We start from the raw sequence: 57671 nt of genomic DNA, 5'->3' as shown, positions 1-57671 counted from the left end.
CCGGTTTGCGATCTACCTGGGCGTGATGCTGTTCTTTAACCTCTACCTCTTTTTCCGGGGAAAAAGAAAATCGCGCGAAAACCGCATGCGTGCTGAGATGGTCCGCCAGCAAGTGCAGGTACACCCCGTTCCACCCGTTACCGGAAAAAGATGAGACAGATCGTGATAGCAGGCGGCTCCGGTTTCATCGGAAATGCCCTGGTTTCGCACTTCCTTCAACAGGGCGACCATGTGATTGTGCTGTCACGTGGTCGCGGTCCGGAACGGAAAAACCTCACCTGGTGCCGGTGGGACGGTCGCACCGTGGGCGATTGGAGTTTCTACCTGGAGCAGGCGGATGCCCTTATCAACCTATGTGGCCGTTCGGTGGATTGCCGTTATTCTGCCAAGAACAGAAAGGAGATCCTTGAGTCGAGGTTGTTCTCCACCCGGGTGCTGGGAAAAGCAGTAGCTGCTTGTAAACGCCCGCCGGGGGTATGGCTGCAAATGGCATCGGCCACCATCTACCGGCATGCGGAAGACCGCCCGATGGATGAGGTTACGGGAGAGATCGGAAGCGGCTTTTCAGTAGATGTTTGCCAGGCATGGGAAAGGGAATTCAACCAATTGAACCTGCCGGAAACACGCAAAGTATTGATGCGTACTTCCCTCGTATTGGGTCAGAAGGGAGGAGCATTAACCCCGCTGCATCATCTGGTGAGGTTTGGTTTGGGAGGAAAACAAGGAAGTGGTCGGCAAATGTTCAGCTGGATTCACATACACGACCTGGTACGTGCAGTTGAGTTTCTATTGCAACGGGAGCAACTCGCCGGTCCGTTCAACGTAACGGCTCCGGAGCCGTTACCAAACAGGGAAATTATGCGGGCATTGCGCACTGTCAATCGACGTCCTTTTGGCATTTCTCTCCCTGTCTGGGCGCTGGAGGTGGGTGCTTTCTTCATCCGTACCGAAACCGAGCTGATCCTGAAAAGCCGTTGGGTGGTTCCGAAAAGGTTGACGGATGCAGGGTTTCGCTTTGCCTTTCCTGATCTGAAGACAGCCTTGTCGGACATCACCGGACGTTGACGGTCAACCATCCATTGGCATATTCCGCCGGGTATTGTCGAAATGCTACCGCCGGTTGATTGGGGATTTGAACCGACCATCCGCCCGTCTTCCTTTGCGGGTAAAATTCAACCAACCCAAAAACAACCGTTATGAAACTTTCACTTCATGCCGTTGCACTTGCAACCGGAGCACTGTTCTGCTTTTCATTTTCCGCCTACGCCCAGGTAACCACTGCGAGTCCGACCAATGACTACAGCAGTTCGGCTTATGTGGGATCCTCCTCAACCAGTCCGCTGAAAGATATCCTTTTCAAAACCAATGGCACCGAAAGAATACGGGTCGGCGGAACATCGGGATACCTGGGTATCGGAACAACGCTTCCCAACCGAAAGCTGGTAATCAGCAATAGCGGTGCGGAAGGTATGGAAATGCATCCCTGGTCGGGTTATACCCAGATCATCTCTTACAATCGCAGCACCAGTACCTACATTCCGCTGGTATTGCAGGACGCCAACGGCGGTTATGTAGGGATCGGCATCAATACCCCGAAAGACAAACTGGATGTAGGAGGCAACATCCGTCTGAACAACAACACCCTTTACCTGAGAGCCGGTACCGATAACAACCATGGATTGGCATATACAAACACTTTTGCCGGAAAAGCCGTTGATGGTCCTGTTTGTTTTGGATGGAACGGCGGAGTACTCGCTACAAAAAACGGCGGTGATAAGATAGCGCTCAGGTGGGATTCCAACGGCAAGGTTATTATCGGTAATGTGAGTACACCCGGCAACTACATGCTGTATGTGGAAAAAGGCATCCTGACGGAGAAATTGAAAATCGCTTCCTCCACCACCTCGTACTGGGCCGACTATGTATTTGCACTTGACTACCAACTGAGATCCATTGAAGAATTGGAAACTTTCGTCAAAGAGAATAAGCACCTTCCGAATGTGCCATCAGCAAAAGAAGTTGCCGCAGATGGGATTGATATTGCAAAGATGGACGCAACGCTGTTGGAGAAAATCGAGGAACTCTCGCTGTATGTCATCCAACTCAAAAAGGAAAACGCGGAACTGGTGAAGCGACTCGATAAGATTGAAAACAGGTCCTTCTGATTTACGGGAATTCCAAAACACCCTTTTCTCATGAAAAAGATAAGATACATGCTATGGGTAATGGCGGTGCTCATTACCCGGCAAGGCATGGCGCAAACCGATTGGGAGTTTGTAGGTCCTCGTTCAACCAACAAAACCGCAGACAACGGGTTTGAGACAGCTCAGTTCAATAACATCACCATCGATCCATACAACCCTTATCACCTGTTTGCCGGAAGCTGGTGGGGCGGCCTGTGGGAAAGCACAGACAGGGGCGCCAACTGGAGCCCGGTGGACATACGCCCGATGAACTGCAACGGCGTATCGGCAGTGACCTTTATCAGCAATACCCAGGTCATCATCGGGGATTCGTACCAGGAAAGCCGCTATGGTTCGAACAACGATATATGCAGAACCTATTCGAAAGCCGTATGGCTTTATAACTTTCAAACCTCAACCTGGACCAGCCTGGGAAGCTTACCGGCTCCTCCGGTAATACCGTTCTGCATCAAAAGCATTGCGGTATATCCCGGTAATGCAAACTATTTGTTTGTATGTACATCCGGTGGTTTGTTCCGGTCTTCCAACGCAGGTGTATCTTGGTCGGCCATTGCTGCGGCAAATGACTGGGTTGAAAACATCCTTTTTGTGCAGCAAGGCGGTTCCGGGAACTACAGTGCCTACATCGCTGGATCTTCGGGTGGAGCTATGCACTTGGGCAATGACTTGTTTCCCGGTGGAACCGTCATGGTCAAGGAATCCACAAACATAACCGGTGGTAGTCCCACGTTCACCGATTTATCTTCGAATTTCAGTATACCGGATTCTTTATCGGTTGCCAAAATGTGCAAGGCACCTGCGGATGCTTCCAACAATGTTCAGATCTTCCTGTATACCCTGACCACTGATACTGCGAGTTTCTCTAGAGGACAGGCATATATTCTCTCATTTAAAAAGAATATAAGCAGTGGGGTCTTATCCGGCTATAACAACTTAACGCCAAATGGGGCCGGTAGCCATGGTTCTGCCACCCGGATAGCGGTTGCCTATGATTCAACCAATAATGCGGTCTGGTTTGGAGGGGTAACCCTTTCCTATTTCAAGGTGAACACATCCCAGTTTGAAGAGGCAGTATACCCTTATTATTGGTACGCGCCAGGTTATTTGCATACGGATCTGCACGATTTCCAAATACAATCTTTTGATTCCCAACTGGAAATATATGTAGCATGTGATGGTGGAATTTCAAGATCGATCATCGGAACTTTTCTTAATGGGGTGCCTCCTCCAAGCCCTGATACTTTGAAATTGTATTTCAAAAACATCAACAATGGTCTTCATATGAGCATGGTGCGTGGTTTTTCAGGATCGGAAGCCAATCCCAACGTATACGCTTTAGGTGGGCAGGACATCATCAATGCAGACATATACGACGCTGCAACAGGCAAGAACCGGTACACCCATCAAACATGGGAAAATGATGGTGCGTTGATCGATAAATATGATGATAACAACATGTTTTTTGATGCGCGCTCTTACGATGCCTTGTATTATACATCAGAAAATGGTGGTGCCACTATTGAAGGCACAAAAAGTTTTTACCACCCGGCGCCTGGAAACACCTTTACCCAAGGTAACGCGGAGGGGCACATCGGTGGTCCTAATTTTGCCTTTCGCCAGTTCTTCCAAGATCCGTACAGACCGGGAAGGATCTATCATTCCAAATCACACCGGGGGATCAGTCAGTATGACCCAGTAAGCAAGACGTTTGTATACAAGATCGAACCCTGGTTGATTCAGCCGAACCTGGATTGGAATTGCTATATGGGTGAATGGAAGATCAAATCGTGGGATGCCGTGAAGGGCATGTCGTTCTCCCCGGAAACACCCAATAGCTTTTATTTCATCACCAATGGAGATGCAGCCTCCGCCACTTGTCCGTCACGCCCTTCGGTGCTGAAGTACATCGGAAACAACTTTGATGATTGCTGGAACGGACACAACCTGGCTACTTACACGGACGGAGCCGGTACCCATTCCCAATGGCAGAACATCACCCCCTCCTGGCGCGACCTGGGGATCACGGCAGACAAGGACAGCCTGGGCATCAACTTCATTGAAATCGCCACGAGCCCCTGGAACAAGGATGTTATTTATGTTATGCTGACGGTTCCCCACCACCCGGAATATGCCGTGCTGAAATATGATGGTGCCTCCTGGAGCAATTATAGTCAGGGCCTGCCGGCAGATGAAGTCGGCTTTTCTATGATCATGGACTACCAGAGCAACGACGGCTTGTATTTGTCTACCAACAAGCGGATATACTACAGGGAAGCCAACCCGGTGAGCCAATGGACGCCATTTAAAACAGGCATGCCCTATGTGCCGGCTCCACAGGTTGAGGTCAATTACTCCGAAAATACGGTTCGCGCCGGAACATTCGGGAGGGGGATCTGGAAAACCGGCCTGAAATGTCCGGACCTGGAAATCCTCAGTTTTAATAACACCACGGTGGCGCCCGGATATTCCCAGGCAATGACGATTACTGCCACCAATACCACCATTGTTCCGGGAAAAACCATCTTCAGGGCTGCGAATTCCATCACCCTGAACCCGAATTTCATTGCGGACGCCTCCGCAGGGGACCTGATGTTCTTCGGTTACATTCACGGCTGCTCAGGTCCGGGAAATTCACTTGAAGTGGTGCACAATGACCTGATGGATGTGATCCAGGGAATGGAGGAAGAAGAACTAGAAGCAGAAGGAGGTGTGGTAGCCATTCCCAACCCCAGCAACGGTACATTAACCCTTTCCTTCGACGGGGAAGGGGAGAAGGATGTATTTATCTACGACCTGAAAGGCGGGCTCGTTTTCAAGAAGGAAAACATATGCGGAAGTTCATTAAAAGTGGATATTTCTGATCAGCCCCGGGGCGTGTATGTCACAAAAGTGGTTGCCGGCAATCACATCTTCACCGGGAAAATATTGGTGCAATAAGGATGAAGTTGTTTTAACAACGGTGTGATTGAGGATTGCCCTCCGACAAGAAACCCTCCGTATGGTACCAACAGCGGAGGGTTTCTGCTTTATATACATGATTGTTTTTGATATGAAATGCCGGCAGGACTGTGTTCGGGTAGGTAGGGTAACAAAGTTTTCGAAACGGCATATGAAGGATGTTGTATCTTGAGTGCAGCAAACGACTTATATGTTTAAAGCACCGAAGGGTTTTGAATACAACAAAAAATCACATCATGAAAAACTGCATGGCCATATTATGTCTGTCGCTGCTATTGCCTGGTCCAGCCATCGCACAAGACATGCCATACGCAAGGGAAGTTGTTCAAACGTTGGCATCGGAATCGTTCCAGGGCAGGGGATATGTGGGATACGGAAACAAACGGGCGGCGGAGTATATGTGTTCGCAATTTGAACAGATCGGGTTGAAGCCATTGAAGAAATCATACATCCAACCCTTCACCACGCCGGTCAACACGTTCCCGGGCAAAATGGAATTGACGCTGGATGGCTCCGAAAAAACACCCGGGATTGATTTTCTGATTGATGCCGGGTCGCCGGGTATCCAGGGAACCTATCATACGGTTACCCTCACCATCGAGCAGATGTTGGACCTCAACCGGCTAACGGCACAACTGAAGACGGCATCGGGAAAATTTCTTGTGATCCCGGCCTATAATAAGGATGATTATTCCAAGGAACAACAGAGCCAGATCGCGGATGTAATCAACTTTGTTAAATATGGAAAGGATTGCCCGGCCGCCGGTTCGATTGTATGCACCAACGACAAACTCACCTGGGATGCATCAACCACACGCTCCTTGAAGCCATCCTTCACCATTGTCAATGACAGCACCCACCTGAACATACAGGAAGTGAAGGTGGATGTGGAGAACACATTCATCCCGAAGTTTGAGTCACAAAACATCATTGGATACACGGAAGGCGAGAACCCGGATTCTCTGATCGTGTTTGTGGCCCATTACGACCACATCGGAATGATGGGGGAGAGTACGATATTTCCCGGCGCCAACGACAATGCCAGCGGTGTTGCGATGTTGCTCAACATGGCGAAGTACTATCAAACGAAAAAACCGAAATACAATATGGTGTTCATTGCTTTCGGCGGTGAAGAGCTCGGTTTGGTGGGATCAAAGTATTTCGTGGAGCATCCGCTGTTCAAACTTTCTAAGATCAAATTCCTGATCAACTTTGACCTTGCCGGCACAGGGGAAGAAGGGATCCAGGTGGTGAACGGCAAGCAATACAAAGACAGGTTCGATCGCCTGGTTGAGATCAACAAGGATCACAACCTGCTGGCCCAGGTGAAAATCAGGGGCGAGGCCTGCAACAGCGACCACTGCTTGTTTTACATGAAGAAGGTACCCTGCTTTTTCATTTACACCCTCGGCGGCATCAAAGCCTATCACGACGTTTTTGATAAGTCCGAAACGCTTCCGCTGACCGAATTTGAAGATTATTTTAAACTGGTTACGTTGTTTGTTAATGGGTTGTGAGGGAGATGAATGATGGCGAATGAGGCATTGAATACATCTATGAAAAGAATTCTATCTGTCAACCTGTGTATACTGCTGCTTTTTGTGGGCTCGGGTTGCGTTAAAAACAACAAGCCCCTTGTTACAAGAGGATTTTACTATTGGAAGAGCAATGAATATTCGCTGGATGAACAGGAACTGGATCACATAAAATATCTGGATGTCCGAAAGCTTTACGTGAAATTTTTTGAAGTGGAACCGGATCCGGTCTTCGGCGCCATACCCGTTGCAAAGACGGATCTGAATGTGTGGGATGATGAAAATACCGCCGAAAAATATCTTCCTTATCATGCCAACATGCGGACGCTGGAGATAGTTCCCACGGTGTTTGTTCGCAACGATGTACTCACTAAATTAAACCCAAACGAACTGGATACGTTGGCAGATAACATGAATTTCCTGATCAGTAAATATTTCAATAAAAATATTCATACCGGTCAATTTTTTCGTGAGATTCAGGTGGATTGCGACTGGACAAAAAGCACGCGGGATAACTATTTCTACCTGTTGCGGTCATTAAAAAAAATATCCCACAAAACCATCACGTGCACCCTCCGCCTCTATCCATACAAATACAGCGATGTGATGGGAGTTCCGCCAGTGGACCGGGCAACTCTGATGTGTTACAACCTCATCAATCCATTGCAAAATGAAAACAAGAATTCCATCCTGAACACGGAAGAACTGGAGCCATATTTGCGGCCGTCAAAAAAGTATGACGTTCCTTTGGATATAGCACTACCGGTATTTTCGTGGATGCTGGTATATCAGAATGGCGAGTTCTCCGGTCTGGTGAAAAAGAACGCATCGGAGCTTCATGGAGCGCTGGACTCCATCCGACCCATGTGGTACACCGTTAACAGGGATATTGAACTGGATGATATCTACCTGCGCCAGGGAGACCGGATCAAAAAGGAAGAAGTGACCCCCGCCACCCTGATAGAAACCATCCGGTTGTTGAAAGAGTATGTTCCGCTGGGCGATTCCGTCACGGTTACTTTCTTTCACCTGGATGCGGACAACCTCAAATACTTTGCCGATGAAACGTTGGATTCCTGTTATAGCCATTTTTCTCGCTAGCCTTGCCGGGCCCGCGAAAGCGTGCGTGTTCTATCCCGACGATGAATCCATACGTTTTACGTTGTTAACGCCTTCTGATTTCGGATTCAAGGATTACACTCCTCTTTTCTATTCCTCCAAGTGGTATTATGATCCGTACTGGTTCTCTGACAATGTTTCCGGTAAAGAGACAAACACTGGCGACAGTATGAATATGGCGATGTGGAGGCGTAGATGCGGCGATGTGCCCGCTTTTGGTGATGTACATGAAGCGGTATACGGCACATCTCCATTGAATGATCCCAAAACACAGAATGCCTTTGTTCACTACCTGCATCAACACCACGATACCGCTGCCCTGGGATATCTGTCCTTCGCCAGAAAATGCAGCCCGTTCAATCAGATCATGGATGATCCCTGGGAAAGAGGCAGTGCCGTTCGCATTCCGAAACGAGATGAACTCATTGCTATGGCGGTTAAAAAGAGTAGAACCGTAAACGACGCTGATCTGGCCCGACGCTATACATTCCTTGCGATCCGCCTGGCATGGTACAACTGCAACACAGATGTGGTTCGAACACTTTGGAAACAACGTTTTGAGGGGCAAAACAACAAAGACATCATCTATTCCTGGGGCCTGCACTTTTATCTGTCAACGGTGAAAAATCGGGAAGAACGGAACTACCTGGCCGCTCAGGTCTTCACTTATGCGCCTGATAAACGCATGGCTGTTCATCGGGTATATGAGAATTCCATTCCTATTGCATCCACCCTTGCATATGCAAATTCCGGAGAAGAAAGAGCCGCAGTGTGGTTGCTTGATGCCATCAGGAATCCGGCAAAGGCGTTGGACAACATTCGCCACATGTATGCCGAAGACCCGGGCGCAGAAGGGCTGGATTTTCTTTTGCTGAGGGAAGTGAATAAAATCGAGGATTGGCTGGGTACGCCCTATTACAACAACTACCGCCCATCATTGGCCGATAATGATGGAGTAAATTGGGATGTGCCATGGCCTGAAGAACGGATACAAAAAGACAAAACCTACGCCAGGGAAATCATAGAATTTATCGCCTCTGTAGATAAGAACAAAATCAGGAACCCGGTGCTCTGGAAGGTGTCCTCAGCATATCTGCAGCTACTTGCGGACCAGCCGCTGCCTGCCTTGGCCGCATTGGATGAAATAAAGAAGGACCGACGGGTGACAAAAAAAGAAGCCCTCTATATAGATGAGATCCGGGTGCTATGTATGATCCGGGGACGTGTTGGGGAACAGCAAAAGATCAACCAGGTGGCGGTTGATGTTTTCAAACACCGGCGCCACAAAAAGTTTTTCTTTGCCGTCGCCCGTGAATTGGAATATCAAGGCAACACCACCTATGCGGCCCTTTACCTTTCGATGCTTAAACATTGCCAGGTAACTGCAATGGATGGAGATGGGGAATATTGGAGATCAAAGAAGCATCAGTATACACTATGGGATGACTATTTTAACGAGTACTTCTTATACATGGATGCGGCTTATACGGTGACACAGATTGAACACCTGGTTGCGAAGATCAGGCAGCCGAACCTTTCGGAGCCGGACCGTGTGCTTTGCTGCCAGGTGAAATTGGACCTGCCCAGATTATATGACTTGTTGGGCACAAAATACATGCGACTCAACCAGCTCGAGAAGGCATTGAAGTGTTTCAGTATGGTGAATGATACACTGTGGACATCCAGTCATTACCAGTACAGGAAATACCTTGATGCGAACCCGTTTTATACCGATATGTATGCCGAACACCGAAAGACGCCAGCAGATACCATTACCTATGATAAGGAAAGCATGGTTGGAAAACTGCTGGAGCATTTGCGCGCTGCCGAAGATGTGAATCGCAAAGACAGGGCTTATCAATATTTTCTGGTGGCCAATGCCTATTTCAATATGACGCAATATGGCAATTCATGGATAATGAAACGGTACTACTGGACAAAGCAGCAGACCAAATCCAACCTGGAAGATGACGATGATTACTTCGGATGCAAGCGGGCCAAAGCTTATTATCTGAAAGCACAGTCGGTAAGCCGCAACAAAAAGTTCGCAGCTTTGTGCCTGCGAATGGCTGTTAGATGCGAGAACTACAGGTTGTGGTATTTTGATCCGGGCAAAAAGAACAACATATATGAACGGAAGTTGGAGCAGCAATATCCAGACGACTATTTGGAACTGACCAGTAACTGTGAGTCATTCTCGCGGTATTTAAGCTATGGCCGAACCGGTGGGTAAAGCCCGGGAATCCGGTTTGTTTAACAACCGCGCGCCATTCGGCCTCATCCCTGACCAATGATTCCACGTGTCCACTGTATGCTCTTGCTGTATGCAGTTGCTGGATCAGGATTACTTCCAGTGATCCCGGGGTGGGGGAGCCTGCAGTGAAGTAAAGGCCCGACCTCCGCGTCGCTACGGTCGTGCTTTTTGTTTTCAGGGTTCTGCCATCTCAAGCAAGCTTGGATGCTGGGAATGCGCGCCATTCGGCCTCATCCACGACCAATGATCCTACGTGTCCACTGTATGCTCTTGCTGTATGCAGTTGCTGGATCAGGATTACTTTCAGTGATCCCGGGATGGTAGCCAGCAGTGAAGTAAAGGCCCGACCTCCGCGTCGCTACGGTCGTGCTTTTTGTTTTCAGGGTTCTGCCATCTCAAGCAAGCTTGGATGCTGGGAATGCGCGCCTTCCCGCCTCATCCCTGGTCAATGATTCTACGTGCCCACTGTATGCTCTTGCTGTATGTAGTTGCTGGATCAGGATTACTTCCAGTGATCCCGGGATGGTAGCCAGCAGTGAAGTAAAGGCCCGACCTCCGCGTCGCTACGGTCGTGCTTTTTGTTTTCAGGGTTCTGCCATCTCAAGCAAGCTTGGATGCTGGGAATGCGCGCCATTCGGCCTCATCCACGACCAATGATCCTACGTGTCCACTGTATGCTCTTGCTGTATGCAGTTGCTGGATCAGGATTAACTCCGCTTCGCTTCGTTGATCCCGAAGTGGGGGGCCTGCACCCTGAAGTAAAGGCCCGACCTCCGCTACGCTGCGGTCTCGCTTTTTGTTTTTTGGACTTCTCCATCTCAAGCAAGCTTGGATGTCTACGTCCAAAAAACAAAAAGCCCTGTAAAAACAGGGCCTTTTACTTCACTGCGGAGAGAGGGGGATTCGAACCCCCGGTACCGGTTTCCCAGTACGACAGTTTAGCAAACTGTTGGTTTCAGCCACTCACCCACCTCTCCGTGGCTGGACTGACCCTGCATCGGCAGGGGACGCAAAAATAACAAAAATTGGATATGAGTGGAACCCAACAGTGAATGATTCGTAACCATATTCCAAACTTGTTGCCGAATGAAGTGGTTGCTGGCCTTGATATGTACGCTTTCTACACTGTTACCTGCCCATGCCCAGGAGGTGGATTCCGTCCTTTGGTCGGCTGCCAGACCGCTTACCTGGGACGACTTCAAAGGCCCCGTACCCGAAAACACAGCATTCAAGGCGCTGACCGATTACAAGATCAGCTTCAAAGGACACGTAGACCCGAACCGGTATACCAAAAAGGGTTCCAAGCAACCGCTGGTTGTGTATGATGTGATCTGCCAGTTCAATACGAACAACTCATGGGTTGTGAAAGGATCAGAAACAGATGTTTTGCTGAAACATGAACAAACACATTTCGATATCGCCGAATGGCATGCAAGGGACTTAAGAAAAAAATTAGCAGAACTGGACCCCGATGAAGCGTCAGGAGGAAGGGCCGTTACCAAACTGTTCCAGCTGGTGTCCCGGGAATGCCGGGCCATACAGGACCGGTACGACAGGGAAACGGACCATGGAGTGAACGCCGAGAAACAGAAGGAGTGGGAGAGCAAAGTGAGCAAGGAGTTGAAGAAACTCGACAAGTATGCGTTGTGACGCGCTTTGGGGAAGTGCAACAAAAGCCCGGTACGATACAAGTGCCGGGCTTTTTTGTTTTTATCCGTTCGGTGTTGTTACAATTTTGAATATATCCGGTGGTGCATTCATGACAATTTGTATTTTGGTCGCGAAATTGTAAGTCACTGATATATAGTGAATTTACCTATGTTTTTTTGCGAGTCAAGAAAAGGTGATTACCCAGGTTCCAGATAGAAATGCGAACCACCGGGTGTCAGCAAAATCACCCTTTCATGCATTGCGCCAATGCCCTTTTGAATGAGAACACTTCGCGGTAAAATCATTTTTCTCACCTGCTGCATTGTGGCGGGTGTGTCTCTTCTGATGGGTGTATACAACTACCTGCTGACAGTTGACAACACCATGAAAATGGCCATTGAAGGACTCGCAGGTGAAACACGCCTTATGGCCGCTCACTTTCGCAACGGGTACGATGAAATGAAAAATGACCTGTTCGTGGTGTCCAGAACGCCCCCTGTCCAAGGGATGATCAGAAGCATGAACAACGGCGACCTGGATCCATTGGATCAGTCCACCACCAGCCTGTGGCGTCACCGCATGGAAACCATTTTCAAGTCGGTTATGGACAAACGACCGCATTACACACAAATGCGCTACATCGGAATGGCGGATGGCGGATTGGAACTGGTGCGGGTAAACCGAAACGACAGCCTTTTGGAGTCTGTTTCTCCAGACATGTTGCAAATGAAAGGTGAAGAACCATACATGAAAGCCACAAGTGGACTGGATGACGGACAGGTTTATTTCTCAGAGGTAACATACAACCGTGAACATGGGAAAGAGGATGGAACACATTTACTTACAGTAAGGGCAATCGTGCCCGTATATGACGAAAGGAATGTTCAGTTTGGCGTGATTGTGATCAATGCCGATTACCAGTCGCTCCTTCGGTACGTGTTCGCTGAAATAGCAACCGATAAGCAAACCTTCGTTGTGAACCAGGCCGGTGATTACATGCAGTACATGCCGGGTAAAGGCGTTACCGCCTTTGAATACCACAATGGTTATTCCACAGCTCCGCCTGATTTCATACAAAAGATCTTAGGGCATCCTGTGAAGGAAAACTATTTCCTGGATGATGTTCATGTGGATTATGTATACCGGATGGGCATTCCAAATGCCAGCCGGAACGCATACTTGGATGTGGTGGTAAGGGTGCCGAAAAAAGAACTGCTGGCGGATGCCTATCAGGCACAGCGGGAAACGATGGTGCTTGCCTTGGTTCTGTTGGGGCTTTCCCTGTTAGCAGCTACGTTGTTTGCGCGTAGGCTGACTGTTCCGCTTCGGCGCATGACGGAAAACATCAAACACGCTGCAACCAGTGGTGAGAGTCCTGTGTTGCCGTTGGAGTTACGCGACGAAATCGGTGAGCTGGCACGTGCATTTCATAGCCTCGCCAATGAATTAAAGGAAAGTGAAGCCAAATCAAGGGCGTTTCTTCAGTACGCCAATGACGGATCATTACCATCAACGAAAGGGCAATCATTGAAAGCTACAACCCCGCCAGCGTCCGAATTTTCGGGTACACGGAGGATGAGGTGGTGGGTAAGAACATCAACATGCTGATGCCCGAACCTTATCACGCTGAACATGATGGATACCTTCAGAATTACTACAACACCGGTGAAAGAAAGATCATCGGCATCGAACGGCAGGTGAAAGGTAGACGCAAAGACGGATCCGAGTTTCCGTTGGAACTTTCCATCAGCGAAGTAAAACTGGACCACAACCGCCGTGTGTTTACTGGTATTACCCGTGATATCACAGCGAGGAAAGCTGCGGAAGCGGAACGCGAACGGCTGATCGCAGCATTGGAACGAAGCAACAAAGAGCTGGATGAATTCGCCTATGTGGCTTCGCATGACCTGAAAGCCCCTCTCCGCGTGATCGACAATGCGTCCCGCTGGCTAGAGGAAGACCTGGGCGATAGCCTTGATGAGGATAGCAAAGAAAACATCCAGCTCATGCGCAACCGGGTAACACGCATGGAAAAGTTGCTGGATGACCTGCTGGCTTATTCACGCGTGGGAAGGAAAATGAACCGCGACTATCAGGAAGAGGTGGCAGGTGATGTGTTGTTGAATGATGTTCTCGCTCTGGTTATGATGCCCGAAGGATTTTCTATCCGTGTAGATCCCGGTTTTAATGAATGTAAGTTGATGCGAATGCCCCTCCAGCAAATATTCTTGAACCTCATCAATAACGCCATCAAGCATCACGATAAGAAAACCGGCACCATCGATGTGTCTGTGGAAGACCTTGGCAATCAATACCGGTTCTCGGTCAAAGACGACGGCCCCGGTATTCCTCCCGAGTTCCATGAGCAGGTCTTTAAGATGTTTCAAACCCTCCAGTCAAGGGACCGGGTGGAAGGGAGCGGAATGGGACTGGCGATCGTGCGGAAACAAATCGAACATTTCGGCGGAACCATGACCCTGGAATCAGAGGAAGGCAAAGGTGCAACCTTCCACTTCACCTGGCCCAAGAAAACCATTGAGAACCCGATAAACCTGAACTAACATGTCTATACTTCTTGAAAACAACAGTCGACCCATCAATATTTTTTTGGTGGAAGATGACGACGGCGATGCAAAAGCCGTCAATCGCGCATTTAGCAAAGCGAAAATCGCCAATCCCATCATTCGTGCAGAAGATGGAATAGATGCCCTCGAAATACTCCGGGGTGAAAACGGTAAAGAAAAGCCACCCGTGCCTTTTATCCTTTTCGTTGATCTGAACATGCCCAGGATGAACGGCATTCAGCTCATTCAGGAAATGCGCAAGGATCCTGAACTCAAAAAGTGCATCGTATTCGTGCTTACCACTTCAAAAAGCGATGACGATAAAATCAAGGCATACGACCTGAACGTTGCAGGGTATATCGTGAAGGAAACGGCAGGTCAGGATTTCCTGAAGCTGGTGGATCTGGTGGATATCTATTGGCGGATCATCGAACTTCCCACTCCCCGGTCATAACTCTTTCCCCAATCATGCTGAACATACTTATTATTGACGATGACGACGGTGATCGCAAACAGATCAGCCGTGCATTGAAACAATCCGGAATTCCCTGCCTTGTAACCGAAGCGGAAAATGTTGAAGATGCACTGGAAAAAAGTGAGCACCACCTTTTCGATTGTGCCTTCATTGACTACAACATGCCGAAGTTCAATGGCCTGGCAGGCATTGAAGCATTGCGTGAGAAATTCCCTTATACCGCACTGGTGATGTCCAGCGGTGAGGGAGATGAGATGGTTGCATCCGAGGCGATCAAAAGAGGTGCCGTGGATTATGTCCCGAAAAGATTCATTACCAAAGATTCCATCCACCGCATTGTTAAACATTCCCTGGAAAAAGTTGATCTCCAGCAAAGGGTGGATGAGCAAAGACAGGCATTGGAAAACTTTGCCAAGATACTGGCCCATGACCTCAAAGCTCCCATCCGTAATATTTCCGCCATGGGCGCGATGATGCGCAAACTGGTGGAGCAGGGCGATTTTGAGAAGGCCTTTCAGTTGTACGAACAGGTGGAGAGACTGGGCAACCGTGCGGTGGAACTCATCGATACCCTGCATGAATACAACCAGGTGTCCGGAGGAGAAGTATCCTTCGGGCATGTTGCCATGCAAACGGCACTTAACAATGCAAAGGAAAACCTGGCAATGATCATCGGGGAGCGCAATGCAAACGTCACCAATGAACTTTTACCGCACGTTCACGGAAATGAACCGCAACTTTCGCAGCTCCTTCAAAACCTGATCGCCAACAGCATCAAATTCTGTGATGCGGAGGTTCCTGAAATTCACGTGAGCGCTGAAGACCTGGATCTCGAGTGGTTGATATGCGTGCAGGACAATGGAATCGGCATACCGCAAGACCTGCAAAAAGTGGTGTTTGAGCCTTTCAAACGGGCGCACACGGGCCGCAAATATGCCGGAACCGGACTTGGGCTTTCAACATGCCGGAAGATCATTGATCGACACGAAGGTTCCATCTGGTGCGAGTCCAAGGAAGGGGAGGGAACATCCTTCTATTTTACACTGCCCAAGAAATAGGCAGGTGTTTTCGAACCTGTGACCTTCCCGCCACAAGCGGGACGCGATACCGGGCACGGACTTAAAAGCGTCGGTGAGAAAAAGAAAAAAAGGATTTTCAGAGAAGGAGTGCCAGTGTGAGTATTGAGGTAAAACAGTGTGTGGAGCCTTCTCCAAACTCAAGCTCCACACTCACACTGTTTATGTCGGGGTGGCAGGATTCGAACCTGCGACCTTCCCGCCTGAGCGGGACGCGATACCGGGCGTGGAATAAAAGTGTCGGTGAGAAAAAAAGGATTTTCAGGGAAGGAGTTCCAGTGTGAGTATTGAGGTAAAACAGTGTGTGGAGCCTTCTCCAAACTCAAGCTCCACACTCACACTGTTTATGTCGGGGTGGCAGGATTCGAACCTGCGACCTCCTGCTCCCAAAGCAGGCGCGATACCGGGCTACGCTACACCCCGAGAAGAGTAAAGAACAATTCCATTCATTTCACCAGGGCGTCGAACCTGCGACCTTCCCGCCAAAAGCGGGATGCGATACCGGCCGTGTACACCCCATTCAATTCGGGCCGCAAGATAATACAATTGCCTTAAATAAATCACATGTTGTTCAATCTGGCATGTCTTTCGTTCGGATGTCTAAAATGCCGGATTGCAAATTTGAGTTGCGCAACAAGCAAAATAAAATTTTATCACGGTTGAAAAACACTGACCTGGTGTAATTTAAAATTTACCCATTGGATTTGCGCAAGTATTTTGACTCCAAGTTTTGGATGGCAATTCATCCATATTTTGGTTGCTCCGCGTGTACCGAATGCCTAAGTTGGGTTTAATTCCTCCAAGCCTGATTCTCTCCCGCCTTATTTTATCGCTTGGGCAAGTTTAATCCTTATTAAGCCTAATACTGAAAGTTATGAAAAACACACGCTCAAAACTTTTCACCGGGCTGTGCACAGTTGCCATGCTGTGCGTGGGATCTGTGGCTTCCGCACAATCCCACGACAAACGATGTAGCCTCAAACCCTACTTCGATGCAAAGGTTGACAGTTGTACAGTGAACTTCACGGATCAAAGCACCGCCGGATCCAAAACAACCATTACCTCATGGTCATGGGATTTCGGTGATGGTTCAACAGATGGAGTACAAAATCCATCACATGCCTATCCTACGGGAGGTACATACAAAGTTACGCTTACCATCACCGGCATGGACGCAGACAGCAATGTATGCGACCGCAGCTATGACCGGTACATTACCCTTAAAGGATGCGGAAACGATTGCCACGTAAAAGCAGGTTTTTACGAACGCGACAGCTGCCTGACCGCAAAATTCCACGATGTCAGCGATGCAGGTTGGGGATCAACCATCACCGCATGGTCATGGGATTTCGGTGACGGTACCACGTCATCTGATCAGAACCCCGAGCACCTGTATGGTGCCGGCGGAACTTACACCGTGTGCCTTACGGTGACCGGACTGAACAAAGACAGCTCCGAATGCACCCGCCTGTACTGCCGCCAGGTAACGGTTGAAGATTGCAGCAATGCACCCTGTCACATCAAACCCTACTTCAAATCATTCAATGATACCACCTGCCTGACCGTGAATTTCTTCGGTTCGGCCAACGCAGCACCCGGCACCACCATCACCGGTTGGTTGTGGGATTTCGGTGACGGCACCACATCCACCAGCCAGAACCCGGTGCATGTGTTCGCAAACCCGGGTGTATACAACAATGTATGCCTGACCGTGACCGCAGTGGGTGGCAACGGTTCTCAATGCGATCAAACCTACTGCGGTAGGGTGGAAGTGCGCGACTGCGGTACCAATATGTGTTACATCCGTCCGGGCTTTGGTGAGCGCGACAGCTGCCTCACGGTTCGCTTCCGCGATTACAGCAGCACTGCAAAAGGGACTGTGATCACCGATTGGTCATGGGACTTCGGCGATGGCACAACTTCCGCTGATCAGAACCCCGAGCATGTATATGCAACCGAAGGAACCTACGATGTATGTCTGACCCTGACCGCCATGGATCGCGACAGTGCCCAATGCACACGTACCTATTGCAAACAGGTGAAGGTTCGCGATTGCAGCAACGCGCCATGCCATGTGAAACCTCACTTCAAATATGAAAAGGATACCACATGTCTGACCGTGAATTTCATGGGCGATGCCGAAGTTGTTCCGGGTACCACCATCACCGGATGGTCATGGGATTTCGGCGATGGATCCACATCAAACAGTCAGAATCCTTCCCATACCTACGCCAATGCCGGCGTGTACAACAGTGTTTGCCTGACCGTGACCGCCATCGGTGGTGACAGCTCGGTTTGTGAGCAAACTTACTGCCGCAGGGTAGAGGTGAGGGACAACTGTTCGAATGATGATTGTTACATCCGCCCCTCATTCTGTATGCGCGACAGCTGCATGACGGTTTCCTTCCATGACAACAGCGGTACCAGGAATGGAACCACCATCACCGGATGGTCATGGGATTTCGGCGACGGAAGTACATCCACCGATCAGCACCCGGATTACACTTATGCCACCGAGGGTACCTACAACGTATGTCTGACCGTAACTGCTATGGATCACGACAGCGTTGCATGTACAAGGACCTATTGCAGGCACGTGACCGTGAACGATTGCAGCGATGCGCCCTGCTACATCCGTCCGGGCTTCCGCACACGCGACAGCTGCATGACAGTGAAATTCATGAATTTCACCTTTGTGATGCCGGGCACCACGATCAACAGCTGGACATGGGATTTCGGTGACAGCACCACATCCAATGTCAAGAGTCCGACCCATACCTATGCCGCCGTCGGTGACTACACGGTCACGTTGACAGTTTCAGGTACAGGCGGCGACAGCACTACCTGCGATCGTTCTTATACGAGAAAAATCAAGGTGGATCAACAATGCGCACCCCGCGCCGAAGGCATGGCAGCGGGCAACAGCAACTTGTCAGGCCTGACCATCATGCCGAACCCTGCCAACAGCCAGGCCAGTATTCGCTTTGAGATGAGTGAAAGCGGACAGGCCAGCGTGAAGGTCTACGACCTGCAGGGCAAAGTATTGTCAGTGATACAGGATGGCTACCTGCAAGCGGGTCAGCACCAGATGCAGTGGAATATAGATGTCCCCCCGGGCGTGTATATGATGGTGGTGAACACGGGAGCCGACATCCGTCACCAACAGGTGATTGTGAAGTAAGCACTCGCGTATACCCCCGCGAAAATCAAAGCGGCTGCTCCACATGGGGGCAGCCGCTTTTTGCTTTATGATGTTAGTTGAATGTAAAACAAAAAACCTCCACTGCTCAAGCAATGAAGGTTTTCTCATGAGTGATCGCGGAAGGATTCGAACCTTCGACCCACAGCTTAGAAGGCTGTTGCTCTATCCAGCTGAGCTACGCGACCATTTGTGTTTGATTCTTTCTTTACCGATCCCGCTTTTCCAATACTTTTCTCTAACCCCTGGCTTCTGAACGACTTGAATATTGTTCAACAAAAAACAACTCCCAAGGTACATATCCTTTGGTCGATTTTGTGCTACCGGTGTTGTGCTCCCTAATTCGTTGCGGGACGTCTTGTGTCATGCCCACGTAGAACCGTAGGCCTTTGGTTTTACTGACTAACACATATACAAAGAACGTTTTCATCCTGCTTAGAAGGCTGTTGCTCCCTGCCTGCCGTCGCTTTTGGCCTTAGGGCCGGCAGGCAGGTATCCAGCTGAGCTACGCGACCGGTTTGCAAGGGAGGCAAAAATAACTTTTTCTGGTAACTTTGAAGCGCGAAAGCCGGGAACATGCTGCAAAAATCTGAAAAAATAAGACTGGTGTCATTGGTTGTGGTTTTAGCCGTGGGCGTTGCCATCGGTTACCGTATCAATACCAGCAGGGAAACAAAACAACTTCCTATTCTCAGTCCGGCTGATATCAATCCTGAATTGGTGGATACTTCAATGCAGAAAGTAACTCATGATCACACCATTCAGGATTTTACCCTGGTTAATCAGGATGGAAAGCAAGTGCATCTGGAAAGCCTGGAGAATAAGGTATACGTTTCCGATTTTTTCTTTACCACCTGTCAGGGTATTTGTTTGAAAATGGCCGTGCAGATGCAGCGGGTTTATAAAGCCTTTGAGAATGATGACCGTGTGATGTTTGTGTCACACACGGTCATGCCGGAGCAGGATTCGGTTGAAGCCTTAAAAGCATATGCCGACAAATACCATGCACATACGGATAAGTGGATGTTTCTCACCGGTGACAAAAAGCAGATTTATGACCTGGCCCGCAAGTCTTATTTTGCCGTTACCACCAAAGGAGATGGCGGTAAAAGTGATTTTATACATACCGAGAACTTCATTCTGATTGATAGCCATCATCGCATCCGTGGGTTTTATGATGGTACGGATCCCAAACAAATCGATCAGTTGATAGACGATATACACTTGCTGCTTGAAGAAGAAGGTAAGCAGCGACGTTCCTGAAATGCCATCCCATCGGGTTACTAATCCTCGCCTGCAATACATTTACCTTCCTTTGAAATTCCCCGGGATTCCATCTTATCTTTGTCCGTTCAACTATGTAGTGTATGGAGCAGATTAGTGTATTTGATATGTTCAAGGTGGGGATCGGCCCGTCCAGTTCCCACACGATGGGGCCATGGAAAGCCTGCCTGAGAATGCTGGAGAGCCTGGGCGAACGGGTAGGTCAGGTGACCGAAGTGAAGGTGCACCTGTTCGGGTCGCTGGCCAAAACGGGCAAAGGACACGGAACCGGCCGGGCGATCATGTTGGGTCTCGCCGGTGAGAACCCTGCGGAGATCAGCGCAGATAAAGCCGAGAAAATCGTTCTCCAGGTGCGGGAAACCAAACAACTGGTGCTGGGTGGAAAACTTCAACTTGATTTTGATCCACAGCATCACATCCTCTATCACTTCGACCGCCAGCTGCCGTTTCACTCGAATGCCATGGAGTTTGAGGTGTTTCTGAAAGATGGCGGATTGCTGCGCGAAGTCTATTATTCCATCGGCGGAGGCTTTGTGGTTAAGGAAGATGAAACCCAGCAGGAACAATCCATTCAGCTGACCTATCCGGTTTCCAGTGCGGCTGACTTGCTCAGGTTCTGTAAAGAAACAGGCATGTCCATTAGCGACGTGGTAATGGCCAATGAGAAATGCTGGAAATCCGAAAGGGACGTGAAGGAAGGGTTGATAGGCATCTGGAACGTGATGCAGGAATGTATTTACCGCGGCTGCCACAAAACAGGAAAGCTTCCCGGCGGCCTGGATGTGCACCGCCGCGCTTATGACCTGGATGAACTGCTGATCAAAGGTGCGCATTACGACAACCTGCAGGAGTGGAAACAACAAATCGCCAAAGGAGAAAATACCTTCCGGCGTACCCTGAACTGGGTGGCGTGCTTCGCCCTGGCCGTGAATGAGGAGAATGCCTCCTTCGGCCGCGTGGTGACAGCACCCACCAACGGTGCGGCCGGTGTAATCCCCGCCGTACTGATGTACTATAATATTTTTTGCCGGAATGAAGGCGATGATGACATCGTCAGATTCCTCCTCACCGCAAGTGAAGTGGGCAGCATTTTCAAAAAGGGAGCTACCATTTCTGCAGCCATGGGTGGATGTCAGGCGGAGATCGGTGTGGCATCGGCCATGGCTGCTGCGGCACTGTGCGAACGCTTCGGCGGAACACCCAAGCAATCCCTGATGGCAGCTGAGATTGCAATGGAACATCACCTCGGCCTTACCTGCGACCCGATCGGCGGATTGGTACAGGTGCCCTGCATCGAACGCAATACGATGGGAGCCATGAAGGCCATCACCGCTTGCAACATTGCACTTTATTCAGATCCGGGCGTTGCCAAGATCTCCCTGGATGACGTGGTAACCACCATGTGGGAAACTGCGCAGGACATGAGTACAAAATACAAAGAAACTTCTGAGGCCGGACTCGCATCCCGCATTCCTGTAAACCTTCCCGAATGCTAAAGAAAGCGTACATTTAAAAAAGAGACTCCGGAAACCACTCAAGTGGAGGGCAGTCCATGACGCGGTTTCCGGAGTTAGTCTTTGTCCTTCAGGTAAGGAGGGCAATATTCTCTTTGTATACCCGTCGGACCTACGAAACAATCTGGAGCCAAAATTATTTGTGAAGTGAACGTGAATCCACGGTCATTTTTCAGCAAATTGTTAGTTTCCATTGTCTGGCAAGGGGTTTCCCGATGGCACATGTGCAATATTTGTTGAATTACCGAAACTCGTACCCGGGAATACCAAATGCCTCTGTTTCCTGAGTTTTTTGAATCGAAAGTCTTCCGCGCCACGAATACCGAGGTTTCGTTCACATTGATCGATTGGAAACGGTTGTATTGGAAGGGATTTTGCTTTTTGAATACCGGAGAAATGAGAGCTGAAATGCGCATCCTGATCCGCAACTTTGCGAAGGTGTTTTTATGCCTAAATCCCTTGATGCTGTTGGCGTGGAAAAAAAAGAACATTTGTTAGATTCAGTTTTGAAACGCTTGTTTGGTGCTAAATTTTATCAGGCCACACGGGCGAATTCATTACTTTTATCCGCATGAAAACACCAAAAAATATGAGTACGCACCTGACCTCTGCAGAAGCAATGGCACTGGAAAATACCTACGGTGCCCATAACTATCATCCGATACCGGTTGTGTTAGACAGGGGTGAGGGTGTGTTTGTTTGGGATGTGGAAGGCCGTCAGTATTACGATTTCCTTTCCGCCTATTCCGCCGTTAACCAGGGGCACTGTCATCCGCGCATCATATCAGCTATGCTCGAACAGGCGCAGAAACTGACCCTTACATCCAGGGCTTTTTACAACAGCAGCCTGGGTGAGTACGAGAAATATGTTTGTGATTATTTTGGGTACAACAAGGTGCTTCCGGTGAATTCAGGCGTGGAAGCAGTGGAAACCGCCATCAAGTTGTGCAGAAAGTGGGGCTATCTCAGGAAAGGAATTCCCGCTGACCAGGCCAAGATCATCGTATGTGAAAACAATTTCCACGGAAGAACCATCACCATCGTATCTGCTTCAACCGATCCGGATGCACGCAAAGACTTCGGCCCGTTTACGCCAGGCATCGAAGTCATCCCATACAATGATATGAATGCGCTGCAAAAAGCACTTGCCGATCCGCATGTAGCAGGTTTCCTGGTGGAACCCATCCAGGGTGAAGCCGGGGTATTCGTGCCTGATGAAGGGTATCTGTCCAAAGCCGCCGAATTATGCAAAGCGGCAAATGTGCTGCTGCTCGCCGACGAGGTGCAAACGGGATTGGGACGCACCGGTCGAATGCTTGCATGTGACTATGAAAATGTTCACCCCGATGTACTCATTCTGGGGAAAGCCCTTTCCGGTGGTGTATACCCGGTATCTGCCGTGCTGGCGGATGACGACATCATGATGTGCATCAAACCCGGTGAACATGGTTCAACGTTCGGTGGAAACCCGGTTGCTTGCAGGGTGGCCATGGCGGCGCTGCAGGTACTGAAAGATGAACAGTTAACGGAAAATGCCTATGCATTGGGAGAGATGCTGCGATCGGAACTCCGGTCCATCCCGTCAGACATGATTCTGGAAGTCCGTGGCAAAGGTCTGCTGAATGCCATCGTCATCGGTTCGAAGAACGGTAAGGATGCGTGGGATGTATGCCTGGCACTAAAGGAAAACGGCTTGCTGGCCAAACCAACACATGGCGACAAGATCCGGTTTGCACCGCCGCTTGTGATGACCGAAGACCAAATGGCCGAATGCATCGACATTATCAGGAAAACCATACTGGCCATGGCGTAAATATCCGGGTGCAATGCCTGGGGTTCAAATCAAACACATATGCGTTCAGGAAAAAATATCCTTGCCTTTGCAGGCAGCACCAGCAGTCAATCCATCAACAAGCAGCTGGTAACTTATGCCGCCGGTTTGATCCGCAATGCCCGTGTACACATCACGGATCTTAATGATTACCCGCTCCCTTTGTTTTCCGTGGACCTGGAAAAGGAAGGATACCCTGAGCATGCCATCCGGTTTGCCGAACTTATGAACTCAAACGATGCCTACCTGATCTCCCTTGCCGAACACAACGGCAGCTACACGGCAGCATTTAAAAACCTGTTCGACTGGGTGTCGCGAATCGAACCAAAGGTATTCGGAGAAAAACCTGTCTTGTTGCTAAGCACATCCCCGGGAGCAAGGGGAGGTGCGGGTGTGATGGAGGCGGCGCGCTCCAGGTTTCCCAGGCATGGCGGCCGGATCATCGGACACTTCAGTCTTCCTTCCTTCAACGAGAATTTCAATCCGGTGAATGGCCTTTCCGATCCATATCGCGCAGAATTGGAAAAGGTGGTTGGCGTTTTCGATGAGGAGATGGCGTTACCGCTTGCTTAAGGTGGCGTATGTTGCGACGGCGGACAAGCCGGCGGTTTCGGTTCGCAAACGCCTGCTACCCAATGAAACCATGCGGATGTTTTTGGACGTCGCCAATGCAAGTTCCTGCTGACTGAAATCTCCTTCAGGTCCGATCATCACCACGGCTTCTTCCGTTCCATTCAACACATCCGCCAGGTGTGGAGGCACATCTTCCTCACTTCCCCTGTGGGCCATGAAGGTTTGTTCGGGTAGTTTGCTGTTGAGAAAAGCCTGAAAAGTAGTTGCTTCATGCAGTTCCGGCAGGTAGTCACGCTGACATTGTTTCATTGCCGCAACCAATATCTTTTCCCACCGATCCGGTTTGAACCGGGCCCTTTCTCCATGCTGGCAAAGCAGTGGGGTAATGGCAGCCACTCCCATTTCTGTTGCCTTCTCAAGAAACCATTCGAAGCGGTCGTTTCCCTTCGTGGGAGCAATGGCAATGTGTATGCCCGGTTCGGGGCCGGCTGCATGTATCCATTCCCCTGTCCGGAATTGTACCTCCTTCTTGCCGGCATGAACAATGGTTGCAGCGGCCAGGTGCCCCAGGCCATCGGTTAGCACAATTTTATCTCCTGCTTTCATGCGCAGCACATGCAGGCAATGGTGCGCTTCCGTGCCATCAAGTATTCCTTCGCCCTGTTGCAGGTCGGGTTTGTAAAATCTTGGGAGTTGCGTCAGATCTGCCATAACCATTTGGCCAGTGTGAAGATCGCCAATACATTCAGAACAACGCCGATGATGTTCAGAATCAAACCGGTTCTTGTCATGTCCCTCATGGAGATCCGCTCACTGCCAAATACGATGGTGTTGGGCGGTGTGGCAACGGGAAGCATGAAAGCATAAGATGCGGAAAGCACAACGGGCACCATGAAAATCAGCGGACTGGCCTTGAATTGAGCTGAGATGCTCAGCAGAATGGGAAGCATCAGGTAGGTAGAAGCCGTATTGGAAGTGAGTTCCGTAAAGAAAGTCATGAAGACACAAAGGGTCACAACCACCTGGAAAGGTGTCCAATTCCCCGACAGGTTTTTCAGATGTTCCGTCAGCCATTCCGATAACCCGCTTTCGGTGATGCCGTTGGCCAAAGCGAATCCGCCACCGAACAGGAAGATAATGCCAAACGGTATACGCTGCACCTGGTCCCACGTGAGCAATCCCTCTCCTTTCCTTTGCCTGGAAGGAAAGAGATACAGTACACACGAAGCGATCATGGCGATGGTGCTGTCTTTGATGAACCCACCCACCGGCAGGAATCCCGACCATCCGGGTATGGTGAATGAACCCAAAACGATGTCCTGTCGGAAAAACCAAAGCAGTACGGTTGCGAAAAAGACAGCGGTTATACTTTTCTCCTCGTACGACATCCTGCCCAGCTGCTGATACTGCATGCGGCAGGTATCCATGGAGATGGTGGTGTGCTTCATGTGTCTCAGGAACCGGTAGCGCAGCACCTGGAAGCATAGAGCAAAAAATGTGAGTGATACGGGCAGGCTGAACAGGATCCAGTTGGTGAAGTTAACGGCGGGAAGGTTGGGAAAGTTGGAGTTGTAGAATCCCATGAATGCCATGTTGGGCGCGGTGCCGATCACCGTTGCCGTGCCGCCGATGGAGGATGCATAGGCGAGTCCGAGCAGAAACCCTGTCGCCATTTTGTTGTCACGTTTTCCTGTCTGGTCTTCGATCTGACCGATCACCGCCATGGTTGCAGGCAACAGCATCATGGTGGTAGCAGTGTTCACGATCCACATGGAAAGAAAGTAGCTGGCCGTCATGAAACCAAGCAACAAACGGGAAGGTGTGGCGCCGATCTTCAACAACAGGAACAGGGCCATGCGCTTGTGCAGGTTCCATTTTTCCAATGTAAAAGCGATCAGGAAGCCGCCGATGAAAAGAAATATGATCTCATTGGTGTAGCTGGGTGCGGTCTCTTTCATGTCCATGATGCCAAGCAGCGGGAATGCGACCAGCGGAAGGAGGGAAGTAAAAAAAATGTTGACGGCCTCAGTGATCCACCATCCCGCCATCCAAATCGCTACAAATGCCATTCTACCCATTGCGGGTGGATGCCCTTGCTTAAGCAGGTACCAACACGCGAGTAAACCCAGTAAAGGGCCAGATATGATGGCGACCGGCCTTGGTAGTTTCATGGCGCGGTAAAGCTAGAAAATTTAGCGGAGCTGTTGCAGGAAAGAAGGAAGCAACCTGGCTGTCAAGGCTTAGGACAGGATTGGGAAGAACAGGTACAGTGACAGGCAGGTTGCTTCAGTGGAAAAATTTATTTCTTGTCAAAGATCTCGTAAGTGCCTATATATACGGCGGCCATCGCACCAAAAATGGTGACCACCATCATGCCTGCGTTCAGCAGCATGTGATCCAGATTGATCTCGGAATACGCGATGTTGAATCCTACGATCAGAACAAAAAGGCCAATGAGCGATGCGATAAACTTACTTTTCATGATGAAAATCTTTATCACGAAGGAAGCGGTTTGCTTACGATCATACCATGACATTCGGCATGTCCGGATATGATAATTGTCAGGAATGAATCATAGATAGCCGGCAATCACTTGCGCCGAACGTTTCAGACCTTCGGTTTCTTCCCGTGTAAGATTGAAATCACCGTGAAGGGTCCATCCGTTCCGGTCAACGGTTACCGGCAGGCTGATGAACAGGTTCGGATTGCAGCGCAGCATGTGCATGTGTTGTTCGTCCACCGCAACGCTGAGCGGTACGCGTATGGGCTGGTCTTTCCGGATGGCGTGAAACACCTGGGATGCGCATTGGGCCACACCATAATAAGTGCTGCCCTGGGTTCGCCGGATGGTATTCGCGGCCTGCAGGGTTTCTTCCATACACTTGTCGAGCAGCTGCCGGGTCACCAATGGGAATTCATGAACCGGTATGCCGTTCACCTTGGTTTGAGAAAAAACGGGCACCATGGATGCGCCGTGTTCGCCCAGGATCCAGGCTTCCACATCTTTTGGCTTTACGTTCAGTGATTGTGCCAGGTAGTACGCCAGGCGTACGCTGTCGAGCAACGTGCCCGTGCCTGCGATCTGCCGGGAAGGGATGCCGGAAACCACGTGAAGGTGATGGCATACGATCTCAACCGGGTTGGTCAATACCACCACCATCGGGTTGCTTGCCCATTTCAGTCCGGTGAAAATTTCCCTGGTTAATCCGATGTTCTGTTTGGCCACGCTTAGCCTGGATGCACCGGGAGCATTCCGGTAGCCGGCGGCCATGAAAATAAAGTCGGCCTGCTGAAGGGCATTTTTATCGTTGAGGGTAATGATGTGACGGTGATCCAGTGCAAGGGCGTGTGCCATGTCCAGCAACCGGCCTTCAATCAGCGGCGAAGGATCCATGATGTTCAGGTGGATGTTGACATCATGGCTGTTGATAAGCAGGTAGGCGAGGGTAGCGCCCACATCTCCGAAGCCAACTACCGATACGCGCAGGGTTTGCGCTTCCATTATCTGTGGGTAATGAATACGGGCACCTGTTGCGACCGCAGGATGGAATCCGACGCGCTGTGGTGGAACAACATGCTGAACAGGCTGCGTCCGTATGATCCCATCACCAGTATGGGGGAAGTCTGGGATTCCACTTCCTTCCTGATCTCTTCACCAGCCTTTCCCTTTTTTACAATGGAGGTCATGTTAATCCCGTGTGCATTCATCAGGGATTGTAACTGTTGCATCTGATGGTCTTCAGGAAGTGTTCCGTCTTCATCCACGGAGACCGAACGGAAAGGAACCTGCAGCACGCCAGCCGGCATCAGGTACAGGAATTGACGGAGTGCATAGGTGGATTCGTATTTCCCGTCGAACCCGAAAACAACGGAGCCGGGAACTTTCCACGCTTCCGGAACAACCACCACAGGGCATTGCGCTTCGGATAGCACGTCTCTTAGCAGGTGATCGTCTTGCCGCCCACCTATGTTTGCAAAGAAAGATTGGTACCCGATGATGATCAGATCGCAAAAAGTACTTTCATGAATAATCTCGGCTGGGGCGGATCCCTTTTCGAAAAGAACTTCAAAGTGCACGTTCGCTTCTTTGCAGCGTTGCCGGAATTCATCAATATAACCTTTGACTTTGGATTCACCGGCTTTCAGACTTTCCTCAACAAACCTGAAATTGAAGGTGTTCATCAACTCATCGCTGCCCATCAATGTAAGCATGCTCAGGTAGGAGAGATCCTGTACGAAAATGCCGGCCAGCTGAACATCCGAGCCCTTGTAAACTGCAAGAGCAAACTCGAGGGCGCTCTCAGAAAATTGTGATCCGTCGGAAACGATCAGGACCCTTTTGGCTGCCATAACAAGTACTTATTTAATAGGAGCGATGGTGCCGAACTTCACTTTGGGTTCCTTGATCTTGATGGTGAGCACGGGGCGGTGTGCGTGGTTGATCACATCTTCGGCAAGGCTGCCATTGATCAGGTGCGATAAACCCGTGCGGCCGTGTGTCCCAATGGCGATCAGGTCTGCGTTGGTGTCGTCACTGAAATTCAGCAAGCCATTCTCGATGTGTTCGTCATTGTACATGTTGATGGAGTAATGCTTGATCTTGTGTTTCTTGGCCATGTCTTCCATCAACTTGTGTGCATAACGGTTGGTTTCAAAATGGTAAGGGGTGTTGACTTTCAGCAGGTGAACATTGGCGCCGAACAACTCGGCGAACTGACGCACCCTCGGAACCACATGGTCGGTTTCCTTATAGAAGTTGGATGCGAACACAATGTTCCTGATCTCGAATTTCTTGTGTTGCTGTTTGATGGTGAGTACCGGGCAGTGGGCAATGCGGGCCACGCGTTCGGTGTTGGTTCCGATGAACTCTTCCCGAAATCCGCTGGTGCCATGAGATCCCATCACGATCAGGTCGATCTTGTGTTTTTTTGCCAGCTTGGTGATGCGGTCGTAGATAGAGGCGAAGTCGATCGCGTTGATCACCTTTACGCCTTTCAGATAAGGCTTCTTTAACAGCGTAGCGAAATTCTTCTCTGCCAGTTTGATCATGAACAAAGCTTCCGGGATCGACTGGAACTGCTGGTACCTGTAGTTCTCTTCCTGCACCGGTATGTTGATGATGTGGTAAATGTAGAGGGTTGCGCCGGACTTCCGCGCTATCTCCGCAGCTACTTCGGTTGCATAATCGGCGTGTTCGGAAAAATCTGTAGGAACCAGGATGTTTTTCATGAGGATGTTTTTTGCAATGTTAAAGATATTGTGGCGAATGCAAACTGATGCGTGTCATCACATCTGCTGATATTGATCAATGGTGCTGTCAGCGGGTAACCGGCATTCCGGCTTCCTTCCAGCCTGTGATGCCTCCTGACAGATCAACGACTGATTTGAAGCCTTCCTCGTGCAGCATGTCAGTGGCTTTTCCGCTCCTGCCTCCGGAATGACAATACACGTACACCGTTTTCTCCTTGTCGAGCCTGCTGCAGTTCTCCTTGAAATGCTCATCATAGAAATCGATGTTCACGGCGCCTTCCAGGTGTCCTTCGGAATATTCGTCAGGCGTGCGTACATCTACCAGCTGTCCCGGTTCGGCTTTCATTGCCTGATCAAAAGCGGCCGCATCCACATGCTGTACGCTGCCAGGGGCAGATTGGGCGTCCTGCGCATTGCTGCACTGGTTAAAAAGAAGAAGGGCGGATGCGATCATGCCCGCATGCATGGATCGTTGGAGAAAGCTTTTCATAGGTTGAATGGTTCAGTACATGATTTTTATTTGCCGGAGACAACGAATTTAGAAATATGATGACAATATGAAAAACATGTGGAGCATCGGAAAGGTCTTTTTTGTGTGATGCCAACATGAAGTTTTGCGATTTTCGCACCGGCACTTGCAGTTGTCGATTTCGTTTTCTTCCTTTGCTCACGAATTGTTATTGCAACACATGAAACTCATCAACATCATTTCTCAAATCGTCATTCGCGTGGTCATTATTACCTCGCCCGGTATGAGAATGGTGTAAAAGATCAGATACAAAGCGCAAGCGGCCATTCTCAACAGGATGGCCGCTTTTTTTTGTTGAAAATCATAGAAGGAATAAGAAAATTTGCCATTAAAATTAAATGTAATGACCAAAAATCATGCTTGAACATCGTAAAGTTTAATCTTTTCGAATGTATCCATAAAACCCAGTGGAAATACCTTTGTAAAAGATAAACGGAACCGCTAATCCGTAACATCATGTACTATACAGAAGACACCATCCTTTTTTATGACGGAGAATTTGCCAAAGCCGGCGAAACAAAAGCCAGTCTTTTCAGCCAGTCTCTGCACTATGGCAACGGTGCTTTTGAAGGTATCCGGTCATACAAAACGGCGGCCGGCCCTAAGATTTTCAAAGCAGCTGCGCATTTTCACCGCCTTCTGTTCAGTGCAGGTAAAATGCACCTGGCTTGTCCGTACTCCGTTCAGGAGCTGACGGACATTGCTTATGAACTGATCGAGCGTAACAACCTGAAAGATGCTTATATCCGCCCCATCATCTTTGCCGGCGAAAACATGAGCCTGGCGCCGGCGGCAGATACACATGTAATGATGGCGACCTGGCAATGGGGCAGGTACCTGGGAGATACCTTGTCCCGAGTGATGACATCCTCCTATCAGCGTCCCAATCCCAAAGCCTTTCACGTGGAGGCCAAAGTATGTGGCCACTATGTGAATTCCATCCTGGCCACACAGGAAGCCAGACAAAACGGTTATGATGAGGCATTGTTGATGGACCAACGTGGCTTCGTGGCTGAAGGCTCCGGTGCCAATATTTTCTTTGAAAAGGACGGCAAGCTGTTCACCCCCGCCAGGGGCAATATCCTTCCGGGTATCACCCGAACCACCATGCTGGAAATATGCAGGGATCTTGCCATCCCGGTGGAAGAAGCCGACATCACACCTGAGTTCGCATACAGCGCAGACAGTGCGTTTTTCGTAGGTACAGCCGCTGAAGTGGCCGGCATCCTTTCCCTTGACGAATACATATTCCCACTGGAGTGGAAAGATTCACTCGGATACCTCCTGTCCAACAAATACCGACAGATCGTGACCCACTCCGAGCGCATCATCCACAGTTCCGTATAGTTTATCGCTTCAAACATTCAATTTCAATTGCTACAACATGTCGAGTAAAGATTTAAACAAGTACAGCAGAGTCCTCACCCAGGACCCGACCCAGCCAGCCGCGCAAGCCATGCTTCATGCCATCGGACTTACAGATGAAGATCTGAAAAAAGCTCAGGTAGGCATTGCCAGCACCGGTTACGAGGGCAATCCCTGTAACATGCACCTGAACCACCTGGCAACTTTTGTGAAAGAAGGTGCATCGCATGCGGGACTGGTTGGGTTGATATTTAACACCATCGGCGTCAGTGACGGTATCTCCATGGGTACACCCGGTATGCGCTACTCCCTGCCTTCCCGCGATATCATCGCTGATTCGATGGAAACCGTGGTGGGTGCCATGGGATACGATGCACTGGTGGCCGTGGTCGGTTGCGACAAGAACATGCCCGGATCCGTTATGGCCATGTGCCGGCTGGACCGCCCCTCCATCATGGTGTATGGCGGTACCATCGCCCCGGGATGTTACCACGATCGCAAACTGGATGTGGTTTCCGCCTTCGAAGCACTCGGCGAAAAACTGGCTGGCAAACTCAATGAAGAAGATTTTCAGGGTGTCATCCATAACGCATGCCCCGGACCCGGTGCATGCGGCGGAATGTACACCGCCAATACCATGGCAACCGCTATCGAGGCGTTGGGACTGAGCCTGCCTTACAGCTCATCCAACCCCGCCGAAAGCGAAGCCAAGAAAAAAGAATGCGTGGCGGCTGGTGAGGCCATCAAGGTGCTGCTCGAAAAGAACATCAAGCCTTCCGATATCGTGAACCGGAAGTCGTTCGAAAATGCCATCACGCTCGTGATGGCCCTCGGCGGTTCCACCAATGCCGTACTTCACTTCCTTGCCATTGCAAGGGCAGCCGGACTCAAATGGGGCCTGGAAGATTTTCAGGCCATCAGCGACAAGGTTCCGTTCATCGCCGACTTGAAACCCAGCGGTCGCTTCCTGATGGAAGACCTCCACATCGTGGGTGGCGTTCCGGCAGTCATGAAAGTTCTGCTGGATGCCGGTTACCTGCATGGCGATTGCCTGACCGTTACCGGAAAAACCCTGGCCGAAAACCTGGCGGATGTGAAACCGCTGGCAGCCGGACAGGAAGTCATCCACGCCCTGGACAAACCCATCAAAGCCACCGGTCACATCCAGATCCTTTACGGTAACCTGGCGCCGGAAGGCTCGGTGGCCAAAATCACCGGGAAAGAAGGCGACCATTTTGAAGGAACCGCGCGCGTATTCAACAGCGAGTTCGAAGCAAATGACGGGATCATGGCCGGCAAGGTGAAGAAAGGTGATGTGGTGGTGATCCGGTATGTAGGTCCCAAGGGCGGTCCGGGTATGCCGGAGATGCTTAAGCCGACCTCAGCCATCATGGGCGCCGGACTCGGAAAGGAAGTAGCCCTGATCACCGACGGCCGGTTCTCCGGAGGTACGCACGGCTTCGTGGTCGGGCACATCACACCGGAAGCCATGGAAGGAGGCGCCATCGCCCTTGTTCAGGATGGCGACACGATTTCCATTGACGCACGCAACCGCGTCATGGAAGTAAAGATCAGCGAAGCGGAACTTCAGCAACGAAAAAACAAATGGGTGAAACCAGAACCCCTGCACAACCAGGGAATCTTATATAAATATGCGAAATCCGTTTCCTCTGCTTCGCAGGGATGCGTGACCGATCTCTAAGAAAATTGAAAAGACAAAAACATGAGTACTGCTGTTAAAACCAAGGCCCCCCAGGCACCAACCGCCCTTAAGAAAGGTAAAATGACCGGATCCGAAGCCGTGATCCAGGCCCTTTTGCATGAAGGTGTGGACACCATTTTCGGTTACCCAGGTGGCGCCATCATGCCCATTTACGATGCATTGTATGACTACCAGGATCAGGTGAACCACGTGCTGGTGCGCCACGAACAAGGTGCCACACACGCAGCCCAGGGGTACGCCAGGGTAACCGGTAAGGTGGGCGTTTGTTTCGCCACATCCGGTCCCGGTGCCACCAACCTGATCACAGGTATCGCCGACGCCTGCATCGATTCAACGCCCATGGTGTGTATCACCGGACAGGTGGTGAGCGCTTTGCTGGGAACAGACGCCTTTCAGGAAACAGACGTGATCGGTATCTCCATGCCGGTAACCAAATGGAACTATCAGGTGACGTCCGCGGAAGAAATACCGGCAGCCATCGCCAAAGCTTTCTTCCTGGCAAAATCCGGAAGACCCGGTCCGGTTGTCGTGGATATCACCAAAGATGCACAGTTCGGAGAACTGGACTTCCAGTATAAACCATGCAAACAGGTGCGCAGCTATGTGCCGGCTCCGAAGTTAGACATGGAGGAAGTGAAGAAAGCTGCAGAACTGCTGAACAATGCACAGCGCCCTTATATACTTGCCGGACACGGTATCCTCATCTCCGGTGCAACGGACGCTTTGCAAAAGGTTGCTGAAAAAGCCGGTATCCCTGTGGCTTCTACGCTGCTCGGATTGTCGGCATTCCCCCCTGATCACCCGCTGTATGTGGGTATGCTGGGTATGCATGGCAATTACGGTCCCAACATCCTCACCAATTCATGTGATGTGCTTCTTGCCGTGGGGATGCGCTTTGACGACCGCGTAACCGGAAAGCTTTCCACCTATGCGAAACAGGCCAAGGTGATCCACATCGAGATTGACCCGGCGGAGATACACAAGAACGTGAAAGCGGACGTGCCGGTGAATGCAGACGCAAAACTTGCACTCGAAGCGTTGCTGCCGCTGCTTGAGAAACAATCCCATCCCGAATGGCTGGCAGAATTCGAAGCTTGCACGAAGAAAGAAGAAGAAAAAGTAACCCATGAAGCCCTTAACCCAACGGGCGACGAATTGCGCATGTCTGAAGTGGTGAACATGTTGTCGGAAATGACAAAAGGGGAAGCCATTGTGGTAACGGACGTAGGCCAGCACCAGATGATCGGCGCCAGGTTCTACAAATTCCGGAAGCCCGACAGCAACGTTACATCAGGCGGACTAGGCACCATGGGCTTCGCATTGCCCGCTGCCCTCGGCGCCAAGATCGGAAGACCCGACAGGGAAGTGGTGGCCATCATCGGCGACGGAGGTTTCCAGATGACACTGCAGGAAATGGCAACCATCTTCCAGACCAAAGCGGCCGTGAAGGTGGTGATCCTCAACAACAATTTCCTTGGAATGGTGAGGCAATGGCAGCAACTGTTCTTTGAAAAACGGTACTCGTTCACGGAAATGACCAACCCCAATTTCGTTGCCCTGTCGAAAGCATTCGGCGTGGAGAGTGAGCGGGTGTCTGAACGTGACGGATTGCAGCAAGCCATCAAAAACATGCTCGACCACGACGGACCCTACCTGCTGGAAGTAATGGTAGAAAAGGAAGACAACGTGTTTCCGATGGTGCCGGCAGGTGCTTGCTTAACAGAAATCAAACTTGAGAAATAATACAACAAGGTAAACGAGTCATGAAAGAATTGACCATCAGTGTATACACCGAGAATTTCGCCGGTCTGCTGAACAAAATCACCATCATTTTCAACCGCAGGAAAATCAACATCGAAAGCCTGACGGTATCGGAATCGGAAGTCAAAGGTATCCACCGCTTCACCATCGTGGTGAACTCCACACGGGACGCTGCGGAGCGCGTTGTGAAACAGATCGAGAAAGTGGTGGAAGTGTTCCGGGCATTCGTGCATGAAGAACATGAAGTCATCCACCAGGAGATCGCACTCTACAAAGTGCCTACAAAGGTCATGTCCAACGGTGGCGACGTAGAACGCCTCATCCGCGATAACCATGCGCGCATCCTGGCTGTTGAACCCGACTTCATGGTGATCGAAAAAACCGGCCACAAGGATGAAACCCAGGCATTATATAACGCATTGCAACCCTATGGCGTTCTGCAGTTTGTCAGATCCGGAAGGGTGGCAGTCACCAAGCCCATCATGGCCCTGAGCGCGTACCTTCGGGAACTCGACAGCAGGGTGGAAGCATAACCGAATCATATTCTAATTATTCATCAATCAAATTAAAAAAGGAAATCATGGCAAAAATCAATTTTGGCGGCGTTGAAGAAAACGTTGTTACACGGGAAGAGTTTCCCCTGGAAAAGGCCAGGGAAGTAATGAAAGACGAGGTAGTAGCCGTAATCGGTTACGGTGTGCAAGGTCCCGGTCAATCCCTGAACCTGAAAGACAATGGTTTCAATGTGATCGTAGGTCAGCGCAAAGGTTCCAAGTCATGGGACAAGGCCGTACAGGACGGCTGGGTAGAAGGCAAGGATCTGTTTGAGATCGAAGAAGCCTGCGAGCGGGCCACCATCATCCAGTACCTGTTGTCGGATGCCGGTCAGATTGCTCTTTGGCCCACCGTGAAAAAACACCTCACCGACGGAAAAGCCCTCTATTTCTCACACGGCTTCGGCGTTACCTATAAAGATCAGACAGGTATCATTCCTCCGCCCAACGTAGACGTGATCCTGGTAGCCCCCAAGGGTTCCGGTACTTCCCTGCGTCGTTTGTTCGTGGAAGGAAAAGGATTGAACTCCAGCTACGCCATCTTCCAGGATGCAACCGGTAAAGCCCGCGACAGGGTGGTTGCCCTGGGTATCGGTGTGGGCTCCGGCTATCTTTTTGAAACCGATTTCAAGAAGGAAGTGTTCAGCGACCTCACCGGAGAGCGCGGCATCCTGATGGGCGCCCTGGCCGGTGTGTTCGAAGCCCAGTACAACATCCTGCGCAAGCACGGTCACTCGCCCTCCGAAGCATTCAATGAAACGGTGGAAGAACTGACCCAAAGCCTGATGCCGCTGGTGGCTGAGAACGGTATGGACTGGATGTATGCCAACACATCCACCACTGCACAACGCGGTGCACTCGACTGGCGTCATAAGTTCCGTGAAGCGGTAACGCCGGTTTTTGAAGACCTGTACCAAAGCGTGTCTTCAGGCAACGAAGCCAAGGTTGTGATCGAAGCCAACCGCCAGAACGATTACCGTGAGCGTCTTTCCAAAGAGCTTGCCGAACTGAAGGAATCGGAAATGTGGCAGGCTGGTGCGCAGGTGCGCAAGCTTCGTCCGGAAAGACAGAAGTAAAACAAATGGTTATAATGGATGTAAAGGAAAATGCCATGACGGCGGAGCTGGTCAGCCTTGATAAAGTCAGGGAGGCCCAGCTTCGCCTGAATGAAGTCGTCAACCGCACCCCCCTGATGCTCAACCTCAACCTGTCTGAAAAGTACGGTTGCCGGGTGTTGCTGAAAAGGGAGGATCTGCAAACCGTGAGATCATACAAGATCCGCGGCGCCTACAACAAGATCGCTTCCCTGGATGAAGCGTCCAGGGCCAAGGGTGTTATTTGCGCCAGCGCAGGCAACCACGCCCAGGGTGTGGCGTATGCCTGTCACCGCCTGGGCATCAAAGGCGTGATTTACATGCCCGCACCCACACCCAGGCAAAAGGTGAACCAGGTACGCATGTTCGGCCAGAACGCCGTGGAAGTGGTATTGCAGGGCGACACTTTCGACGACTCGTTCCGTGAAGCATTGGCGCGCTGCGAGCAGGATGGCATGACCTTTATCCATCCCTTCGATGACAACAAGGTGATCGAAGGCCAGGCAACGGTGGGCATGGAGATCCTGGAAGATCAACGTGAAACCATCGATTTCCTGTTTGTGCCCGTAGGCGGCGGTGGCCTGGCAGCCGGCGTGGGCAGTGTGTTCCGGCAGCTCAGTCCGAAAACCAAAATCATAGGCGTGGAACCCGAAGGGGCGCCCGCCATGAAAATATCCCTGGAAAAAGGGGAGCTGGTAACGCTGGATACCATCGAACGTTTTGTAGATGGTGCTGCCGTGAAGCGGGTGGGAGAAAAAACCTTCGCCCTCTGTAAGGAAGTGCTGGATGGCATGGCGACGGTACATGAAGGCAAAGTGTGCAGTACCATCATGAAGCTTTACAACGAAGATGCCATCGTGGTGGAGCCGGCCGGTGCACTTTCAATCGCCGTGCTCGACCAGTATGCAAAAGAGATCAAGGGCAAGACCGTGGTTTGCGTCGTGAGCGGCAGCAACAACGACATCACCCGCACCGAGGAAATCAAAGAGCGGTCACTGCTGTACGAGAACCTCAAGCATTACTTCATCATCAGGTTCCCGCAGCGGGCCGGTGCCTTGCGAGAGTTCCTTAACGATGTGCTGGGACCGAAAGACGACATCACCCATTTCGAATACTCGAAGAAGAACAGCCGTGAACGCGGACCAGCCGTCATCGGCATTGAGCTGCAGGACCCGGCCGACTTCGACGGACTCATCCAACGCCTGAAAGACAAACAATTTGTTTTTGAATACCTGAACAACCGCCCGGATCTGTTTCAGTTTTTGGTGTGAGGGTGAGGTAAAGGGGTAAAGGGGTAAGGAAGTAAGGAAGTAAGGAAGTAAGGAGGTAAGGAGGTAAGGAGGTAAGGAGGTAAGGAAGTAAAGGGGTAAGGATAATGAAAGGGCCGGGACTATTACGCGACCGGAGGGAGCTTGTTACTCATTTTACAGCGCAGCATATTACACGACCGGAGGGAGTAATTTACAGCGCAGCACCTTTACACGACCGAAGGGAGTCAATTACGCGAACACCGTGAGCTCTCACGCCACCAATCCTTCCGTGCTCACCCATGCTTTTCTGTGAAAAAGACGGAACACGGCACTGAGTGTTTCTGTTGAATTCTCGAAAACCCAGCATTGTTCTTTATCGTCCCACCTGCAACCCTGGATGATATCTGTCAGGTTGGGCGGAGCCACGGTTGGGTCACATTCAAGTTTGATCATTTTGCGACCGTCCTGTACAAATGAGTCGAGTCTTACGAGTGAAATCGCCATAGTCATATTTCGCCTCCTCCGGTTACACTACACGGGAACCTTGGTTTGTAGGGTTCTGTTTGATCATCTATACGGGTAGGGGAAGGATAAGGTGACAATGAATCGACAAACCTCAGAGAATGTCCTCCAAACGTCCCAATCCTTGTCGCAAAACCTCATACGTTCCGGTGGTGCAATCCACTACCGTTGATGCCTGGTTGTGTCCGAAGCCGCCCTCAATGACGATGTCCACTTTGTCTTTGAATTTCTCGTGGATGTCATACGGGTCGGTGATGTAATCAAGGATCTCATCGTCGTCGTGCACCGAAGTGGTCAGGATGGGGCGTCCCAGTTCGTTGACGATGGCCCTTGGAATCAAATGATCGGGGATGCGGATCCCGATGGTTTTCTTTTTGTTCTTGAAATGCTTGGGCAAACTGCTGCCTGCATGCAGGATGAAGGTGAATGGTCCAGGCAGCGCCCGTTTCATCACCTTGTACGTGGTGTTGTCCATGTGCCGTGTGTACTCGGAGATATGACTGAGGTCATGGCATATGATGGAAAAGTTCGCCTTTTCGGGTTTGATGTTCTTCAGCTGCGAGATCTTCTGAAAGGCTTTGGCGTTGTGAATGTCACAGCCCATGCCGTAAACGGTATCTGTTGGGTAGATGATCACGCCACCGTCCAACAGGCACTCCACAACTTTCTTGATCTTACGCTCGTCCGGGTTGTCTGGATGAATATCTAAAAGCATGCGGGAGGTCAGGCTTTGGCTTGTTCTTGACTTTTCTTATGATCCGCCAGGAATTTCTCAAGACCGATGTCGGTGAGCGGATGCTTGAGAAGTCCGGTGATCACGTTCAGCGGACAGGTAGCCACGTCGGCGCCCGCCTCGGCACACTGGATCAGGTGCATGGTATGCCGGATGGATGCAGCCAGCACTTCCGTGCCATATCCGTAATTGTCGTAGATATGCACGATCTGCCGGATCAGTTCCATTCCGTCTGTTGCCACATCATCCAGGCGTCCGATGAACGGAGAAACATAGGTTGCGCCCGCCTTGGCCGCCAGCAATGCTTGTCCGGCAGAAAACACCAGGGTGCAATTGGTTTTGATGCCATTCGAGCTGAAGTGCTTGATCGCTTTGATGCCGTCACGGATCATCGGAACCTTGACAACTATTTGCGGATGCAGGGCTGCCAGCTTCTCACCTTCGGCTATGATGCCTTTGAAATCGGTGGCAATCACCTCGGCGCTCACGTCTCCGTCCACAATGTCGCAGATCTCCAGGTAATGTTGGATGACATTTTCCTGACCACTTACACCTTCCTTGGCCATCAGTGATGGATTGGTGGTTACACCGTCCAGTACACCCAGGTCCTGGGCTTCCCGGATCTCCTTTAGGTTGGCGGTATCAATGAAAAACTTCATGCGATCATTTTTTGGTTCGGACCCCAAAAATAGAAACGTCTGCCAGATATTAGAAAAAAAGAAATTAACATACAGAAAGCTTTCTGTTTGCGCCGGGCATTTGCATGGCTTTGCAGAAGTCGGGCGAAAAAAGTTTATGTGCGATATCTTCCGATTCGTCGCCGATCACTTCAAATGCATCCCGGAAAACCTCTCCGGATAGGGGATGGCGTTCAATTGAGATTTGACTTTGATCGTATTTCTGACGATATTGCTTTATTCCACTCCCCGCGTATTTGTTCGTTTACCGCATCCTAAAAAACAGAATTCTTATGAGAAACCTCTGGACCCTCCTATGTGTATGCGCATGCAGTCTGACCGCTTTCGCCCAGCAAAGCAAAAACATGAACCTGCTGGGAAGCTTAACCTATAGCCAGAGCTTGAGTGATATCTGGGGCTATGTGGATACGGCCGGCAACGAATATGCCCTCGTCGGATGCCGCAGCGGCGTTTCCATCGTGGACGTGACGGATCCCACCAAACCCACCGAAGTGTTCTACACCGCCGGATCGGCTTCCACCTGGCGTGACCTGAAGACATGGAACAAGCATGCCTACATCACCAATGAGACCGGCAACGGACTGATGATCATTGATCTTTCCGGACTTCCATCCGCCACACCCAGCCCCAAGGTGATCAACGATACCACCTATTTCAAAAAGGCACATAACCTTTATATAGATGAAAATGGTATTTGCTACGTGTTTGGCGCCAACACCCACAACGGTGGGGCCGTTATCCTTGACCTGAACAACGATCCCGAAAAACCGCAATACCTGGGAGCCTTTGAAGATTACTATCTGCACGACGGGATGGTGCGCGGAGATACCCTGTGGGGATCCGCTATCTACGACGGGAATTTTGCCGTGATCGATGTGTCCGACAAATCAAAACCAAAAGCACTCGCCACCCAGCAAACGCCCGGTGCCTTCGCTCACAATGCATGGATTTCCGACGACAACAAGTACCTCTTCACCACCGACGAGATCAGCAATGCATTCATCGGATCCTTTGATGTGTCGGATCTCGGGAACATCAAGCTGCTCGACAAGATCCAATCCAACCCCGGCTCCAATGCCGTGGTTCACAATACCCATTATATCAACGGCTACCTGGTAACGTCATACTACCGCGACGGAACCACCATCCACGACGTGAGCAGACCCAATAACATCGTGCAAGTGGGGTATTATGATTCAGAGCCGTTGAGCGGAAACGGATACGACGGTGCCTGGGGGGCATATCCCTGGCTGCCTTCCGGTAACATCATCGAAAGCAACATTGGCGAGGGGTTGTTTGTGTATGGTCCTACCTATAAGAGAGGGTGCTACCTCGAAGGCAATGTGAAGGATTCCCTTACCCTGGCACCCATCCCGAATGTGAGCGTGGATATCGTTTCCTCCGGCATTGTAAAAAACAGCAACATCAGCGGCGATTATGCCACCGGTACCATCGATGCCGGAACCTACGACGTGACCTTCTCCGAACCCAGCTACCTGCCCAGGACCGTGAAGGGTGTGGTGCTGACCAATGGCGTGGTGACCAATCTGAATGTAAAACTGATCAAGCAACATCAGTTTGAATTCACCGGCATGGTGGTTGAAGAGGGGAGCGGTAACCCGGTGCCCGGTGCCAATGTGAAAGTGGTGAACCAGGATTTCGACTTCAATCCGGTGACCGATTCAGCCGGTACCTTCACCATTTCCAACATGACCAATGGTGCCTATGATTTCATCGCAGGTAAGTGGGGGTATGTGAATGATTGCATGACCGTCTCAGTTGATTCCATCAACAACACCGTTACCCTGACGCTTCCTGTGGGTTATTACGATGACTTCACCTTTGATAACGGTTGGGCGGTCACAGGTGACGCCTCCACCGGTGCATGGGTAATCGGCGAACCTGTGGGTACGGTTAACGGCAGCACACCTGCGAGTCCGGATGAGGACGTATCCACCGATTGCTATAACCAGGCTTACGTAACCGGCAATGGTGGCGGCAGTGCCGGAACGGATGATGTGGACAACGGGTCCACCATCCTCACCTCACCCGTGTTCGATCCGGGGTCCGGCAATTCTCCATACATCAGCCTCTACTATTGGTTCTATAATGGTGGCGGCAGCGGTGCACCCAATGATACCCTGAAGATTCAGCTGACCAACGGTTCGGTCACCAAAAACATCGATGTGATCACCCCTGATTCCATCCAAAGCCAATGGGTGAAAAGATATTACCGCATGAAGGACTATATGACCATGACTTCTAACATGAAACTGATCGTGACCTGCAGCGACCTGGTCAGTGGCGGCGGGCATTATGTGGAAGGTGGCATTGACGAGTTCAGGGTGATTGATTCGGTGGATGTAAGCACAGGTACCGACCTGCAGGCACACGGCGGTGAACTGGTGTTGTACCCCAACCCTTCGCAGGGTGAGTTCAGCATCCGTTACAATTACGGCTCACTCAAAGGGAAGAAGGAAGTCCGCCTCAATGACATCACGGGTCGCACGTTGCTGGCCAGGGAATTGGAAGGTACGAGCGGAAATGTTCCCGTAGCATCCGGCCTGGCCAACGGAGTATACATGGTGACCCTGATGCTGGACGGCATTCCCCTTGAAACGGGTAAAATCATGGTGCTTACCCCGGGGATACGATAAAATTTGGTAAGGAGTAGGATTGTTGTCAAACTATCGCTATCTTTGCGCCTCAAAATTTTACGATCATGGCCAAGAAAGGAAACAGGGTTCAGGTGATCCTCGAGTGCACAGAACACAAAAACAGTGGTCTGGCAGGCACTTCCAGGTACATCACAACCAAGAACAAGAAAAACACCCCTGACAGGATTGAACTGGTGAAATTCAACCCTATCCTGAAGAAGCGGACCGTTCATAAAGAAATCAAGTAAGATATCCCATGGCTAAAAAGACCGTCGCAACGCTGAAAACCGGACAGGGTAAAGATTTTACCCGTGTAATTAAAATGGTGAAGTCCGACAAGACCGGTGCTTACACCTTCCGGGAAGAGGTCGTACACAATGACCACATCAACGATTTTCTGAAAGGAAAAGATCCAGCCGCCGAAACAAAGGAGGGTTAGTCTTTTCCTATCTACCACTTATAAAAAAGCTTTCTTCACAGGAGAAGGCTTTTTTCATTTTCCATAATCTCACAGATCCATGTTCGGTCTATTCTCCAGGGAAAAAAAGAAAAGTCTTGACGAAGGCCTTTCCAAAACCAAGGAAAACCTATTCACCAAACTCAGTCGCGCCGTTGTCGGTAAGTCACGCGTGGATGCCGAAGTACTCGATGAACTCGAAGGCATCCTGGTATCTTCCGATGTGGGTGTGGAAACCACACTCAAGATCATCAACCGCATTGAGCAACGCGTGGCCCGCGATAAATACATCAATACAACGGAGCTGAATGGCATTCTGCGTGAAGAAATACAAGCCCTGCTGGCAGAACACGGCGGCGAGGAATCCGATCCCTTTACCGGCACCCTTCCCAACAAACCACACGTGATCATGGTTGTAGGTGTGAACGGCGTGGGCAAAACCACCACCATCGGCAAGCTGGCCTGGCAGTTTTCCAGGAACGGCAAAAAGGTGCTGCTCGGCGCCGCCGATACCTTCCGCGCTGCTGCCGTTGATCAGCTTAAGATATGGTCGGAAAGGGTGGACGTGCCCCTCGTGAACCAGGGCATGGGCGCCGACCCGGCTTCGGTGGCGTATGATACGGTACAGTCCGGACTCGCACAGGGCGCCGACGTGATCATCATTGATACAGCAGGACGTTTGCATAATAAGGTCGGACTCATGAACGAACTCAGCAAGATCCGCAAGGTGATGGATAAGGTCATCCCGGGCGCGCCCCAGGAAGTGCTGCTAGTATTGGATGCCTCCACCGGCCAGAATGCCATCGAGCAAGCCCGCCAGTTTACCGCCGCCACCGATGTGAATGCCCTTGCACTCACCAAGCTCGACGGCACGGCCAAAGGTGGCGTGGTGATCGGTATCTCCGACCTGTTCAAGGTACCCGTTAAATACATCGGCATAGGAGAGAAGAAGGAAGATCTTCAGCCCTTCAACAGCCGCGAATTTGTAGAATCCCTTTTCAGTCATGCGAACCAAGGCGGGTGAGAAAAAAGTACACGTGATCACCCTCGGATGCTCCAAGAACATTTACGACTCGGAGATCCTGATGGGGCAATTGCGCGCCAATCAGATGGAGGTCGCCCACGAAGAAGCCTTCAAACAGGCAGGCACGGTGGTGATCAATACATGTGGCTTTATCGAAGATGCCAAACAGGAATCCATCGATACCATCCTGCGCATGGCCGAAGCCAAAAAGGCCGGCAAGGTACGCCGCGTGCTGGTGACCGGCTGCCTGTCGGAACGCTACAAAGACGACCTGCGCAAGGAAATCCCCGAGATAGACGAGTGGTTCGGGACCCAAGACCTGCCCCAGCTGCTGAAGTCACTCGGCGCAAACTACAAGCAGGAACTGATCGGTGAGCGGCGACTCACAACCCCAGCCCATTTTGCTTACCTCAAAATCTCCGAAGGCTGCGACCGCGTCTGCTCATTCTGTGCCATTCCTCAAATGCGCGGCGGACATGTGTCCAGGCCCATGGAAAGCCTGGTGAAGGAAGCTGCCTCGCTGGCAGAAAAAGGAGTGAAAGAGCTCGTGCTCATTGCACAGGACCTTACCTATTACGGCCTCGACCTCTATAAGAAAAGAGAACTGGCGGCACTCCTCGAAAAACTGGCCGATGTGAAAGGCATCCGCTGGATCCGCCTGCACTATGCATTTCCCCAGGGTTTCCCCATGGAAGTGCTGGATGTGATGGCCCGCCACGACAACATCTGCAAATACATAGACATCCCCCTGCAACATGCCAGCGACCGCATCCTGCATGCCATGCGCCGGGGTTCCACCAAAGAAAAAACCGCCCGCCTCATTGCCGCCATGCGCGAACGCGTTCCGGGCATCGCCATCCGCACCACACTCATCGCCGGGTATCCCGGGGAAACCGAAGAGGATTTCAATGAAATGCTGGAGTGGGTGCAAGACATGAAGTTCGACCGCCTCGGATGTTTTGCCTATTCCCATGAAGAAGACACGCATGCCTACAATGCTGAGGATGATGTGCCCGCCGAGGTGAAACAGGAACGGGTGGAACGCATCATGGATGCCCAACGGTCGGTTTCGCTGGAAAAGAACCGCGCCAAGGTGGGACAACGTCTGACCGTGATCATCGACCGCGCAGAAGGGGAGTACTTCATCGGACGCACCGAAGCCGATAGCCCGGAGGTAGACAACGAAGTGATCATCCACGCACCCGGTCAATACCTCCGCATCGGGGATTTTGCCGAAGTGGATATCACCGATGCCGGTGAATACGACCTCCACGCCACGCTGCCGAATTCATGATCCGATCCTGAACCGAACCACAGATAGTTGCTATCTTTGGCCGGCATGAAGATCACCCCATACCCCCTTACCTCATTACCCTCTACCAACCCCCTGGTAAAGGATTACCTGCAACAGGATGCAGGTTTATCCGACTATTTTACCTTTGCACCCAACCGGGAAGGATTGGCAGATGCGTTGAAGATCGCAGGTGAAAAGAACTGGAACCGGGAGGTGCTTGTCAACAGCCTGCTGCGTCAGTACCAGGAGGCTGGAATCACGGTTGAGGGCGCCGTGCATGACAACATTGAAAAGTTAAGGAACAACAACACGTTCACCATTACCACCGGCCACCAGCTGTGCATCTTCACCGGACCGCTCTACTACATCTATAAGATCGCAGGCATCATCCGCCTGAGCCAGACTTTACGTGAACAACATCCCGATGTGCATGTGGTACCGGTTTTCTGGATGGCCACCGAAGATCATGACTTCGAAGAGATTCGCTCATGTCACCTGTTCGGGAAAACATTCACCTGGGAGCGGGATGCCAAAGGGCCCGTCGGACGGTTAAGCACCGAAGGACTGGACCAGGTTTGGCATGCCATCGATGAAACGCTGGGCCAGGGCGAACATGCCGATGAACTGCGGGCCCTCTTCAACGATGCCTACCTCAACAGTCCATCCCTCGCCGAAGCAACACGCAAACTGGTGCACGGGTTGTTCGCTTCGTACGGCCTCGTAATTCTTGATGGCGACGACCCGGAACTGAAACAATTGTTTGTGGATGTGATGACGGAAGACGCGCTGAACCTATCTACCGAACCACTCGTCAAAGCAACATCCGGTCGGCTGGAAGCACAGTATCCCGCGCAGGTTTTTCCCCGCCCCGTGAACCTGTTCTACCTCGGCGCCGACCGATACCGCATCAAACCACCTGAAGAGACAGGCAACGATACCTACGACCTGGGAGATATGCAGGTCGGTCGTGACCAACTGGCCTCCATGATCCGCGAACAACCCGGAAGTTTCAGTCCGAACGTGATCCTGCGCCCCATCTACCAGCAAATCATTCTGCCCAACATCGCCTATGTGGGCGGTGGTGCGGAAGTGGCCTACTGGCTGCAACTCAAAGCGGCATTTAACCACCACAAGGCGTTCTATCCCGTGGTGCTGCACCGCGACAGCCTGCTGTGGATCGACAGGAACCAGCAAACGCGTTTGGATAAACTGGACCTGACGTGGCAAGACCTGATGCTGGACAAAGACGACCTGATCCGTCAATGGCTCAGCCGACATGAAGAAGCCGAACCTTCTCTGGATGAAGCGAAGAAAAAGGTGGAAGCATTGTTCGGGGAGGTGGCCACGCAGGCCGCGGTCGTAGATCCCAGCCTGGAGAAAGCGGTAGGTGCCGAAGGACAGAAGGCGGTGAAAATGCTGGAGGCGATCGAAAGCCGCATCCGGAAAGCAGCCAAGAAAAAACACGAAACCGAACTTTCCCAGGTGGAACAGGTGCAGGCCAAATTATTCCCCAATGGTGGCTTGCAGGAACGGTACGACAATTTCATTCCCCTTTACCTGAAACACGGCCGCGGTTTTCTGGATGCCGTGATTCAAAACGCCGACCCGGTAAGCGCGATGCTGAAAGTGGTGACGGATGATGAGTCGTAAGTCGTAAGTCTTTAGTCTTTAGTTGTCAGCCCGACGCAGGTATGGCTTACATCGTCAATGGAAGAAGCTGGCCAGGCTTTTGAACCACATAGACATATAGGTCACAACAGGCCTTCACATAGTCTGTGTGTGCTATGTGCCTATGTGTTTCAAATTTTATCCGTGTGTCGTAAGTCTTTAGTCTTTAGTTGTCAGCCCGACGCAGGTATGGCTTACATCGTCAATGGAAGAAGCTGGCCAGGCTTTTGAACCACATAGACATATAGGTCACAATAGGCCTTCACATAGTCTTGAAGACTTCCCTAAAAAACGTAGCGAATAAAAATAGAAATTAGTCGCTAACTTTAACAGGGAACAAAATGAAGAAGAGCAAATTCACCGAGAGCCAGATTGTAAGCATTCTCAAGGAGCAGCAATCGGGCAAAAGTGTCAACGACATCTGCCGGGAACACGGCATCAGTCAGCCCACGTTTTACCAGTGGAAGAGCAAGTACTCCGGGCTTGAAGTCAACCAACTCAAACGGTTGAAAGAACTGGAGAGCGAACTGGCCCAATACAAGAAGATCGTAGCGGAGCAGACCCTGCACATCACCGTACTGAAAGATGTGATTGAAAAAAAGCTCTAGGGCCTGCCGAGAAGCGCGAGCTGATCGGTTATGCAAATCATCAACATAAGATCAGCATCCGGCAGGCCTGTGTGTTGTTTACCATCCAACAGTCGGTGTATTACTACCACCCCAAACCCAAGGACGATCAGATGATCCGTGACCGGTTGGCGGAACTGGCCGAGCTGCATAGCCGCTGGGGCTTCTGGATGATGCACCACCGCTTACGCAACATGAACTACATATGGAATCATAAACGGGTATACCGCATCTATACAGAGATGGGATTGAACCTGCGCCGCAAAACAAAGAAGAGACTTCCACTGCGGGTGAAAGAACCGCTGCTTCAGCCACTGTATTCGAATGTAACCTGGAGCATGGACTTCATGCATGACGGATTGTACAATGGCATCAAGTTTCGCTCCTTTAACATCATTGATGATTACAACAGAGAGGTGCTCAATATCACCATTGACACCAGTCTGACCAGCAAGCGGGTGATCCGCCAATTGGATCAATTGATCGCCTGGCGGGGAAAACCTGAACGCATTAGGGTAGACAACGGTCCGGAGTTCATTGCCCAGGCCATGGAGGAATGGGCTGAGAGAAGAGGTATCCAGATGAAGTTTATAGAGAAGGGAAAGCCCCATCAGAACGGATATGTGGAGCGGTTCAATAAAACCTACCGGGAAGAAGTATTGGATGCTTTTTCGTTCACCCGACTGAAAGATGCACAGCTGTTGTCCCACGCATGGATGTGGATCTACAACAATGAGCGTCCGCACTCATCATTGGGATATAAGACGCCAGTGGCTTTTGCCCAGGAACGTCTTCGAGGCTACGCCTCTTCGACGTTCCTGCCCGATCAACAATCTGATTGGAAATCGTTAGTTTTAACTGCTACGAATTAAGGGGAGTCTTCAGTCTGTGTGTACTATGTGCCTATGTGTTTCAAATTTTATCCGTGTGTCGTAAGTCTTTAGTCGTAAGTCTTTAGTTGGCAGCCCGACGCAGGTATGGCTTACATCGTCAATGGAAGAAGCTGGCCAGGCTTTTGAACCACATAGGCACATAGGTCACAACAGGCCTTCACATGGTCTGTGTGCGCTATGTGCCTATGTGGTTCAAATTTTAGCCTATTACATGGTTCGTTAATGGACGTCGCTGGCGCCGATTTGCAATCGTGCCCGGGGATGCGCAGCCATCTAACATATCACATCTAAAATCTCAATCCCCCTGTTACTTTTTCTTCCTTCATGTGTTATAAGGCATAACAATCATTCAATCTGACGAACCGAATTCTTTTTCCCTGTGCATTTATAATATGAAGCACATATCTTCGTGAAGGAGCAAGTACATTCATTTTCTCATACATGAAAAAGAAATTACTCATCGGGGGCGGCATTCTGCTGCTCGTTTTTATTATATATGTTTTCATGAAGGGTGAAGACGGCGGACAGCACGACCTCTATGCCACCGTTGAAAAAGGCCCCTTCTCCGTCATCATCACCACCACCGGAGAACTGGAGGCCAAGAACTCCGTCAAGATCAGCGGCCCCTCTACACTCCGTTCCATCGGCGAATACAATGTGAAGATCGTGGACATGGTGCCGGAAGGAACCATGGTTGAAAAGGGCGCCTATGTGGCGTCGCTGGATAAGTCCGGACTGGCAGACAAGATCAAGAACCAGGCGATTGAGATGGACAAGATCATGACGGAACTTACCAAGACCAAGCTGGATACCGCCCTTGATTTGCGCCTGCTCCGCAATGACCTGATCAACTATCAATACGATGTAAAGGAAAAGGAAATCTCCGTGGAGCAATCCAAGTTCGAACCGCCCGCCATTCAGCGACAGGCGGAAATGGACCTGGAGAAAGCCCACCGCACCCTGGATCAGGCCAAGCGCAACTATGACCTTAAGATCAAACAGGCCCAGGCGAAAGTACAATCCGTCATGGCATCCATCCAGCAGATCCAGAGCCGCATTGACCTGTACAACGATGCCGACCAGCAGTTCAGGATCCTGGCCCCGGAAAAGGGCATGATCACCTATCAACGTGAATGGAACGGACAGAAGAAGGGCGTGGGTTCCATGGTGAGCGCCTGGGATCCTGTGGTGGCCACATTGCCCGATCTGAGCAAGATGCTTTCCCGGACGTATGTGAATGAAGTGGAGATCCGCAAGGTGGAGGAGGGTCAACAGGTCACCATCACCCTCGATGCCTTTCCGGAAAAGAAACTAACGGGCAAAGTGATCTCCGTGGCCAACATGGGTGAGCAGATGCCGAATTCAGATGCCAAGGTGTTTGAAGTGCAGGTGGAGATCAACGAACAGGATTCAACCCTGCGTCCGGGCATGACCACCGGCAACCAGATCCTCGCCAAACAACTCGACAAGGTCTGCTTCGCCCCGCTGGAATGCATCTTCAACAGCGAAGACACACTGACCTACGTGGTGCGCAAAAACGGCCGGTCGCTGGAAAAACAGGAAGTGAAGCTGGGTGCCACCAACGAAAACTATGTGGTGATCGAGAATGGGGTGAAGGAAGGTGATGTACTGATGCTCTCATCTCCGTCCGAACAAAACATGGATGTGATCCGGCTTAAAGACGAGGGAGGAAAGAAGTAGCATGCCGCTGAACCGAACAGCCGGCTTCCGTGCCGCCATCGAAGCGATCATGGCCAACAAGCTCAGGTCGCTGCTCACCACGCTGGGTATCAACTTCGGTGTGGCTGCCGTGATCACCATGCTGGCCATCGGGAAAGGCACGGAACGCCAGATCCTCGATCAGCTGAAACTGGTGGGCGTGAACAACATCACGGTAACACCCGTCATCAAGCAGGAAGAAGACAAAGTGGACCAGGAGCAGGGCACCGGCACCGAAAAGGAAAAGTTCTCACCCGGCCTCACACTGCTTGACGCAGAAGGCATCCGTGATGTGGTTCCGGGCGTGGACCGGATCAGTCCGGAGATCATCCTCAACATGAACCTGATCCACGGTGGCATTCGCAGAACGGCACGACTGGTAGGTGTTACACCTACTTTTTTTGACATGACCGGTTTTTCCCTGGAACGCGGCCGCATGTTTTCCCGCGATCAGTTGGTGGCCGGTCTGCCCGTGTGCATCATCGGCAAGAACATCAAAACACGTTTCTTTCCCTCCGAAGACCCCATCGGGAAATACCTCAAATGCGGAAAGGTATGGCTGCGCATCATCGGTGTATTGCAGGAACGCCTGATCTCGGACGATGCCGCCAGTCACCTCGGCATCCGCAACTACAACATGGATGTGTACACCCCGATGGAAACCGTACTGATCCGCTACCGGAACCGCGGCATGCTCACCAAAGCTGCGCTGGAACGGGCGGCCAACCCATGGGGGAACGATGATGAAACCACCAAGGATCCGCTCAACGCAAAAGACAATCACAACCAGATTGATCGCCTCGTGATCCAGGTGAACAGCACCGATGAACTGAAAGGCGCTGCCGATGTGATCTCCCGGCTGCTGGAACGCAGGCACAACGGCGTGGTCGATTTTGAGGTGGTGATACCCGAACTGATGCTGCGACAGGAGCAGGAAACAAAAAAGATGTTCCGGAATGTACTGGCTGCCATTGCCGGTATCTCGCTCCTGATCGGTGGCATCGGCATCATGAACATCATGCTGGCTTCGGTGCTGGAACGAACCAAAGAGATCGGCCTGCGCCTGTCCATCGGCGCTACCAAAGACGATGTGGTGATGCAGTTCCTGATGGAGTCGGTCACCATCAGCCTGGTAGGTGGCTTGTCGGGAATCATACTCGGCATCGGACTTTCCGTACTCATTGATGTCGGCTTTGGCATTGCCACCGTCATCTCCCCGGTATCCGTGTTTTTATCCTTTTTTATTTCCGCCATGGTGGGACTCATCTTCGGGATCGCTCCCGCACGCAGGGCCGCCATGCAAGATCCGATCAAATCCCTCAGGTATGAATAACAAGCTTGCCGGAATACACTTTCTGTTGTTCACATTTACCGTCTTCTTTGGACTTCCGGGTCGTGCGCAAACCGTTACCCTGCAGGAAGTGCTCAGCATGGCGAAAGAACAGTCACCGGCCGCATTGCAGGCGAAGAAGGCATTCGAATACAGCGAGTGGTCCTACAAAGCCTACCGGGCCGGCAACCTTCCGCAGGTCAACCTGGGGGGTACGCTGCCCGACCTGAACCGGTCCATCACCTCCATCACCCAGAACGACGGAACCGATGTGTTTCGCAGGAGAAGCCAGGCCACCTCATCCATGAACCTGTCGCTGGATCAGCAGATCGCACCCACAGGCACCCGCGTTTTTGTGGGTTCCCAACTCGACCGCATCGATGTGATCAACGACAGTACCGTTACGTCTTACCTGGCCAACCCGGTTACCATCGGTTTCACCCAACCGCTGATGGGATTCAACAGCCGCCGGTGGGATAACCGCATCGAACCTTTGAGATATGCCATCGCCAAGCAGTCGTACCTCTCCGCCATGGAAGACATATCGGCCACGGCATGCCGCCTTTTCTTCAACCTGCTGATGGCGGAGGTGAGCCTCCAAACCGCCCAGGCCAACAAGGGCAGCAACGATACCCTGTTCCGCATATCCCAGGGCAGATACCAACTGGGCAAGATTGCGGAGAATGATTTGTTGCAGATGCAACTCAATGTGATGAAGTCACAAAACGAGGTGGCGCAAACCGAGCTGGATGTAGTGAGCACCAATGCGCAACTGAGGGCGTATCTCGGACTGGCAGGTGATGAGGTCATGCAACTGGCCATACCCACGGATGTACCCCTGATGGAAGTGGATGAAAACAAAGCACGTGACCTTGCCCGCCAGAACAACAGCGAGCGCAGCAGCCTGGAACTGGAGGCGCTGCAGGCGGAGCGATCCCTTGCGCAGGTCAAAGGCAACAACGGTTTCAGCGGCAACCTTACAGCATCTTACGGCTTGGTGCAAAGCGCCGGCGACCTGGAAGGTGTGTATGCAAACCCTTTGGATCAGCAACGCCTGCAGCTGGGTATCAGTGTTCCGTTGCTCGACTGGGGCCAGGGGCGGTCCAGGATCAAAGCGGCAGAAGCGCTGGAAGAGCAGGTGCGATCCCGCACCACTCAGGAGATCGATGGAATTGACCGGAACATCGGTATCCTGGTAAGGCAGTTAAAAGTGAACCGTGAAAACCTGGATCTGACAAGCAAGGCAGACAGCATTGCAAGCAGAAGCCATGAAGTGACCGTGCAGCGTTACCTCATCGGCCGCATCAGCATCACCGACCTGAACATCGCGCTGAGCGAAAAAGACAGGGCGAGGAAGGCGTACATCGGAAGCCTGGAAGCCTATTGGCTTTCCCTGTATGCCTTGAGAAAAGTTACGCTCTTTGATTTCGAGAAAGGCGTGGCGATCGAGTAGGGGCTACATCCGCAAAGATACCCCGAACAACAACCCCACCGTGATGCTGTTGGTGCGCTGGTACTTGGGGTACAGGGAACTGTCCGACAGGTCGGTGCCCAGTCCGTCTGTTCCCTTCATGTCAAACAAACCGGTACTGGCCCTCAATCCCAAAGTCATCAGCAGTGTGTTGTCGATGAGTTTGATGTCGGTGCCGAACCCCATCACCGGCGACAGGTTGGCCTTGGCCCAGTCGGCCGTGGTGATGCCATTGAAAGCTTCAAACCCCGGAAGGTCGTTTTCATGTTCGGCGGATTTCACGATGCTGTACTGGGCGCCCAGTTCGAAATACCCCAGCGACTTCGACAGCAAGCGGAGCATGATCGGCACTTCCCAGGTGTGCAAGGTATTTTGCGATTCGTACTTGATGCCGCCGGAGGTGGTGCCCGTGTATTTCTGAAGGTGTTTGTTGATATGGATCTCGCCGGTGATCTCTGTGAACTCGGCGAGGAAAAGTCCGCCCATGATGCCATACGAATTGCCGATGCTGACGGCATAGGATTGGGCGCTTCCCTTGTCGGAAACATTTTTGTTGATCAGCCAGGTGGAGTTGACCGTGGCCCTTAGTCCGGCCTCAACTGTTTGCGCCCGCGTACCTTGTGCAGCGAGGAGCATACACACGAAAAGTACCGCACGCCTAAGGCTGCGGTAACACGGTTGGGTGAAAATACGGTGTGACATTTTCTGTTATATTTGCGCCACTACGAAAGTACATACAAGCAAGGGTTAAAATCAACACCAATTAAAATGAAACTTCTGGAAGGTAAAGTGGTCCTGGTGACAGGCGGTTCAAGAGGAATCGGTAAAACCATCGCCGAAACATTCGCTGATCACGGAGCATTCGTAGCATTCACGTACCTGAGTTCACAGGAAAAGGCACACGCCCTGGAAAAGGAATTGGCTTTGCGCGGCGAAGGCGCCCGTGCCTATCATTCGGACGCAGCCGACTTCAGGGCGGCGGAGAAGCTGATCGACGACATCATAAAGGAATTCGGCACCATCCATGTGGTGGTGAACAATGCAGGCATCACCCGCGACGGGTTGCTGATGCGCATGTCGGAAGAGAACTGGGATGCAGTGATCAACACGAACCTGAAATCCGTATTCAACATCACCAAAGCGGTTCAGCGGCCGATGCTCAAGCAACGCTCCGGATCCATCATCAACATGAGTTCGGTTGTGGGCATTGAAGGCAACGGCGGACAAAGCAACTATGCGGCATCCAAGGCCGGTATCCACGGGTTTACCAAATCCGTTGCACAGGAACTCGGTTCACGCAACATCCGCTGCAACGCCATCGCACCCGGATTCATCGAAACTGAGATGACCAAAGAACTGGATCCGGCGGTGACCGAAGCATGGCTGGGTGACATCCCCATGAAACGGGGTGGCAGCACCAATGAAGTGGCGCAAGCTGCGCTGTTCCTGGCTTCCGACATGTCGTCGTACATCACCGGCCAGGTGCTGAGCGTATGTGGCGGCATGCACACCTAGATCGTTGCCAGCGATACCCGAATAAGCTGTACCTTTGAACGTACCGCGGCAGGAACGCCGGCTTATTTGTATTTGGATTTGACACTCGACCTGGTTACCGAATACCCGTTGTGGTTTGTGATCTTCTGCCTGCTGGCAGGTGCAACATACGCCGTGTTGCTGTATCGCCGCGACCGGCGTTTTTCCGAAGCTGCTTCCTGGTTACCCGCATTGCTGGGCGTGTTCCGGTTTCTGACCGTGAGCCTGCTGGCCTTCTTCCTGCTGGCGCCCATGCTGAAGTACACGACGTCTCATCCCGAGAAACCCATCGTGATCCTGGCGATGGACAATTCCTCATCCATCGTTCAAACCCGCGACTCCAACTATTACCGTCAACAATTTCTTCCTGCCTTTCAAAAGCTGGCGGAAGACCTGAAGGCCGACTATGACGTGGAGACCTTCCGCTTCGACGACGCCGTACAGGATGGACTGCAGGCGGATTTCAAGGGCGTGCAAACCGATTTTTCAGCCCTGCTGAACGACCTCGAAGACCGGTACGCCTACCGCAACGTGGGCGCCGTGATCCTGGCCAGCGACGGCCTCATCAACAAAGGCCTCAACCCGCTTTACGCCAATGGCGGCCTGCATGCCCCCATGTACACCGTGGCGCTGGGAGATACCAGCGTGCAGAAAGATCTGCTGGTGCAGAATGTGAACTACAACCGGCTAGCCTTCCTGAACAACGAATACCCGCTGGAGATCGTGGTGGCGGCCACCGAATGCAAGGGAGAGAACCCCGTACTAACCGTGGAGGAAGACGGGAAGGCGTTGTTTACGCGCGGACTCACATTCACCGAAGACCAGCAGGTGGCCACCATGTCATTCAACCTCACCGCAAAAAAACTGGGCATGAACCACCTCCGGGTGCGACTGTCCCGGCTGGAAGGAGAAGTAACGTACGTCAACAATACATCCGATGTTTTTGTAGATGTGATCGACAGCCGCCAGCGCATCTTCATCGTGGCGCATGCACCGCACCCCGATGTAGCGGCGCTCAAAACAGCCCTTGCCAAGAACTCGCAGTACGAAGTCACCTCGGCACTGATCAACGATGTGTCTGTGGCCGGAGGTCAGGTGAAGATCGGCAATGAAGCAGTCGACAAGGCGAGCCTGGTGATCCTACACGACCTGCCCATCCACGACGCCACCTTATCCACCTTCAACGGTTTGATGAACAAGTTGAATGAACGCAACATCCCGCGTTGGCTGATCATATCCGACCGCGTAGACCTGCCCGCCTTCAACGAACTCAATACCGGCATCGCCATTACCGGCAACATGCGGGGCAATGCCAACGATGTGGGCGCAGAAGTGAACCCCGCCTTTTCCTTGTTCACCATTGATGAAGGGTGCGCCGCTTTCCTGAAAAAGGTACCGCCCCTGCAGGCGCCGTTCGGTGAATACCAAACCCGACAGCAGGTATACACGCTCATGAAGCAGAAGATCGCCAGCGTGTCCACCGAGTCGCCGTTGCTGTATTTCATGGAAGACGGCGAGCGGAAATGGGGCGTGCTCACCGGCATCGGCATCTGGCGGTGGAAGCTGCGGGAATTCGCCGCCACCAACAGCTACAAGTATTTTGAAGAATGGGTAGGGAAGAGTGCACAGTTCCTCGCAGTGAAAGCCGATCGCAGCTTGTTCCGCATCACCTCCCACCAAAGGTTCGGCGAAAACGAAACCGTTGAACTGGATGCAGAACTCTACAACGAATCCTACGAGCTGGTGAACGACCCCGACGTGAGCCTGGAGATCACCAGCGAAGACGGAAAGAAATACAACTACATCTTCTCGCGCACATCACGGGCCTATCACCTGAACGCCGGTGTGCTGCCGCCTGCCAGGTATACCTATGTGGGCACCGTGAACCATGGCGGCAAGGTGCATACGGCCAGGGGCGAGTTCCTGATCACAGCGCTGCAGGCCGAAGCGTTGCGCACCCAGGCCGACCACAGCCTGCTGCATGCCATGGCCGGCGAAAGCGGCGGACAGCTCATCTACCCGGCCGACCTGAACCGCATCCCCGAACTGCTGAAAGCCCGCGGCGACATCGCCTCCATCCTCATCAGCGAAAAGAAACTCCACGAACTCATCACGCAACCCTGGCTGATGGGCATCCTGATCCTCCTGCTGGCGGTGGAGTGGTTTTTGAGGAAACGGAATGGGGTGTACTAATTAGAAATTAGAAATCAGAAATTAGGGATTAGGAATTGAACCACATAGACTATGTGAATGCCTATTGTGACCTATGTGCCTATGTGGCAAAAACATTTATCACAACCTATCACTTCAACCATCCATGGTGACCAACAAAACATCCACCCATACCAATGCCCTGATCGCGGAAAGCAGTCCGTACCTGCTGCAGCACGCCCACAATCCCGTAAACTGGTTCCCATGGAGTGATGCCTCCCTCGGCAAGGCCAAAGAAGAAAACAAGCTCATCATCGTCAGCATCGGTTATGCCGCGTGCCACTGGTGCCACGTGATGGAGCATGAGTCGTTCGAAGACACGGATGTGGCGGACGTGATGAACCTGCACTACGTCTCCATCAAAGTGGACCGTGAAGAGCGGCCCGACATCGACCAGGTGTACATGGATGCCATCCACCTCATGGGACAACAAGGCGGATGGCCACTCAACATCGTGGCGCTGCCCGACGGCCGGCCCGTGTTCGGCGGTACCTATTTCCGAAAAGGCGACTGGCTGCGGGTGCTGGAGTTCTTCGCCAAGCTGTATGCCGACAAGCCGCATGAGATGGTCACGCGCGCCGGTGAGATCACAGCCGGACTTCAACCCAGGCCGGTCGGTGACCTGCCGCAAACCGGACCGGTTCAGTTGGATGACCTGCACGATGCGGTTCAGTCCTGGCTGCACCACATTGATTTTGAACGGGGAGGCAGTTCCGGCGCACCCAAGTTTCCCATGCCGAACGGATACCGTTTCCTCCTGCATTACCACCACCTGACCGGCCACGAGATGGCGCTGGAGGCCGTGCACGTCACCCTCGACCACATGGCCATGGGCGGCATCTACGACCAGGTGGGAGGCGGCTTTGCCCGATACAGCACCGATGCCGAATGGTTCGCCCCGCATTTTGAAAAGATGCTGTACGACAATGCCCAGCTGGTAAGCCTGTACGCCGAAGCCTGGCAGGTGACCGGAAACGAACGCTACAAACAGGTGGTGGAAGAAACGCTGGCTTTCGTTGAAAGGGAACTGGACCAGGAGGAAGGCGGGTTCTTTTCATCCCTGGATGCCGACA

At 51.4% G+C, this 57671-nt stretch carries 45 protein-coding genes, 3 tRNA genes and 3 pseudogenes (2 of these 51 running past the window's edge); 36 read left to right on the top strand and 15 right to left on the bottom strand.

Translation table 11 applies throughout. The features are described from left to right. The 7 genes and pseudogenes from H6585_07110 to H6585_07080 form a co-directional block, all read left to right on the top strand. A pseudogene (locus H6585_07110) lies at positions 1 to 79 on the top strand (hypothetical protein) (it extends 284 nt beyond the left edge of the window). Between the two features lie 71 nt (positions 80 to 150). After that, positions 151 to 1065, top strand: coding sequence for a TIGR01777 family protein (locus H6585_07105; protein MCB9448095.1), 915 nt, complete (start codon positions 151 to 153; stop codon positions 1063 to 1065). A 131-nt stretch (positions 1066 to 1196) separates the two neighbouring features. After that, complete coding sequence (locus H6585_07100; GenBank protein ID MCB9448094.1) at positions 1197 to 2165, top strand: hypothetical protein; 969 nt, start codon at positions 1197 to 1199, stop codon at positions 2163 to 2165. 30 nt (positions 2166 to 2195) lie between these two features. Next, a complete protein-coding gene (locus tag H6585_07095) occupies positions 2196 to 5141 on the top strand; it encodes a T9SS type A sorting domain-containing protein (protein MCB9448093.1) in 2946 nt (981 codons plus the stop codon). A 257-nt stretch (positions 5142 to 5398) separates the two neighbouring features. Then, complete coding sequence (locus H6585_07090) at positions 5399 to 6679, top strand: M28 family peptidase (GenBank protein MCB9448092.1); 1281 nt, start codon at positions 5399 to 5401, stop codon at positions 6677 to 6679. Positions 6680 to 6718: 39 nt separating this feature from the next. Next, positions 6719 to 7798 (top strand): hypothetical protein, encoded by a 1080-nt coding sequence (locus H6585_07085; protein MCB9448091.1) that lies wholly within the window; start codon positions 6719 to 6721, stop codon positions 7796 to 7798. Further along, positions 7758 to 10049, top strand: coding sequence for a hypothetical protein (locus tag H6585_07080; protein MCB9448090.1), 2292 nt, complete (start codon positions 7758 to 7760; stop codon positions 10047 to 10049). Before H6585_07085 ends, H6585_07080 begins: the two co-directional genes overlap by 41 nt. A gap of 909 nt (positions 10050 to 10958) precedes the next feature. On the opposite strand, the gene H6585_07075 is transcribed toward H6585_07080, so the two are convergent. Next, a tRNA-Ser gene (locus H6585_07075) sits at positions 10959 to 11047 on the bottom strand. Between the two features lie 109 nt (positions 11048 to 11156). On the opposite strand from H6585_07075, the gene H6585_07070 reads away from it, so the two are divergent. The 5 genes from H6585_07070 to H6585_07050 all read left to right on the top strand — a co-directional run bounded on the left by H6585_07070 (position 11157) and on the right by H6585_07050 (position 15817). After that, on the top strand, positions 11157 to 11720 hold the full coding sequence (locus H6585_07070; protein MCB9448089.1) for a DUF922 domain-containing protein: 564 nt from the start codon (positions 11157 to 11159) through the stop codon (positions 11718 to 11720). Between the two features lie 279 nt (positions 11721 to 11999). After that, positions 12000 to 13328, top strand: coding sequence for a cache and HAMP domain-containing protein (locus H6585_07065; GenBank protein ID MCB9448088.1), 1329 nt, complete (start codon positions 12000 to 12002; stop codon positions 13326 to 13328). Next, positions 13304 to 14281, top strand: coding sequence for a PAS domain S-box protein (locus H6585_07060; protein ID MCB9448087.1), 978 nt, complete (start codon positions 13304 to 13306; stop codon positions 14279 to 14281). Before H6585_07065 ends, H6585_07060 begins: the two co-directional genes overlap by 25 nt. A gap of 1 nt (position 14282) precedes the next feature. Continuing rightward, positions 14283 to 14738 (top strand): response regulator, encoded by a 456-nt coding sequence (locus tag H6585_07055; protein MCB9448086.1) that lies wholly within the window; start codon positions 14283 to 14285, stop codon positions 14736 to 14738. A 14-nt stretch (positions 14739 to 14752) separates the two neighbouring features. Continuing rightward, positions 14753 to 15817 carry a response regulator gene (locus H6585_07050; protein MCB9448085.1) on the top strand — a complete coding sequence of 355 codons (1065 nt, stop codon included), beginning with the start codon at positions 14753 to 14755 and terminating at the stop codon, positions 15815 to 15817. A 367-nt stretch (positions 15818 to 16184) separates the two neighbouring features. Here H6585_07050 and H6585_07045 read toward each other — a convergent pair. Then, positions 16185 to 16258 (bottom strand) — tRNA-Pro (locus H6585_07045). Positions 16259 to 16709: 451 nt separating this feature from the next. Between H6585_07045 and H6585_07040 the strand changes: the two genes are divergently transcribed. Beyond that, positions 16710 to 19016: a PKD domain-containing protein gene (locus H6585_07040; protein ID MCB9448084.1), complete on the top strand. Its 2307-nt coding sequence runs from the start codon at positions 16710 to 16712 to the stop codon at positions 19014 to 19016. A 132-nt stretch (positions 19017 to 19148) separates the two neighbouring features. Here the strand turns inward: H6585_07040 and H6585_07035 are convergent. Further along, positions 19149 to 19222 (bottom strand) — tRNA-Arg (locus H6585_07035). Beyond that, positions 19200 to 19464, bottom strand: a pseudogene (locus H6585_07030) (GIY-YIG nuclease family protein). The gene H6585_07035 and the pseudogene H6585_07030 overlap by 23 nt, the downstream one beginning before the upstream one ends. Before the next feature lie 146 nt (positions 19465 to 19610). Between H6585_07030 and H6585_07025 the strand changes: the two are divergent. The 4 genes from H6585_07025 (at position 19611) to H6585_07010 (ending at position 24236) form a co-directional block, all read left to right on the top strand. After that, a complete protein-coding gene (locus tag H6585_07025) occupies positions 19611 to 20297 on the top strand; it encodes an SCO family protein (GenBank protein MCB9448083.1) in 687 nt (228 codons plus the stop codon). Between the two features lie 104 nt (positions 20298 to 20401). Next, entirely contained in the window at positions 20402 to 21814 is a 1413-nt protein-coding gene (locus tag H6585_07020) for an L-serine ammonia-lyase (GenBank protein MCB9448082.1), read from the top strand. 607 nt (positions 21815 to 22421) lie between these two features. Further along, entirely contained in the window at positions 22422 to 23645 is a 1224-nt protein-coding gene (gene rocD / locus H6585_07015) for an ornithine--oxo-acid transaminase (GenBank protein MCB9448081.1), read from the top strand. 39 nt (positions 23646 to 23684) lie between these two features. Further along, on the top strand, positions 23685 to 24236 hold the full coding sequence (locus H6585_07010; GenBank protein ID MCB9448080.1) for an NAD(P)H-dependent oxidoreductase: 552 nt from the start codon (positions 23685 to 23687) through the stop codon (positions 24234 to 24236). Here the strand turns inward: H6585_07010 and H6585_07005 are convergent. The 7 genes from H6585_07005 to H6585_06975 form a co-directional block, all read right to left on the bottom strand. Continuing rightward, entirely contained in the window at positions 24222 to 24947 is a 726-nt protein-coding gene (locus H6585_07005; GenBank protein MCB9448079.1) for a 16S rRNA (uracil(1498)-N(3))-methyltransferase, read from the bottom strand. The genes H6585_07010 and H6585_07005 overlap by 15 nt on opposite strands. Next, on the bottom strand, positions 24935 to 26305 hold the full coding sequence (locus tag H6585_07000) for an SLC13/DASS family transporter (protein MCB9448078.1): 1371 nt from the start codon (positions 26303 to 26305) through the stop codon (positions 24935 to 24937). Before H6585_07000 ends, H6585_07005 begins: the two co-directional genes overlap by 13 nt. Before the next feature lie 230 nt (positions 26306 to 26535). Continuing rightward, positions 26536 to 26718: a hypothetical protein gene (locus H6585_06995; GenBank protein ID MCB9448077.1), complete on the bottom strand. Its 183-nt coding sequence runs from the start codon at positions 26716 to 26718 to the stop codon at positions 26536 to 26538. A 90-nt stretch (positions 26719 to 26808) separates the two neighbouring features. Continuing rightward, complete coding sequence (locus tag H6585_06990) at positions 26809 to 27738, bottom strand: hypothetical protein (GenBank protein MCB9448076.1); 930 nt, start codon at positions 27736 to 27738, stop codon at positions 26809 to 26811. Further along, positions 27738 to 28586 carry a universal stress protein gene (locus H6585_06985; protein MCB9448075.1) on the bottom strand — a complete coding sequence of 283 codons (849 nt, stop codon included), beginning with the start codon at positions 28584 to 28586 and terminating at the stop codon, positions 27738 to 27740. Before H6585_06985 ends, H6585_06990 begins: the two co-directional genes overlap by 1 nt. A gap of 9 nt (positions 28587 to 28595) precedes the next feature. Then, positions 28596 to 29465, bottom strand: a complete 870-nt coding sequence (locus H6585_06980) for a universal stress protein (protein ID MCB9448074.1) — start codon at positions 29463 to 29465, stop codon at positions 28596 to 28598. 88 nt (positions 29466 to 29553) lie between these two features. After that, the gene (locus tag H6585_06975; protein ID MCB9448073.1) at positions 29554 to 29976 is read right to left on the bottom strand and encodes a rhodanese-like domain-containing protein; all 423 of its coding nucleotides are present in this window, start codon (positions 29974 to 29976) and stop codon (positions 29554 to 29556) included. Positions 29977 to 30471: 495 nt separating this feature from the next. Between H6585_06975 and H6585_06970 the strand changes: the two genes are divergently transcribed. The 6 genes from H6585_06970 to ilvA are packed head-to-tail and all read left to right on the top strand — an operon-like array spanning position 30472 to position 37783. Then, positions 30472 to 31362 carry a branched-chain amino acid transaminase gene (locus H6585_06970; GenBank protein ID MCB9448072.1) on the top strand — a complete coding sequence of 297 codons (891 nt, stop codon included), beginning with the start codon at positions 30472 to 30474 and terminating at the stop codon, positions 31360 to 31362. A gap of 37 nt (positions 31363 to 31399) precedes the next feature. Further along, positions 31400 to 33082 carry a dihydroxy-acid dehydratase gene (gene ilvD / locus H6585_06965; GenBank protein ID MCB9448071.1) on the top strand — a complete coding sequence of 561 codons (1683 nt, stop codon included), beginning with the start codon at positions 31400 to 31402 and terminating at the stop codon, positions 33080 to 33082. A 21-nt stretch (positions 33083 to 33103) separates the two neighbouring features. Then, positions 33104 to 34846, top strand: coding sequence for a biosynthetic-type acetolactate synthase large subunit (gene ilvB / locus H6585_06960; GenBank protein ID MCB9448070.1), 1743 nt, complete (start codon positions 33104 to 33106; stop codon positions 34844 to 34846). A gap of 20 nt (positions 34847 to 34866) precedes the next feature. After that, complete coding sequence (ilvN, locus tag H6585_06955; protein ID MCB9448069.1) at positions 34867 to 35397, top strand: acetolactate synthase small subunit; 531 nt, start codon at positions 34867 to 34869, stop codon at positions 35395 to 35397. A gap of 47 nt (positions 35398 to 35444) precedes the next feature. Further along, on the top strand, positions 35445 to 36494 hold the full coding sequence (gene ilvC, locus H6585_06950; GenBank protein MCB9448068.1) for a ketol-acid reductoisomerase: 1050 nt from the start codon (positions 35445 to 35447) through the stop codon (positions 36492 to 36494). Positions 36495 to 36529: 35 nt separating this feature from the next. Continuing rightward, positions 36530 to 37783, top strand: a complete 1254-nt coding sequence (gene ilvA / locus H6585_06945) for a threonine ammonia-lyase (GenBank protein ID MCB9448067.1) — start codon at positions 36530 to 36532, stop codon at positions 37781 to 37783. A 249-nt stretch (positions 37784 to 38032) separates the two neighbouring features. On the opposite strand, the gene H6585_06940 is transcribed toward ilvA, so the two are convergent. From H6585_06940 to fsa, 3 genes are all read right to left on the bottom strand, one after another. Next, positions 38033 to 38266: a hypothetical protein gene (locus H6585_06940; protein MCB9448066.1), complete on the bottom strand. Its 234-nt coding sequence runs from the start codon at positions 38264 to 38266 to the stop codon at positions 38033 to 38035. Between the two features lie 112 nt (positions 38267 to 38378). Continuing rightward, complete coding sequence (locus H6585_06935) at positions 38379 to 38999, bottom strand: threonylcarbamoyl-AMP synthase (protein ID MCB9448065.1); 621 nt, start codon at positions 38997 to 38999, stop codon at positions 38379 to 38381. Positions 39000 to 39007: 8 nt separating this feature from the next. Then, a complete protein-coding gene (gene fsa / locus H6585_06930; protein MCB9448064.1) occupies positions 39008 to 39676 on the bottom strand; it encodes a fructose-6-phosphate aldolase in 669 nt (222 codons plus the stop codon). 311 nt (positions 39677 to 39987) lie between these two features. Between fsa and H6585_06925 the strand changes: the two genes are divergently transcribed. The 10 genes and pseudogenes from H6585_06925 (at position 39988) to H6585_06880 (ending at position 52836) form a co-directional block, all read left to right on the top strand. Continuing rightward, the gene (locus H6585_06925; GenBank protein ID MCB9448063.1) at positions 39988 to 42372 is read left to right on the top strand and encodes a choice-of-anchor B family protein; all 2385 of its coding nucleotides are present in this window, start codon (positions 39988 to 39990) and stop codon (positions 42370 to 42372) included. 65 nt (positions 42373 to 42437) lie between these two features. After that, the gene (rpmG, locus tag H6585_06920; GenBank protein MCB9448062.1) at positions 42438 to 42620 is read left to right on the top strand and encodes a 50S ribosomal protein L33; all 183 of its coding nucleotides are present in this window, start codon (positions 42438 to 42440) and stop codon (positions 42618 to 42620) included. 8 nt (positions 42621 to 42628) lie between these two features. Continuing rightward, positions 42629 to 42811 carry a DUF4295 domain-containing protein gene (locus H6585_06915; GenBank protein ID MCB9448061.1) on the top strand — a complete coding sequence of 61 codons (183 nt, stop codon included), beginning with the start codon at positions 42629 to 42631 and terminating at the stop codon, positions 42809 to 42811. Positions 42812 to 42890: 79 nt separating this feature from the next. Further along, on the top strand, positions 42891 to 43853 hold the full coding sequence (ftsY, locus tag H6585_06910; protein MCB9448060.1) for a signal recognition particle-docking protein FtsY: 963 nt from the start codon (positions 42891 to 42893) through the stop codon (positions 43851 to 43853). Next, positions 43834 to 45147 (top strand): 30S ribosomal protein S12 methylthiotransferase RimO, encoded by a 1314-nt coding sequence (gene rimO / locus H6585_06905; protein ID MCB9448059.1) that lies wholly within the window; start codon positions 43834 to 43836, stop codon positions 45145 to 45147. Before ftsY ends, rimO begins: the two co-directional genes overlap by 20 nt. Positions 45148 to 45192: 45 nt before the next feature. Next, a complete protein-coding gene (gene bshC / locus H6585_06900; GenBank protein MCB9448058.1) occupies positions 45193 to 46797 on the top strand; it encodes a bacillithiol biosynthesis cysteine-adding enzyme BshC in 1605 nt (534 codons plus the stop codon). Positions 46798 to 47156: 359 nt separating this feature from the next. Next, positions 47157 to 48211: pseudogene (locus tag H6585_06895) on the top strand (IS3 family transposase). Positions 48212 to 48775: 564 nt separating this feature from the next. Further along, complete coding sequence (locus H6585_06890; GenBank protein ID MCB9448057.1) at positions 48776 to 50035, top strand: HlyD family efflux transporter periplasmic adaptor subunit; 1260 nt, start codon at positions 48776 to 48778, stop codon at positions 50033 to 50035. 1 nt (position 50036) lies between these two features. Beyond that, entirely contained in the window at positions 50037 to 51386 is a 1350-nt protein-coding gene (locus tag H6585_06885) for an ABC transporter permease (GenBank protein ID MCB9448056.1), read from the top strand. Continuing rightward, a complete protein-coding gene (locus tag H6585_06880; protein ID MCB9448055.1) occupies positions 51379 to 52836 on the top strand; it encodes a TolC family protein in 1458 nt (485 codons plus the stop codon). The genes H6585_06885 and H6585_06880 overlap by 8 nt, the downstream gene beginning before the upstream one ends. 3 nt (positions 52837 to 52839) lie before the next feature. Here the strand turns inward: H6585_06880 and H6585_06875 are convergent, their stop codons facing one another. Then, positions 52840 to 53556, bottom strand: coding sequence for a hypothetical protein (locus H6585_06875; protein MCB9448054.1), 717 nt, complete (start codon positions 53554 to 53556; stop codon positions 52840 to 52842). 66 nt (positions 53557 to 53622) lie between these two features. Between H6585_06875 and fabG the strand changes: the two genes are divergently transcribed. The 3 genes from fabG to H6585_06860 form a co-directional block, all read left to right on the top strand. After that, the gene (fabG, locus tag H6585_06870; GenBank protein MCB9448053.1) at positions 53623 to 54369 is read left to right on the top strand and encodes a 3-oxoacyl-[acyl-carrier-protein] reductase; all 747 of its coding nucleotides are present in this window, start codon (positions 53623 to 53625) and stop codon (positions 54367 to 54369) included. Between the two features lie 72 nt (positions 54370 to 54441). After that, positions 54442 to 56580: a hypothetical protein gene (locus tag H6585_06865; protein MCB9448052.1), complete on the top strand. Its 2139-nt coding sequence runs from the start codon at positions 54442 to 54444 to the stop codon at positions 56578 to 56580. 124 nt (positions 56581 to 56704) lie between these two features. Continuing rightward, a protein-coding gene (locus tag H6585_06860; GenBank protein MCB9448051.1) for a thioredoxin domain-containing protein crosses the window boundary here: on the top strand, positions 56705 to 57671 show its beginning. 1034 nt of this gene lie beyond the right edge of the window; the window shows 967 of its 2001 coding nt (coding positions 1-967); its start codon is at positions 56705 to 56707; its stop codon lies off the right edge, out of view.

It is taken from the genome of Flavobacteriales bacterium (genome assembly GCA_020635855.1).
Classification (GTDB): domain Bacteria; phylum Bacteroidota; class Bacteroidia; order JACJYZ01; family JACJYZ01; genus JACJYZ01.
This window is presented reverse-complemented; position numbering and strand designations above follow the sequence as displayed.

Bases quoted from the DNA above. Each gene is read 5' to 3' on its own strand.
- H6585_06940 (MCB9448066.1), bottom strand. From the start codon at position 38,266: ATGGCGATTTCACTCGTAAGACTCGACTCATTTGTACAGGACGGTCGC.
- fsa (MCB9448064.1), bottom strand. From the start codon at position 39,676: ATGAAGTTTTTCATTGATACCGCCAACCTAAAGGAGATCCGGGAAGCC.
- H6585_06970 (MCB9448072.1), top strand. From the start codon at position 30,472: ATGTACTATACAGAAGACACCATCCTTTTTTATGACGGAGAATTTGCC.
- H6585_07020 (MCB9448082.1), top strand. From the start codon at position 20,402: ATGGAGCAGATTAGTGTATTTGATATGTTCAAGGTGGGGATCGGCCCG.
- rpmG (MCB9448062.1), top strand. From the start codon at position 42,438: ATGGCCAAGAAAGGAAACAGGGTTCAGGTGATCCTCGAGTGCACAGAA.
- H6585_06985 (MCB9448075.1), bottom strand. From the start codon at position 28,586: ATGGCAGCCAAAAGGGTCCTGATCGTTTCCGACGGATCACAATTTTCT.
- H6585_06925 (MCB9448063.1), top strand. From the start codon at position 39,988: ATGAGAAACCTCTGGACCCTCCTATGTGTATGCGCATGCAGTCTGACC.
- H6585_06990 (MCB9448076.1), bottom strand. From the start codon at position 27,738: ATGGAAGCGCAAACCCTGCGCGTATCGGTAGTTGGCTTCGGAGATGTG.
- H6585_07100 (MCB9448094.1), top strand. From the start codon at position 1,197: ATGAAACTTTCACTTCATGCCGTTGCACTTGCAACCGGAGCACTGTTC.
- H6585_07095 (MCB9448093.1), top strand. From the start codon at position 2,196: ATGAAAAAGATAAGATACATGCTATGGGTAATGGCGGTGCTCATTACC.
- H6585_06880 (MCB9448055.1), top strand. From the start codon at position 51,379: ATGAATAACAAGCTTGCCGGAATACACTTTCTGTTGTTCACATTTACC.
- H6585_06885 (MCB9448056.1), top strand. From the start codon at position 50,037: ATGCCGCTGAACCGAACAGCCGGCTTCCGTGCCGCCATCGAAGCGATC.
- H6585_07040 (MCB9448084.1), top strand. From the start codon at position 16,710: ATGAAAAACACACGCTCAAAACTTTTCACCGGGCTGTGCACAGTTGCC.
- H6585_07025 (MCB9448083.1), top strand. From the start codon at position 19,611: ATGCTGCAAAAATCTGAAAAAATAAGACTGGTGTCATTGGTTGTGGTT.
- rimO (MCB9448059.1), top strand. From the start codon at position 43,834: ATGCGAACCAAGGCGGGTGAGAAAAAAGTACACGTGATCACCCTCGGA.
- ilvB (MCB9448070.1), top strand. From the start codon at position 33,104: ATGAGTACTGCTGTTAAAACCAAGGCCCCCCAGGCACCAACCGCCCTT.
- ilvD (MCB9448071.1), top strand. From the start codon at position 31,400: ATGTCGAGTAAAGATTTAAACAAGTACAGCAGAGTCCTCACCCAGGAC.
- H6585_07080 (MCB9448090.1), top strand. From the start codon at position 7,758: ATGAAACGTTGGATTCCTGTTATAGCCATTTTTCTCGCTAGCCTTGCC.
- ilvC (MCB9448068.1), top strand. From the start codon at position 35,445: ATGGCAAAAATCAATTTTGGCGGCGTTGAAGAAAACGTTGTTACACGG.
- H6585_06975 (MCB9448073.1), bottom strand. From the start codon at position 29,976: ATGAAAAGCTTTCTCCAACGATCCATGCATGCGGGCATGATCGCATCC.
- H6585_07005 (MCB9448079.1), bottom strand. From the start codon at position 24,947: ATGGCAGATCTGACGCAACTCCCAAGATTTTACAAACCCGACCTGCAA.
- H6585_07085 (MCB9448091.1), top strand. From the start codon at position 6,719: ATGAAAAGAATTCTATCTGTCAACCTGTGTATACTGCTGCTTTTTGTG.
- H6585_06915 (MCB9448061.1), top strand. From the start codon at position 42,629: ATGGCTAAAAAGACCGTCGCAACGCTGAAAACCGGACAGGGTAAAGAT.
- H6585_06890 (MCB9448057.1), top strand. From the start codon at position 48,776: ATGAAAAAGAAATTACTCATCGGGGGCGGCATTCTGCTGCTCGTTTTT.
- H6585_06995 (MCB9448077.1), bottom strand. From the start codon at position 26,718: ATGAAAAGTAAGTTTATCGCATCGCTCATTGGCCTTTTTGTTCTGATC.
- bshC (MCB9448058.1), top strand. From the start codon at position 45,193: ATGAAGATCACCCCATACCCCCTTACCTCATTACCCTCTACCAACCCC.
- ilvN (MCB9448069.1), top strand. From the start codon at position 34,867: ATGAAAGAATTGACCATCAGTGTATACACCGAGAATTTCGCCGGTCTG.
- H6585_07065 (MCB9448088.1), top strand. From the start codon at position 12,000: ATGAGAACACTTCGCGGTAAAATCATTTTTCTCACCTGCTGCATTGTG.
- ilvA (MCB9448067.1), top strand. From the start codon at position 36,530: ATGACGGCGGAGCTGGTCAGCCTTGATAAAGTCAGGGAGGCCCAGCTT.
- H6585_07010 (MCB9448080.1), top strand. From the start codon at position 23,685: ATGCGTTCAGGAAAAAATATCCTTGCCTTTGCAGGCAGCACCAGCAGT.
- H6585_07090 (MCB9448092.1), top strand. From the start codon at position 5,399: ATGAAAAACTGCATGGCCATATTATGTCTGTCGCTGCTATTGCCTGGT.
- H6585_07070 (MCB9448089.1), top strand. From the start codon at position 11,157: ATGAAGTGGTTGCTGGCCTTGATATGTACGCTTTCTACACTGTTACCT.
- H6585_07055 (MCB9448086.1), top strand. From the start codon at position 14,283: ATGTCTATACTTCTTGAAAACAACAGTCGACCCATCAATATTTTTTTG.
- H6585_06980 (MCB9448074.1), bottom strand. From the start codon at position 29,465: ATGAAAAACATCCTGGTTCCTACAGATTTTTCCGAACACGCCGATTAT.
- H6585_06935 (MCB9448065.1), bottom strand. From the start codon at position 38,999: ATGCTTTTAGATATTCATCCAGACAACCCGGACGAGCGTAAGATCAAG.
- rocD (MCB9448081.1), top strand. From the start codon at position 22,422: ATGAGTACGCACCTGACCTCTGCAGAAGCAATGGCACTGGAAAATACC.
- H6585_06875 (MCB9448054.1), bottom strand. From the start codon at position 53,556: ATGTCACACCGTATTTTCACCCAACCGTGTTACCGCAGCCTTAGGCGT.
- H6585_07105 (MCB9448095.1), top strand. From the start codon at position 151: ATGAGACAGATCGTGATAGCAGGCGGCTCCGGTTTCATCGGAAATGCC.
- H6585_07000 (MCB9448078.1), bottom strand. From the start codon at position 26,305: ATGGCATTTGTAGCGATTTGGATGGCGGGATGGTGGATCACTGAGGCC.
- ftsY (MCB9448060.1), top strand. From the start codon at position 42,891: ATGTTCGGTCTATTCTCCAGGGAAAAAAAGAAAAGTCTTGACGAAGGC.
- fabG (MCB9448053.1), top strand. From the start codon at position 53,623: ATGAAACTTCTGGAAGGTAAAGTGGTCCTGGTGACAGGCGGTTCAAGA.
- H6585_07050 (MCB9448085.1), top strand. From the start codon at position 14,753: ATGCTGAACATACTTATTATTGACGATGACGACGGTGATCGCAAACAG.